Annotated in this window: 56 protein-coding genes (1 of these 56 only partly in view); 35 read left to right on the top strand and 21 right to left on the bottom strand. The window is 69.1% G+C overall.

All coding sequences use genetic code 11. The features are described 5' to 3' along the window. Window positions 1-117: 117 nt before the first annotated feature. Window positions 118-897: an SDR family NAD(P)-dependent oxidoreductase gene (locus tag AC3A6J_RS12530; RefSeq protein WP_487860268.1), complete on the top strand. Its 780-nt coding sequence runs from the start codon at window positions 118-120 to the stop codon at window positions 895-897. A gap of 25 nt (window positions 898-922) precedes the next feature. On the opposite strand, the gene AC3A6J_RS12525 is transcribed toward AC3A6J_RS12530, so the two are convergent. Continuing rightward, entirely contained in the window at window positions 923-1,882 is a 960-nt protein-coding gene (locus AC3A6J_RS12525) for a Bug family tripartite tricarboxylate transporter substrate binding protein (RefSeq protein ID WP_487860267.1), read from the bottom strand. 175 nt (window positions 1,883-2,057) lie between these two features. Between AC3A6J_RS12525 and AC3A6J_RS12520 the strand changes: the two genes are divergently transcribed. Continuing rightward, on the top strand, window positions 2,058-2,939 hold the full coding sequence (locus AC3A6J_RS12520; protein ID WP_487860266.1) for an SMP-30/gluconolactonase/LRE family protein: 882 nt from the start codon (window positions 2,058-2,060) through the stop codon (window positions 2,937-2,939). Between the two features lie 12 nt (window positions 2,940-2,951). Here the strand turns inward: AC3A6J_RS12520 and AC3A6J_RS12515 are convergent, their stop codons facing one another. Further along, window positions 2,952-3,854, bottom strand: a complete 903-nt coding sequence (locus AC3A6J_RS12515) for a LysR family transcriptional regulator (RefSeq protein ID WP_487860265.1) — start codon at window positions 3,852-3,854, stop codon at window positions 2,952-2,954. A gap of 99 nt (window positions 3,855-3,953) precedes the next feature. On the opposite strand from AC3A6J_RS12515, the gene AC3A6J_RS12510 reads away from it, so the two are divergent. From AC3A6J_RS12510 to arr, 12 genes are all read left to right on the top strand, one after another. After that, window positions 3,954-5,054, top strand: a complete 1,101-nt coding sequence (locus tag AC3A6J_RS12510) for an LLM class flavin-dependent oxidoreductase (protein ID WP_487860264.1) — start codon at window positions 3,954-3,956, stop codon at window positions 5,052-5,054. 9 nt (window positions 5,055-5,063) lie between these two features. Next, entirely contained in the window at window positions 5,064-6,014 is a 951-nt protein-coding gene (locus tag AC3A6J_RS12505) for a flavin reductase (RefSeq protein WP_487860263.1), read from the top strand. Between the two features lie 39 nt (window positions 6,015-6,053). After that, a complete protein-coding gene (locus tag AC3A6J_RS12500) occupies window positions 6,054-7,232 on the top strand; it encodes an acyl-CoA dehydrogenase family protein (protein ID WP_487860262.1) in 1,179 nt (392 codons plus the stop codon). Window positions 7,233-7,238: 6 nt separating this feature from the next. Further along, window positions 7,239-8,354 carry an acyl-CoA dehydrogenase family protein gene (locus AC3A6J_RS12495; RefSeq protein ID WP_487860261.1) on the top strand — a complete coding sequence of 372 codons (1,116 nt, stop codon included), beginning with the start codon at window positions 7,239-7,241 and terminating at the stop codon, window positions 8,352-8,354. Beyond that, complete coding sequence (locus AC3A6J_RS12490; RefSeq protein WP_487860260.1) at window positions 8,351-9,112, top strand: enoyl-CoA hydratase/isomerase family protein; 762 nt, start codon at window positions 8,351-8,353, stop codon at window positions 9,110-9,112. The genes AC3A6J_RS12495 and AC3A6J_RS12490 overlap by 4 nt, the downstream gene beginning before the upstream one ends. A 170-nt stretch (window positions 9,113-9,282) precedes the next feature. Beyond that, entirely contained in the window at window positions 9,283-11,415 is a 2,133-nt protein-coding gene (locus AC3A6J_RS12485) for an acetate--CoA ligase family protein (protein ID WP_487860259.1), read from the top strand. Further along, the gene (locus AC3A6J_RS12480) at window positions 11,412-12,173 is read left to right on the top strand and encodes an SDR family NAD(P)-dependent oxidoreductase (protein ID WP_487860258.1); all 762 of its coding nucleotides are present in this window, start codon (window positions 11,412-11,414) and stop codon (window positions 12,171-12,173) included. The genes AC3A6J_RS12485 and AC3A6J_RS12480 overlap by 4 nt, the downstream gene beginning before the upstream one ends. Next, window positions 12,170-12,553: a VOC family protein gene (locus AC3A6J_RS12475; protein ID WP_487860257.1), complete on the top strand. Its 384-nt coding sequence runs from the start codon at window positions 12,170-12,172 to the stop codon at window positions 12,551-12,553. The genes AC3A6J_RS12480 and AC3A6J_RS12475 overlap by 4 nt, the downstream gene beginning before the upstream one ends. Further along, on the top strand, window positions 12,550-13,104 hold the full coding sequence (locus AC3A6J_RS12470) for a nuclear transport factor 2 family protein (protein WP_487860256.1): 555 nt from the start codon (window positions 12,550-12,552) through the stop codon (window positions 13,102-13,104). Before AC3A6J_RS12475 ends, AC3A6J_RS12470 begins: the two co-directional genes overlap by 4 nt. After that, window positions 13,101-14,390 (top strand): SDR family NAD(P)-dependent oxidoreductase, encoded by a 1,290-nt coding sequence (locus AC3A6J_RS12465; protein WP_487860255.1) that lies wholly within the window; start codon window positions 13,101-13,103, stop codon window positions 14,388-14,390. The genes AC3A6J_RS12470 and AC3A6J_RS12465 overlap by 4 nt, the downstream gene beginning before the upstream one ends. After that, complete coding sequence (locus AC3A6J_RS12460) at window positions 14,387-15,397, top strand: Bug family tripartite tricarboxylate transporter substrate binding protein (RefSeq protein WP_487860254.1); 1,011 nt, start codon at window positions 14,387-14,389, stop codon at window positions 15,395-15,397. The genes AC3A6J_RS12465 and AC3A6J_RS12460 overlap by 4 nt, the downstream gene beginning before the upstream one ends. A gap of 84 nt (window positions 15,398-15,481) precedes the next feature. Next, on the top strand, window positions 15,482-15,877 hold the full coding sequence (gene arr, locus AC3A6J_RS12455) for an NAD(+)--rifampin ADP-ribosyltransferase (RefSeq protein WP_487860253.1): 396 nt from the start codon (window positions 15,482-15,484) through the stop codon (window positions 15,875-15,877). An 18-nt stretch (window positions 15,878-15,895) separates the two neighbouring features. On the opposite strand, the gene AC3A6J_RS12450 is transcribed toward arr, so the two are convergent. Then, entirely contained in the window at window positions 15,896-16,783 is an 888-nt protein-coding gene (locus AC3A6J_RS12450; protein WP_487860252.1) for an NAD(P)-dependent oxidoreductase, read from the bottom strand. A 95-nt stretch (window positions 16,784-16,878) separates the two neighbouring features. On the opposite strand from AC3A6J_RS12450, the gene AC3A6J_RS12445 reads away from it, so the two are divergent. The 4 genes from AC3A6J_RS12445 (at window position 16,879) to AC3A6J_RS12430 (ending at window position 21,181) form a co-directional block, all read left to right on the top strand. Then, complete coding sequence (locus AC3A6J_RS12445) at window positions 16,879-17,214, top strand: winged helix-turn-helix transcriptional regulator (RefSeq protein ID WP_487860251.1); 336 nt, start codon at window positions 16,879-16,881, stop codon at window positions 17,212-17,214. Window positions 17,215-17,296: 82 nt separating this feature from the next. Further along, the gene (locus AC3A6J_RS12440; protein ID WP_487860250.1) at window positions 17,297-18,394 is read left to right on the top strand and encodes an acetate/propionate family kinase; all 1,098 of its coding nucleotides are present in this window, start codon (window positions 17,297-17,299) and stop codon (window positions 18,392-18,394) included. Then, complete coding sequence (locus AC3A6J_RS12435) at window positions 18,391-20,778, top strand: phosphoketolase family protein (protein WP_487860249.1); 2,388 nt, start codon at window positions 18,391-18,393, stop codon at window positions 20,776-20,778. Before AC3A6J_RS12440 ends, AC3A6J_RS12435 begins: the two co-directional genes overlap by 4 nt. A gap of 118 nt (window positions 20,779-20,896) precedes the next feature. After that, on the top strand, window positions 20,897-21,181 hold the full coding sequence (locus tag AC3A6J_RS12430) for a YlcI/YnfO family protein (protein ID WP_487860248.1): 285 nt from the start codon (window positions 20,897-20,899) through the stop codon (window positions 21,179-21,181). Between the two features lie 81 nt (window positions 21,182-21,262). Here the strand turns inward: AC3A6J_RS12430 and AC3A6J_RS12425 are convergent, their stop codons facing one another. Genes AC3A6J_RS12425 through AC3A6J_RS12415 form a run of 3 tightly spaced genes read right to left on the bottom strand, consistent with a single transcriptional unit; the run spans window position 21,263 to window position 24,675 of the window. Then, entirely contained in the window at window positions 21,263-21,826 is a 564-nt protein-coding gene (locus AC3A6J_RS12425; protein WP_487860247.1) for a GAF domain-containing protein, read from the bottom strand. Continuing rightward, window positions 21,819-22,784, bottom strand: coding sequence for a Bug family tripartite tricarboxylate transporter substrate binding protein (locus AC3A6J_RS12420; RefSeq protein WP_487860246.1), 966 nt, complete (start codon window positions 22,782-22,784; stop codon window positions 21,819-21,821). The genes AC3A6J_RS12425 and AC3A6J_RS12420 overlap by 8 nt, the downstream gene beginning before the upstream one ends. A gap of 43 nt (window positions 22,785-22,827) precedes the next feature. Beyond that, window positions 22,828-24,675 (bottom strand): gamma-glutamyltransferase family protein, encoded by a 1,848-nt coding sequence (locus AC3A6J_RS12415; RefSeq protein WP_487860245.1) that lies wholly within the window; start codon window positions 24,673-24,675, stop codon window positions 22,828-22,830. An 83-nt stretch (window positions 24,676-24,758) separates the two neighbouring features. On the opposite strand from AC3A6J_RS12415, the gene AC3A6J_RS12410 reads away from it, so the two are divergent. The 8 genes from AC3A6J_RS12410 to AC3A6J_RS12375 all read left to right on the top strand — a co-directional run bounded on the left by AC3A6J_RS12410 (window position 24,759) and on the right by AC3A6J_RS12375 (window position 33,275). Further along, on the top strand, window positions 24,759-25,718 hold the full coding sequence (locus tag AC3A6J_RS12410; protein WP_487860244.1) for a LysR family transcriptional regulator: 960 nt from the start codon (window positions 24,759-24,761) through the stop codon (window positions 25,716-25,718). Window positions 25,719-26,014: 296 nt separating this feature from the next. Beyond that, complete coding sequence (locus AC3A6J_RS12405) at window positions 26,015-26,788, top strand: GSU2403 family nucleotidyltransferase fold protein (RefSeq protein ID WP_487860243.1); 774 nt, start codon at window positions 26,015-26,017, stop codon at window positions 26,786-26,788. Continuing rightward, on the top strand, window positions 26,785-27,681 hold the full coding sequence (locus AC3A6J_RS12400) for a LysR substrate-binding domain-containing protein (protein ID WP_487860242.1): 897 nt from the start codon (window positions 26,785-26,787) through the stop codon (window positions 27,679-27,681). Before AC3A6J_RS12405 ends, AC3A6J_RS12400 begins: the two co-directional genes overlap by 4 nt. 159 nt (window positions 27,682-27,840) lie before the next feature. Beyond that, window positions 27,841-28,992: an NAD(P)/FAD-dependent oxidoreductase gene (locus AC3A6J_RS12395; RefSeq protein WP_487860241.1), complete on the top strand. Its 1,152-nt coding sequence runs from the start codon at window positions 27,841-27,843 to the stop codon at window positions 28,990-28,992. Beyond that, a complete protein-coding gene (locus tag AC3A6J_RS12390) occupies window positions 28,976-29,281 on the top strand; it encodes a (2Fe-2S)-binding protein (RefSeq protein WP_487860240.1) in 306 nt (101 codons plus the stop codon). Before AC3A6J_RS12395 ends, AC3A6J_RS12390 begins: the two co-directional genes overlap by 17 nt. After that, entirely contained in the window at window positions 29,278-30,750 is a 1,473-nt protein-coding gene (locus tag AC3A6J_RS12385; RefSeq protein ID WP_487860239.1) for an FAD/NAD(P)-dependent oxidoreductase, read from the top strand. The genes AC3A6J_RS12390 and AC3A6J_RS12385 overlap by 4 nt, the downstream gene beginning before the upstream one ends. After that, entirely contained in the window at window positions 30,747-32,303 is a 1,557-nt protein-coding gene (gene argH, locus AC3A6J_RS12380; RefSeq protein WP_487860603.1) for an argininosuccinate lyase, read from the top strand. The genes AC3A6J_RS12385 and argH overlap by 4 nt, the downstream gene beginning before the upstream one ends. Before the next feature lie 3 nt (window positions 32,304-32,306). After that, on the top strand, window positions 32,307-33,275 hold the full coding sequence (locus AC3A6J_RS12375) for a Bug family tripartite tricarboxylate transporter substrate binding protein (RefSeq protein ID WP_487860238.1): 969 nt from the start codon (window positions 32,307-32,309) through the stop codon (window positions 33,273-33,275). 36 nt (window positions 33,276-33,311) lie between these two features. Here AC3A6J_RS12375 and AC3A6J_RS12370 read toward each other — a convergent pair whose 3' ends face one another. After that, window positions 33,312-33,749, bottom strand: coding sequence for a LuxR C-terminal-related transcriptional regulator (locus AC3A6J_RS12370; protein WP_487860237.1), 438 nt, complete (start codon window positions 33,747-33,749; stop codon window positions 33,312-33,314). On the opposite strand from AC3A6J_RS12370, the gene AC3A6J_RS12365 reads away from it, so the two are divergent. Continuing rightward, a complete protein-coding gene (locus AC3A6J_RS12365; protein WP_487860236.1) occupies window positions 33,748-33,930 on the top strand; it encodes a hypothetical protein in 183 nt (60 codons plus the stop codon). The two genes, AC3A6J_RS12370 and AC3A6J_RS12365, sit on opposite strands and share 2 nt — an antisense overlap. Before the next feature lie 13 nt (window positions 33,931-33,943). Here the strand turns inward: AC3A6J_RS12365 and AC3A6J_RS12360 are convergent, their stop codons facing one another. From AC3A6J_RS12360 to AC3A6J_RS12345, 4 genes are all read right to left on the bottom strand, one after another. Continuing rightward, entirely contained in the window at window positions 33,944-34,264 is a 321-nt protein-coding gene (locus AC3A6J_RS12360) for a hypothetical protein (protein ID WP_487860235.1), read from the bottom strand. Window positions 34,265-34,369: 105 nt separating this feature from the next. Continuing rightward, window positions 34,370-35,338: a M14 family metallopeptidase gene (locus AC3A6J_RS12355; protein WP_487860234.1), complete on the bottom strand. Its 969-nt coding sequence runs from the start codon at window positions 35,336-35,338 to the stop codon at window positions 34,370-34,372. Then, entirely contained in the window at window positions 35,335-36,318 is a 984-nt protein-coding gene (locus AC3A6J_RS12350; protein ID WP_487860233.1) for a Bug family tripartite tricarboxylate transporter substrate binding protein, read from the bottom strand. The genes AC3A6J_RS12355 and AC3A6J_RS12350 overlap by 4 nt, the downstream gene beginning before the upstream one ends. A 91-nt stretch (window positions 36,319-36,409) precedes the next feature. After that, window positions 36,410-37,306 carry a LysR family transcriptional regulator gene (locus AC3A6J_RS12345; protein ID WP_487860232.1) on the bottom strand — a complete coding sequence of 299 codons (897 nt, stop codon included), beginning with the start codon at window positions 37,304-37,306 and terminating at the stop codon, window positions 36,410-36,412. An 86-nt stretch (window positions 37,307-37,392) separates the two neighbouring features. On the opposite strand from AC3A6J_RS12345, the gene AC3A6J_RS12340 reads away from it, so the two are divergent. Continuing rightward, complete coding sequence (locus AC3A6J_RS12340) at window positions 37,393-38,511, top strand: glutathione S-transferase family protein (RefSeq protein ID WP_487860231.1); 1,119 nt, start codon at window positions 37,393-37,395, stop codon at window positions 38,509-38,511. Here AC3A6J_RS12340 and AC3A6J_RS12335 read toward each other — a convergent pair. The 6 genes from AC3A6J_RS12335 to hisD are packed head-to-tail and all read right to left on the bottom strand — an operon-like array spanning window position 38,505 to window position 44,524. After that, window positions 38,505-39,299 carry an HpcH/HpaI aldolase family protein gene (locus AC3A6J_RS12335; RefSeq protein ID WP_487860230.1) on the bottom strand — a complete coding sequence of 265 codons (795 nt, stop codon included), beginning with the start codon at window positions 39,297-39,299 and terminating at the stop codon, window positions 38,505-38,507. The two genes, AC3A6J_RS12340 and AC3A6J_RS12335, sit on opposite strands and share 7 nt — an antisense overlap. 14 nt (window positions 39,300-39,313) lie before the next feature. Beyond that, the gene (locus AC3A6J_RS12330) at window positions 39,314-40,339 is read right to left on the bottom strand and encodes a Bug family tripartite tricarboxylate transporter substrate binding protein (RefSeq protein WP_487860229.1); all 1,026 of its coding nucleotides are present in this window, start codon (window positions 40,337-40,339) and stop codon (window positions 39,314-39,316) included. A gap of 14 nt (window positions 40,340-40,353) precedes the next feature. Continuing rightward, window positions 40,354-41,334, bottom strand: a complete 981-nt coding sequence (locus AC3A6J_RS12325; RefSeq protein ID WP_487860228.1) for a Bug family tripartite tricarboxylate transporter substrate binding protein — start codon at window positions 41,332-41,334, stop codon at window positions 40,354-40,356. Window positions 41,335-41,382: 48 nt separating this feature from the next. Continuing rightward, the gene (locus AC3A6J_RS12320) at window positions 41,383-42,441 is read right to left on the bottom strand and encodes a LacI family DNA-binding transcriptional regulator (RefSeq protein WP_487860227.1); all 1,059 of its coding nucleotides are present in this window, start codon (window positions 42,439-42,441) and stop codon (window positions 41,383-41,385) included. Next, window positions 42,438-43,205: an SDR family NAD(P)-dependent oxidoreductase gene (locus AC3A6J_RS12315; protein ID WP_487860226.1), complete on the bottom strand. Its 768-nt coding sequence runs from the start codon at window positions 43,203-43,205 to the stop codon at window positions 42,438-42,440. Before AC3A6J_RS12315 ends, AC3A6J_RS12320 begins: the two co-directional genes overlap by 4 nt. Next, window positions 43,202-44,524, bottom strand: a complete 1,323-nt coding sequence (hisD, locus tag AC3A6J_RS12310) for a histidinol dehydrogenase (protein ID WP_487860225.1) — start codon at window positions 44,522-44,524, stop codon at window positions 43,202-43,204. The genes AC3A6J_RS12315 and hisD overlap by 4 nt, the downstream gene beginning before the upstream one ends. A gap of 116 nt (window positions 44,525-44,640) precedes the next feature. Here hisD and AC3A6J_RS12305 point away from each other — a divergent pair, with 116 nt between their 5' ends. The 4 genes from AC3A6J_RS12305 to AC3A6J_RS12290 all read left to right on the top strand — a co-directional run bounded on the left by AC3A6J_RS12305 (window position 44,641) and on the right by AC3A6J_RS12290 (window position 47,293). After that, window positions 44,641-45,144 carry a helix-turn-helix transcriptional regulator gene (locus AC3A6J_RS12305; protein WP_487860224.1) on the top strand — a complete coding sequence of 168 codons (504 nt, stop codon included), beginning with the start codon at window positions 44,641-44,643 and terminating at the stop codon, window positions 45,142-45,144. Further along, entirely contained in the window at window positions 45,141-45,551 is a 411-nt protein-coding gene (locus AC3A6J_RS12300; RefSeq protein ID WP_487860223.1) for a VOC family protein, read from the top strand. Before AC3A6J_RS12305 ends, AC3A6J_RS12300 begins: the two co-directional genes overlap by 4 nt. 92 nt (window positions 45,552-45,643) lie before the next feature. Further along, the gene (locus AC3A6J_RS12295) at window positions 45,644-46,303 is read left to right on the top strand and encodes a hypothetical protein (protein WP_487860222.1); all 660 of its coding nucleotides are present in this window, start codon (window positions 45,644-45,646) and stop codon (window positions 46,301-46,303) included. Between the two features lie 102 nt (window positions 46,304-46,405). Then, window positions 46,406-47,293 (top strand): pirin family protein, encoded by an 888-nt coding sequence (locus tag AC3A6J_RS12290; protein ID WP_487860221.1) that lies wholly within the window; start codon window positions 46,406-46,408, stop codon window positions 47,291-47,293. A 58-nt stretch (window positions 47,294-47,351) separates the two neighbouring features. Here AC3A6J_RS12290 and AC3A6J_RS12285 read toward each other — a convergent pair whose 3' ends face one another. Continuing rightward, entirely contained in the window at window positions 47,352-48,248 is an 897-nt protein-coding gene (locus AC3A6J_RS12285) for a LysR family transcriptional regulator (RefSeq protein WP_487860220.1), read from the bottom strand. A 150-nt stretch (window positions 48,249-48,398) separates the two neighbouring features. Here AC3A6J_RS12285 and AC3A6J_RS12280 point away from each other — a divergent pair, with 150 nt between their 5' ends. Next, window positions 48,399-49,052, top strand: a complete 654-nt coding sequence (locus AC3A6J_RS12280; protein ID WP_487860219.1) for a hydrolase — start codon at window positions 48,399-48,401, stop codon at window positions 49,050-49,052. A 113-nt stretch (window positions 49,053-49,165) separates the two neighbouring features. Here the strand turns inward: AC3A6J_RS12280 and AC3A6J_RS12275 are convergent, their stop codons facing one another. Both AC3A6J_RS12275 and AC3A6J_RS12270 read right to left on the bottom strand, forming a co-directional pair. Further along, window positions 49,166-50,068, bottom strand: coding sequence for an amidohydrolase family protein (locus tag AC3A6J_RS12275; protein ID WP_487860218.1), 903 nt, complete (start codon window positions 50,066-50,068; stop codon window positions 49,166-49,168). A 15-nt stretch (window positions 50,069-50,083) separates the two neighbouring features. Further along, the gene (locus tag AC3A6J_RS12270) at window positions 50,084-51,007 is read right to left on the bottom strand and encodes a protein NO VEIN domain-containing protein (protein WP_487860217.1); all 924 of its coding nucleotides are present in this window, start codon (window positions 51,005-51,007) and stop codon (window positions 50,084-50,086) included. 139 nt (window positions 51,008-51,146) lie between these two features. Between AC3A6J_RS12270 and AC3A6J_RS12265 the strand changes: the two genes are divergently transcribed. After that, entirely contained in the window at window positions 51,147-51,647 is a 501-nt protein-coding gene (locus tag AC3A6J_RS12265; protein WP_487860216.1) for a YbhB/YbcL family Raf kinase inhibitor-like protein, read from the top strand. 32 nt (window positions 51,648-51,679) lie between these two features. Here AC3A6J_RS12265 and AC3A6J_RS12260 read toward each other — a convergent pair whose 3' ends face one another. After that, window positions 51,680-52,375 (bottom strand): Crp/Fnr family transcriptional regulator, encoded by a 696-nt coding sequence (locus AC3A6J_RS12260; RefSeq protein ID WP_487860215.1) that lies wholly within the window; start codon window positions 52,373-52,375, stop codon window positions 51,680-51,682. Between the two features lie 109 nt (window positions 52,376-52,484). Between AC3A6J_RS12260 and AC3A6J_RS12255 the strand changes: the two genes are divergently transcribed. Beyond that, window positions 52,485-53,490, top strand: partial view of a tannase/feruloyl esterase family alpha/beta hydrolase gene (locus AC3A6J_RS12255; protein WP_487860214.1) — the 5' portion only. 566 nt of this gene lie beyond the right edge of the window; the window shows 1,006 of its 1,572 coding nt (coding positions 1-1,006); it begins with the start codon at window positions 52,485-52,487; the stop codon falls past the right edge of the window.

The following is a 53,490-nucleotide window of genomic DNA, read 5'->3' as shown; positions in this document are numbered from 1 at the left end:
GGAAGTGGGATCGGTGAAGCTTAAACGAAGGCCGCAAAGGAGGTTTTCGCTTTCATCAACGCCATCCCGCGGGCCGGTGCCTAGACTGCGCCGACCCGATTTCAAGGCCAGCACCCGATGACGAAACACACGCCCCTGCCACCCGCTTTCGACAACACGGTCGCGCTCGTGAGCGGCGCGAGCCAGGGCATCGGCCAGGCGATTGCGCACCGCCTGCTCGAAGCCGGCTGCCGCGTGGCGCTCACCGACGTTCAGTTCGACGGCGCCCGGCAGGCAGCGGCTGCGCTCGACCAGTCGTTCGCCGGACGCTGCCGCCCCTACGCGCTCGATGTGCGCGACGCCGCGCAATGCCGGGCCGTGGTCGCCGACCTCGATCGCACCTGGGGCCCGGTCGGCGTGCTCATCAACAACGCGGGCGTGGGTGGGCGCAGCAAGTCCGAGGACGCCGCCGAACTTGCCGAAGACCTCGACCGCGTGATGGCCGTCAACGTGAAGGGCCTGCTCCAGCTCACGATGAGTTGCGCCGAAGGCCTCAAGCGGACCCGCGGCGCGGTGGTCAACGTGGCTTCGATCACCACGCTGGTCGCCACCCGTGCGCACCTGGCCTACGGCGCATCGAAGGGCGCGGTCGGGCAGCTCACGAAATTCCTGGCACGCGACTTCGGGCCGCACGGCGTGCGCGTCAACGCGGTGGCGCCGGGCCTGGTCATGACGCCGATGACCACGCAGGTCGCGCAGGACACCGCGCGCTTCTCGCGGATGGTCGAGCGCACCTTCCTGCAGCGCGCGGGCGCGCCCGACGACATCGCGGGGCCGGTGGTCTTCCTCGCGTCGGACCAGGCGCGCTATGTGACCGGCGCCATCCTGCCGGTGGATGGAGGCTACACCGCCAACTGAGGCGCCGCCGCGGCGGCCCGCACGTTCATTGCTGCTTTGGCAGGTTCAGGCCGCGCAGCACAGGTACCCAGCGGTCGAACTCGGCCTGCACGAACTTGGCGAGCTCTTCGGGTGTGCTGCCGCGCGGCTCCATGCCCATGGCACGCGCCTTGGTGACGAATGCGGGGTCGGCGATGACCTCGCTCACCGCCTTGTTGAGACGCTGGACCGCGTCGGGCGGCGTGGCCGAGGGCACCGAGAGCGAATACCAGAGCAGCGCCTCGAAGTCGAAGCCTTGCTCCTTGAAGGTGGGCGCATCGGGCACCTGCGGCAGCCTGCGGCTGTCCATCACGCCGAGCACGCGCAGCTTGCCGCTCTGGATCAGCGACAGCGAACCCGTGATCGAGGTGCCGTCGATGTCGATGGTGCCGCTCAGCAGGGCCTGGATCGCGGGCGCATCGCCGTTGAACGGCACATGCGTGGTCGAAATGCCGGCCATCTTCTCGAAGCTCAGCGGCGCGAAGTTGGTCATGATCGCCTCGCCCGGCGAACCGCGGTTGATCTTGCCGGGGTTGGCCTTGGCATAGGCCACCATCTCCTTGATGTTCTTGTAGGGCAGGTCCATGCGGCCGATGACGATCGCGGGCTGGTAGCCGATCTGCGTGACCGGCGCGAAATCCTTCTTCGGGTCGTAGGGCAGCTTCTCGAACAGCACCGTGTTGCTGGCCAGCGTACCGAGCGAGGACACCAGCACCGTGTTGCCGTCGGGCTTTGCGCGCGCCACGTGGTCGGCCGCCACGATGCCGCTGGCGCCGGGCTTGTTCTCGACGATGACCTGCGTGCCCTTCTTGGTGAGCTCGCTGGCGAGCAGCCGCACGTACTGGTCGGTGCCGCCGCCCGCGGCGAACGGCACCACGAGGCGCACCGGCTGCTGCGCATGGGCCACCGTGCCCGCCACGAGGCAGAGGCCGAGCAGCGCGCGCGCGATGAACTTGAATCGAGCCATTTTTTGTCTCCTGTTTCGCTTGAATCGAGGCCGGCGAAAAGGGGCCTGACCGGGCCCGTTCTTCCGTCCGCCGAGGCAGTCTAGCGAGCCGCGGCGCCGGTGCGCTGCAAGGACTGAAAAGCTGCTTTGCGCCGGCCGCAGCCGCCGTGCGCGCGTCGGCGCCACACTGCAGGCCATGAAGGAACCGGCCGTTTGCATCCTCGGGGACACCCGCGACCTGTTGGGCGAGAGCCCGTTCTGGGACGCGCGAACCGGCACGCTGTGCTGGATCGATTCATTCGGCGGCGCGCTGCACCGTCGCCGCCTCGCCGACGGCAAGGCCGAACGACATGACCTGCCCCCGCCCGTTGGCGCCGCCGCGCCTTGCGAGAGCGGCGCGGTGCTCGTGTCGCTGCAGCACGGCTTCGCGCGCTACGACCTCGCCACGCGGCAGCTCGAACCGATCGCAGGCATCGACACCGACCACCCCGACGTGCGCCTCAACGACGGCAAGTGCGACCCCTGGGGCAACTTCATCGCCGGCACGCTGCATGGCCACCGCGCGCCCGGCGACCCGATCCTGGGCGGACTCTACCGGCTGCGGCCCGACCGCCGCGTGGAGCGCCTCGCCGAAGGTTTCGCGCTCGCCAACGGCCCCGCCTTCAGCCCCGACGGGCGCACCTTCTACATCGCCGACAGCCCTGCCCGCACCATCTGGGCCTTCGACTACACGCCCGACGGCCCGCTCGAGAACCGGCGCGTCTTCGCCGAGACCGAGCCCTTCGGCTCCGGGCCCGACGGTGCGACGGTGGACGCCGAGGGCTTCGTCTGGACCGTGCTGCCCCGTGCGGCGCGGATGGTGCGCCTGGCGCCCGACGGCCGGCTCGACCGCACGGTGGCGCTGCCCGCGACCTACCCGAGCAGCCTGTGCTTCGGCGGCGAGCGCCTCGACCGCGCTTTCGTGACCTCGATCTCGAAGAGCACCAACCTCACGGGCACGGCGCCGCAGGACGGCGCGCTGTTCGAGGTGCGCGGGCTGCCCGCGCCCGGGCTGGCGCCGCACCGCTTTGCGGACTGAACGGCGCTGCGCTCAACCCTCGCGCAGCGCCTCGGCGATGAAATCGACGAACGCGCGCACCTTCAGCGGCAGCGTACGGCTGTTGCGGAACACCGCATAGATGCCGTTGGAAAACGCGCGCACCGCAAAGCGGTGGTCGGGCAGCACGCGCACCAGCGTGCCGTCGTGCAGGCAGCTGCGTACCGTGGCTTCCGACAGCAGTGCAATGCCCATGCCGCCGATGGCCGCGAGCCGCAGCACTTCGCCGTTGTTCGCGCTCAGCACCCCCTGGATCGCGAGTTCCTGCTGCTGACCCTCCTCGTCGATGTATTTCCAGGTGGTGGCCTCGCGCTCGCGCCGGTAGGTGAGGCAGCGCACCTCGGTGAGGTCGCGCGGGTGGCGGATGCGCTTGTGCACCTTCATGAACGCAGGGCTCGCCACCAGCACCTCGTCGCTGCTGAGCAGCCGCTTGATGACGAAGCTCGAATCGTTCGATTCGCCGGTGCGGATGTCGACGTCGAAATCCTGCTCGACCAGGTTGACCGGATGCTCTGAAAGCTCCAGCTCGAGCTGGATGTCGGGATGGCGCTCGGCAAAGCCCGGCAGCAGCGGTGCGATCACGCGCAGCCCGAGCTGGGTGCGCGAATGGATGCGCAGCCGCCCCTCGGGCAGCAGCTTCGCGTTGCGAGCGGCCTCCTCGGCACGCGCCATCGCCTCGAGCACCTCTTCCGCATGCTCGAGAAAGGCCTGGCCGGCCTCGGTGACCTTGAGGTTGCGGCTGGTGCGGTCCACCAGCTGCACGCCGAGTTCTTCTTCGAGCGCGCTGATGCGCCGCGAGATGGTGGCGGGCGACAGGCTCAGGCTGCGCCCCGCGGCCGAGAGGCTGCCCTTCCTCTGGACGATCACGAAGATGCGCAGCGAGTCGAGGGCTTTCATTTCAATCCACGCAAAGAAGGTGTGCGAAGCATGGTGCGCCGCGCGCGCACCCCGCTCCTACGATTCCCGGCACGCAACCAGCCTACAAGGAGCCCAGCGATGGATTTCGGAATCTTCATATTGATGCAGCAACGGAACAAGCATAAGACCTCCCACCAGATCCTTCGCGACGCGGTGGAGCAGACGCGCCTCGCGGACGAGCTGGGCTTCGGCGCGGCCTGGTTCGCCGAGCACCACTTCAGCAACTACGGCATGTGCTCGTCGCCGCTGACGATGATCGCGCACTGCGCCGCGGCCACCCGCAGGATCCGGCTGGGTACCGGCATTGTCGTCGCACCGCTGTACACCCCGGCGCGGCTGATCGCCGACGTGGCCATGGTCGACCAGCTCTCCAACGGCCGCCTCAACCTGGGCATCGGCTCGGGCTACCAGCATTTCGAGTTCGAGCGCTTCGGCGTCTCGCTCGAAACGGCCAAGGGCCGCACCTTCGAGATGCTCGACATGCTCGAGATGGGCCTGAAAGAGCCCAAGTTCGGCTACGACGGCGAGTTCTACCAGCAGCCGATGAGCGCCATCAGCCAGCGCGCGGTGCAGCAGCCTATGCCGCCGATGTGGATCACGAGCGTCGACCCGGCGTTTCTCTCGCGCGCGATTCGCGCCGAGCACCACGTGTTCGTCTCGGGCGGCGACGGCGGCCTCGAGAAGCTCGCCGGCACGCGCGCGCTGATCGACAAGGTGGCACGCGCCGAAGGCAAAGACCCGGCGGGCGTGCAGGTGGGCCTGCTGCGCGCCGCTTACGCGAGCGACAACAAGGACGAGGTCGAGCGCTACCTCGACTGCGCGCGCTACCAGCGCCGCATTGCGGTGAGCCTGAAGCGCCGCACCGCGCAGATCGCCGACGACTACCAGGTCGAGGAAGGCATCGTCGAGGGCGAGCCCACGCTCGACGAGATGCGTGCGCTGCTGCCCGTGGGCAGCATCGACACGGTGATCGAGCGCGTGGTGAAAGAGATCCGCACGCTCAAGCCCGTGCACTACTGCTTCCAGACGCAGATGGGCGACTTCGACCATCCGACCATGCTGCGCCAGCTCGAGACCTGGGCCAAGGTGATCATCCCCGCGGTGCAGCAGGAGATCGCCAACGACCCGCCGCACGCGGGCGGCAAGGCGGTGGCGAGCGAACTCGCCGCCGCGGCCTGAGGCGGCGCCATGTCCGGCGAAGTCGTCGAACGCGCCGCGCAAGGCGCCCCGGCAGCGGTCGAGCCCACGCTGTTCCGCCAGCTGCTCGGCTGCTTCCCGACCGGCGTGGCCGTGATCACCACGCGCACGCCTGAAGGCGAGCCCGCGGGCCTGACCTGCAACTCGTTCAGTTCGGTGTCGCTCGAGCCGCCGCTGGTGCTGTTCAGCCTGCGCAAGGCAAGCAAGCTGCTCGCGACCTTCGAGCAGGCCGAGGGCTTCGCGATCAACATCCTCTCGGCGCAGCAGGACGCGCTCTCGGCGCGCTTCGCGTCGAGCCGCATCGCCGACAAATTCGAGGGCGTCGCCTGGCGCCCCGGCCAGCTCGGCATGCCGCTGATCGACGACTGCCTCGCGAGCTTCGAATGCCGCGTGTTCGCGCGCCACGAGGCCGGCGACCATGTGGTGTGCATCGGCGAGGTGCGCCACCTCGGCGCCGGCGCCGCCGACCATGCGCTGGTGTTCTACAAGGGCGCCTACATGATGCTGGCCGAGTCGCTGCGCCAGCTCGTGCTGCAGGGCCGGCTCGGCGACGCCGATGTCGACGAGGCCTACCGCACGCTCTACGGCACGTTGCTGCGCCTGGCCTGCGAGCGCGCCGACGAGGCCGAGCTCGACGCGGTCGAGGCCGCGGTCGATGCGATCGAGGCCCATGCCGACGATGCACCGCGCAAGGACCGCATCGATTCCGCGAGCCGCTTCTTCTCTGCCATCGCCGCCGCGGGCCACAACGAGGCACTGACGCTGATGGCGCAGACGATGACGAGCGTGCTGCGCGAGCGCATGACGCACGTGCTGCCGGTGCGCCCGCGCCCCGACCTTTTTCCGCTGCGCCGGAACATCGCCGCGCGCCTGCGTGCGCGCGATGCCGCGGGCGCCGCGGCCGCGCTCGACGAGCTGATCGCGCAGCTGCGCAAGGGCTGACAGGCCCGCGACCACGACATCCAAGGAGACAGAAAAATCATGTCCATCGACTACGCCGCGTTCCGGCGCGAACTCGACGCCTTCGCCCGCACCGCCTGCCCGCCCGAGATCCGCGCGGTGGTGGCCGCGGGCCAGAAGATCACCAAGCGCGAGTACCAGGCCTGGCAGAAGATCCTCCATGCGCGCGGCTGGGGCGCGCCGAGCTGGCCCGTCGATGCCGGCGGCACCGGCTGGGACATCCGCCAGCGCCTGATCTTCGAGGAGGTGATGGCCGAGAACGACTGCCCGCCGCTCTACCACCACGGCCTCGGCCACATCGGGCCGGTGATCATCCGCTTCGGCACGCCCGAGCAGAAGGCGCGCTTCCTGCCGCGCATCCTCGACGGCAGCGACTGGTGGTGCCAGGGCTATTCCGAGCCGGGCTCCGGCTCCGACCTCGCTTCGCTCTCGACCAGCGCGCGGCTCGATGGCGGCGAATGGGTCGTCGACGGCCAGAAGATCTGGACCTCGCATGCCCACGAGGCCAGCATGATCTACATGCTGGTGCGGACCTCGAAGGAGGCGAAGAAGCAGGACGGCATCTCGCTGCTGCTGGTGCCGATGGACACGCCCGGCATCACGGTGCGGCCGATCCGCACCATCGACGGCTGGCACCATCTCAACGAGGTGTTCTTCGATGCGGTGCGCGTGCGCGCCGACAACCTGATCGGCGAGGTCGGCAAGGGCTGGACCTGCGCCAAGTTCCTGCTCGAGCGCGAACGCCTGCCGCCGGCCAACGTGGCGCGGCTCGAACTCGTGCGGCGCCAGGTGGCGCGGCTGGTCGACGAGGCCGCGCGCGCCGCCGCGGGCAAGCGCGACTTCAGCAGCCTGCACCACAAGCTGCTGCTGTGCGAGGCCGACGTGAAGGGCGCGCGCGTGATGATGGCCGAGGCCACCGACGACCTGATCCACCAGCGCCCGCTCGGCGTGCAGCCCTCGGCCATCAAGATGACCTGCGCCGACGTGGCCCAGCGCCTGACCACGATCGCGCTCGATGCGGTCGGCCCCGAGGCCGCGCACCGCTTCCTGGCCCTGGTCAACGACGACGGCGGCGAGGGCACCGACGTGCCGGCCGCCACCTGGATCCAGAACTACATGTTCACGCGCGCCCGCACCATCGCCGGCGGCACCTCCGAAGTGCAGCGCAATGTGGTCGCCAACGAACTGCTCGGAGCCTGACACCCGATGTCCACATCCTTCCCCTCCCTCTTCCCGGGCATGCTGCTCGATGCGGCCGAGCGCTATGCGCAGGACCACGCCGGCGCGGCCGAACTGCCGGGCGACCCGGTGCGCGAACTCGGCTGGGCCGCGACGCTGGTGCCAGAGGCGTCCGGCGGCGTCGGTGGCACGCTGGCCGACCTGGCATCGATCGCCGAAGGGCTCGCCACGCACGGCCTGCAACTGCCGGTGGTCGAAACCTGCGCGGTCGTACCGCTGCTGCTGCAGGCCGCCGCGCCCGAGGCCGCCCACCGCTGGAGCCAGGCCGTGGCCGAGGGCAGCGCGCAGGTCGCGCCGCTCGTGGCGCTGTCTTCCACGCCCGACGAGATCGCGGTGCAGGCACGCCACCTCGACATCGGCTACGAGCTCGACGGCCGGGTGAACGGCGTCGACGTCTCGCTCGCGGCCACGCACTGGCTCGTGCCCGCCGAGGTCGATGGCGAGGCGGCGATCTTCCTCGTCGATGCCGAACGCATCGGCGCGCCCGCGGCGCGCTACCGCACGATGGAAGGCCGGCACGGTGCCGACTTTGCTTTCACGGGCCTCGCGCTGCCCGAAAGCGCCTGCCTCGCGCGCGGCGATGCGGCGCGCGCCGCGCTCGCGGCCACCACCGATGCTGCGCTGCTGCTCACGGCCGCCGACACGGTGGCCGCGCTCGCGGCGCTGATCCGCCAGACCGTCGCGCACCTGAAGGAGCGCCGCCAGTTCGGCGTGGCGCTTGCCACCTTCCAGGTGCTGCGCCACCGCACGGCCGACATGTACGTGAAGTACCTCGGCGCCAAGGGCCTCGTCGCGCACTGCTTCCAGGCGCACGACCAGCAGGCGCCCGACCTGCGCCGCACGCTGCGGCTCGCCAAGGTGTCGCTCGCCGAAACCGCGCGCCACTGCGCCGAGGCCGCGATCCAGATGCACGGCGGCATGGGCGTGAGCGAAGAGGTGCTCGCCACCCGCCTCGCGCAGCGCCTGATCGCGTCCGAGTTCCGCTACGGCGACCGCCTCACGCATGCCGCGCACCTGCACCCGGTGGCGGCCGACGCGGCGCCTTCCCCTGTTTCTTCCAACCTCACCGGGAGTGCACGATGACCGTCCACCTTGAAGTTTCCGAATACATCGCCGTCGTGCGCCTCGACAAGCCCCCCGTCAACGCGGTCGACCGCGAGACGCGGCGCCGCCTCATCGACGCCTTCGACGAGATCTCCGAGCGCGGCGACGTGCGCGTGGCCATCCTCACCGGCACGGGCAAGCACTTCTGCGCCGGCGCCGACCTCAAGGACCGCCCCGATCCCGACAAGGCCGGCGACTTCCTCGGCCACAACCGCCTCACGCGCGAGACCGGCAACGCGATCCGCGAATGCGCCAAGCCCGTGATCGCCGCGGTCAACGGCCCGGCGCTCGGTGCCGGCTTCGGGCTCATGGCCGCGTGCGACATCTTCCTCGCAGGCGAGGATGCGACCTTCGCCATGCCCGAGATCAACGTGGGCCTGGCCGGCGGTGTCTCGATGCTGCGCACGATGGTGGGCCGCTCGTTCACGCGGCGCATGTTCTTCACCGGCATGAAGGTGCCGGCCGCCGAGCTGTATCGCCGCGGCGTGATCGACGAGGTGGTGCCCACCGAGCGGCTGATGCCGCTCGCGATGGAGATCGCGCAGGAGATCGCATCGAAGGCGCCGCTCGCGATCGCCTATGCCAAGCAGGCAGCCAACATGATGGACCTGATGCCGCAGCGCGACGGCTACCGCTTCGAGCAGAACTTCACGATGGCGCTCTCGAAGACCGAAGACGCCCAGGAGGCGCGCCGCGCCTTCCTCGAGAAGCGCCAGCCGGTCTACAAGGGCCGCTGAAATGAAACAGGGCACCACGTTCAGCACGCCAGGCTCCTTCCCCCTCTGGGGGAAGGCTGGGATGGGGGCAGGCACGGCGCTCGCGGGTTTAGCGCCGCTGGCCCCCACCCCCACCCTCCCCCGGAGGGGGAGGGAGCAACTTCGGCTGCGCAGCGCCATGGAAAACTGAAATGCAAATACAAAACGAAGTCGGCCGCGGCCTCGATGCGCTCTTCAGTCCGCGCTCGATCGCGATCTTCGGCGCCTCGGACGACGTGACGAAGATCGGCGGCCGGCCGCTGCAGTTCCTGCAGAAGTACGGCTATCGCGGCGCGATCTACCCGATCAACCGCAAGGGCGGCACGGTGCAGTCGCTGCCCGCGTTCGCGAGCCTTGCCGAGCTGCCGCAGGTGCCCGAACTCGCGGTCATGGCGGTGCCGCCGGAGAGCGTGCTCGAGGCGGTGCGCGACTGCGCAGCGCGCGGTGTGCGCGCGGCGGTCATTCTGTCCTCGGGCTTCTCCGAAATGGGCGAGGCCGGCGCGCGGCTGCAGGCCGAGATCGGCGACGTGGCACGGGCTTCGGGCCTGCGCGTGGTGGGGCCCAACTGCCTTGGCGCGATCGGCGTCGCCGAGCGCAGCATCGCCACCTTCTCGGTCGCGCTCGAATCGGCGTTCCCCGACACAGGCCCCGTGGGCATCGTCTCGCAGAGCGGCAACCTGGGCAGCTACACCATGCGGCTTGCGGTGGAGCGCGGCATCGGCATCAGCCGGCTCCTGACCACGGGCAACGAATGCGATGTGGACATCGCCGACGGCATCGCCTCGCTGGCCGCCGGCCCGGGCACCTCGGTGATCCTGTGCTGCATGGAAACCTGCCGCCACGCGGGCAAGCTGGTGCGCGCGCTCGCGATGGCGCGCGAAGCGGGCAAGCCGGTGATCGTGCTCAAGGTCGGCGTCTCCACCGCGGGCAGCGAGGCCGCCGCTTCGCACACCGGTGCGCTGGCGGGTTCCGATGCGGTCTTCGATGCGGTGCTCGCCAACGCCGGCGCGCTGCGCGTGCCGAGCATCGAGCAGCTCATCGAGGTCGGACATGCGGTTGCGGTGGCCGGCGCCGCGGGTCTTCCGCGCGGCAACCGGGTGGCGCTGGTCACGGCCTCGGGCGGCTTCGGCGTGCTGATGGCCGATGCGGCGAGCGCGCAGGGCCTCGCGCTGCCAAAGCTCGCGGCGGACACGCAGGCGCGCATCGTCGCGGCGCTGCCCTATGCGTCGCCCCGCAACCCGGTCGACATGACGGCGCAGGTCTCGAGCCGGCCCGAGCTGCTGGTGCAGGTGCTGTCGGCCGTGGCCGAGGACCCGGGCTGCGATGCGATCCTGCTGCAGTCGGCCTATGCGTTCCAGATGCCGCGGCTGCGCGACGTGTACCTCGCCGCGCTCGATCAGGTGCGCCGCGACCATCCTTCCAAGCCGATCCTGTTGTGCTGCAAGGCGCCGTGCGACACCCTCGCGCAGCTGCACCGCATGGGCCTTGCCACGGTCGAGACCATCGACGCGGCTTGCGCCACGCTCGCGGCGCTGGTGCGGCTCGGCACGCGCGGTGAGGTCATGCCCGTCGCTGCGGCGCTGCCGCCTGCCGAGCCGCTGCCGGCCGGAGCGTTCGCGAACGAGGCCAACGCCAAGGCGGTGCTTGCGCAGGCCGGTCTTCCGATGTTGAAGGAAGCCGTGGCGACGAGCCGGGAGGCGGCACTCGCTACCGCGCGCGACATCGGCTTTCCGGTGGTGCTCAAGATCGTCTCGCCCGACATCGCGCACAAGACCGAGGTCGGCGGCGTGGTGGTGGGCATCGCCTCCGAAGCGCAGCTGCAGGACGAATACGACGCCCTGCTCGCGCGCGTCGCGCAGAAGGCACCCGGCGCGCGCATCACCGGCGTGCTGGTGGCGCAGATGGCGCCCGCCGGGACCGAGCTGATCCTCGGCACCACGCGCGACCCGGTGTTCGGGCCGGTCGTGATGGTGGGCCTGGGCGGCATCTTCGCCGAGGTGCTGCGCGACGTGGCGCTGCAGCCCGCGCCCGTCACCGAAGACCAGGCACTGCAGATGCTGCGCTCGCTCAAGGCCTTCGCGCTGCTCGACGGCGCGCGCGGCCGGCCGCGTGCCGACGTGGCGGCGGCCGCCCGCGCGGTGGCAGCGCTCTCGCGCTTTGCCGCGCGGCATGCACAAAGCGTTGCCGAGATCGACATCAACCCGCTGGTCGTGCTCGACCAGGGACAAGGCGCCTTCGCGCTCGACGCCCTGCTGGTGCCAGAAGCAACCAAGGACACCCCATGAACGCATCCTCCCTCGAAGGCCGCGTGGCCTTCATCAGCGGCGCGGGCCACGGCATCGGCCGCGCCACGGCGCTCGCCATGGCACGCCTCGGCGCCACCGTCGGCGTCAACGACCTGAAGCCGGAATTCGTCGAAGAGGCCGCGGCCGAGATCCGTGCGCTCGGCGGCAAGGCCATTCCGCTCGCGCGCGACGTGGCCAGCCGCGAGGGCATGCGCGAGGCCGTGCAGCAGCTCGCGCGCGAGGCCGGGCGGCTCGACATCCTCGTCAACAACGCCGCCTGGGTGCGCTACCAGCCGCTGGCCGAGATCACGCCCGAGGTGATGGACCGCATGGTCGAGATCGGCTTCAAGTCGGTGATCTGGGGCATCCAGGCCGCGGCCGAGGCGATGGACCCCGCGCGCGGCGGCGCGATCGTCAACGTGGCCTCGATCGCCGCGTTCAAGTCGCCCGCGCGCTCGGTGGTCTACAGCGGGCTCAAGGCCGGCGTGCTCGGCATCACGCGCGCCGCGGCGGCCGACCTGGGCGCGCGCGGCATCCGCGTCAACGCCGTGGCGCCGGGCGCTGTGCCCACCGAAGGCACCGCCAAGCACCGCAATGCCGAACTCGACGCGAAGCGCATCGCGCGCACGCCGCTGGGCCGGCTCGGCACGGTGGGCGACATTGCCGACGCGATCTGCTTTTTGGCCGGCGACGGCGCGCGCTTCGTCAATGCCGAAGTGATCCGGCTCGACGGCGGCGCCTCGGAGACCTCGCTGTGAGCGCGCCCGTGTCCGCGCATGCGCCCGAGCGGCTGCAGAACGTCTATGTGGTGGCCGATCGGCCGGCCGAGTTGCACGCCTTCTATGCGTCGGCGCTCGGTCTCACGCTGAAGTTTCACGACAAGGACCGCTGGTTCCAGTACGGCGTGGGCAACACCAGCGTGGCGCTGGCCTGCCGCGAAGAAGCCGCACCCGCGACCAGCGGGCTGGTGATGGTGTTCGAGGTCGCCGGCTTCGACGGGGCGCGCGAGCGCATCGAAGCCGCGGGCGGCGAAGTACTCGGCACGCGCGACATGGGCGCGCACGGCGAGGTCATGTCGCTGCGCGATCCCGAAGGCAACGTCGTGCAGCTGTTCCGCCGCGCGAAGGCAGCCGGATGAACCCCGCGGCTGCACTGCAGTCGCTGCTCGACCGCGAGGCCATCCGCGATTGCCTCGCGCGCTACTGCCGCGGCATCGACCGCGCCGACGAAGCGGCGCTGCGCTCGGCCTACTGGGACGACGCGGCCGATTGCCACGGTGCCTGGAACGGCAGTGCGGCCGGCTTCATCGCTCAGGCGCTCGCACGGCTGCGCCAGGGCGGGCGCCGCGTGCACCAGGTGACGCAGGTCGGCATCGAGCTGCATGGCGACGTAGCCGCCGTGGAGAGCGCGTTCTTCGCGTTGCAGGCGCCCGCCGCCACGCCCGCGCAGGAGACTTTTCTCTGCGGGCGCTATGTCGATCGCTTCGAGCGGCGGGGCGGCGAGTGGCGCATTGCGGCGCGCACTGTCGTGTACGACTGGATCGAGGAACGCACTCGCCCCGAGCTCGCGCAGGACGACGCGGCGTTGTTCGTGCAGCGACAGCCCGTGGGTCGCGCGGCCCCGGACGATGCGGTCTATGCGCTGCTGGCGCAGGTGCGCGGCCATGGCGCCGCGGAGGCCGCTGCGTGATCACCGGCGGCGGCGCAGCGCCTTGCGTGCTCGTCACGGGCGCGGCGGCGGGCATCGGCCGCGCCGCCGCGCTGCGCCTCGCACGCGCGGGCTGGCGCTGCCTGCTCGTCGATGCCGACGCGGCGGCACTGCAGCGCCTGCAGGCCGGCTGGCCCGTGGCATGCGCCGCGCCGCAGGCATTCGTCTGCGACCTGACGGACGCGGCGCAGATCGCGCGGCTCGCCGAGGCACTGCCGCCGCTCGATGCGCTGGTCAACAACGCCGGGCGCTCGGCCGGCGGCGCCGACGCGCTCTCGGGCGGCGACGGCGGGTCGGCCGCGCAGTTGCTCGCGCTCAATCTCGTCGCACCCGCACGGCTCGTGCAGGCTTGCGAGCCGTTGCTGCGCCCCGGCGCGCGCATCGTCAACCTTGCCTCGGGCGCGGGCCTGCGCGCCATTCCGTGGCGCGGGCTCTACAGCGCCAGCAAGGCCGGACTGATCGCGCAGACCTTGGCGCTCGCGCGCGCGCGGCCCGACTGGTGCGTGACCGCGCTGTCGCCGGGTTTTGTTCGCACCGAGCTCGTGCAGGGCCTGATCGACAGCGGCCGCCTGCAGCCCGCGCAGGCGGTGGCGAAGATCCCGCTCGGACGCATGGCCGAACCCGAGGACATGGCCGAGGCCCTGTGCTTTCTTGCGAGCCCCGGCGCGCGCCCGCTCTCGGGCCAGTTGCTGGTGCTCGACGGCGGCTCGTCGGTGTATGGCGGCAGCGAACCGCTGCCCGCGGCGATCCGGCCGGCGCTGCCTTTCGATCTGCCCACGGCGCTGCGCTGCATCGACCTGCATGCGCCCACCTGGCGCAGCGCGCTCGATACACGCGAAGCCGCGCCTGTGCGAGCGAGCCGAGCGACCGACACGGTGGCCTACACCGCCGTGCTCGACGGTGCCGCGTTCGACGCTGCACCCGGTGCGGTGCTCGACGCCGCGTTGCGCTCGGCGCGGCGCTTTCGCGCGCAGCATTCAGCGCAGGCCAGCCTCACCCTGCTGCTGCCGGCGCCCTCGACAGACACACCCTGGGCGCAGGCCGGCGACGCGGCCGCCGCGCACATGCTCGTCGACACGCTCGCGGCCGAATGGGGCGCGCACGGCTTGCGCATCAACGCACTGCAGCCCAAACCCGGTGTGGCGGCAAGCGACTGCATGCCGCTGCTCGACTACGTCGCGGGCGCCCGCGCGCAGTTCCTCACCGGCCAGGTGCTGCACCCAGGCGCCGAACGATCCCATACCAACGACAAGGAGACATCGACATGATTCGTCACCCCTCTTCTTCTCTACTTCGCCGCCGCAGCCTGCTGGCCGGCGCCGCCGCTTCGCTGCTCGCGCTGCCGGCACGCGCCCAGGGCCCCGCGCCGAGCGGCGGCTGGCCGCAGCGCCCGATCCGCCTCGTCGTGCCCGGCCCACCCGGCGCGGGCTCGGACATCTTCGCCCGCATGCTCGGCGTGGCGCTGCAGACGGCGCTCGGCCAGCCGGTGGTCGTCGACAACAAGGCCGGCGCCAACGGCCTGATCGGCAACGACGCGGTCGCCAAGGCCGCGGGCGACGGCTACACCGTGCTCTTCACGCCCTCGTCGGCCATCTCGATCAATCCGATCGTGCAGCCGAAGATGCCCTACGACACGCAGAAGGACCTGGTGCCCGTGGCGCAGATCGGCGCCGCAGGCATCCTGCTCATCGCCCATCCGTCCACCGGCTTCAAGTCGCTCGCGGACATGGTGCGCCATGCCAAGGCCAACCCCGACAAGCTCGCCTACGGCTCTTGGGGCAGCGGCTCGACGGGCCATCTGGCGATGGAAGGCATCAAGGCGCACTACGGCCTCGCGATGCCACACGTGCCGTACAAGGGCGCCGCGCAGGTGGTGACCGACGTGCTCGCCAACAACATCGGCGTGGCCTTCGCCGACATCGCCTCGCCCGTGCCGCACATCCGTTCGAACCGGCTGGTGGCGCTCGGCTGCACAGGCTCCGCGCGCGGGCCCGCGCTGCCCGAGGTGCCGACGCTCACCGAGCAGGGCTATCGGTTCGACGTCGACGGGTGGTACGGCGTCTTCGTGCCTGCGGGCACGCCGCGCGAGATCGTCCTGCGCCTGAACCAGGAGATCAACCGCATCCTCGCGACCGACGAAGTAGTGCAGAAGTTTGCGACCCAGAACATGGCGCGCCCGCCGATCAAGAGCGCGGACCAGTTCGCGGCGACGGTGCGGCAGGACATCGAGACCTGGCAGAACCTGGCGAAGGTGGCGAAGCTCAAGATCGATTGATCAGCGCGCGGGCGCGCCGCTGCAGGGTAGGACGCCGCGAGTAAACTCCGCGGCTTTTTCCTTTCTGCAGAGGAGCGACGCGCGATGACTGCCTTGGACACCGGCCCTTTCTTCCACGGCACGCGGGCAGACCTCCAGGTGGGCGACCTGCTCACCGCGGGCTTCCGCTCGAACTACGACGGCCGCGTGGTCATGAACCACATCTACTTCACCGCCTGGCCCAAGGGCGCCGGACTGGCCGCCGAGATGGCGAAAGGCGACGGCCCCGGCCGCGTGTACATCGTCGAACCTACGGGCGCATTCGAAGACGACCCCAACGTCACCGACAAGAAGTTTCCGGGCAATCCCACACGCTCGTACCGCAGCCGGGAGCCGCTGCGGATCGTCGGCGAGCTCGAGACCTGGGAGCGCTTCGATGCGGAATACCTTCGGCAGCTCGAGGAGCACGTACGCGCAGGCAGGGGAGAGATCATCAACTGAATCGCGCCTGCCGCGACCTCATGCGGTGATCGGGCGCATGACCTTGATGATGGCGGCATGCTCTTCTTCACCAAGCCCTGAGCGCACCGCTTCGGAGAAAAGACCTGCGGCAAACCGGGGAAAGGAAGCGCTCAGGCCCGTGTCCGCCGCATGCTGCTCCAGTTTGGCAATGTCGAGCCCCGCGGTTCTCAGCGTGCTCTCAGGACCCGCGAACTTGTTCATCGAGATGAGTTGGCCCATGTGCCTCGCGTCGCCAGCCAGCGCCGGCGCGAAGTCCGCGATGAGTGCACCGAAGTCGGCGACATCAAGTCCTTCGGACTCGCTGATAGCGGCACCATGGCAAAAGCCGATCCAGTGTCCTGCCATATAGGCGAGCACTGACGCAAAAATTGCCGAAGCGAGAGACGGGTCCGCCCCCAGCCATTTGAGTCCGCCGCCCAGTGTTCTGAGAGTAGCCTCTTGCGCACCAAAGACCCGTTCATCGCCGGACATCACGATGGCGGTGGCATCGCCTCCGATCTGGCTCGGCCACGCAAGGATGCCGCCGTCGAGATACTGCACTTCGTTCTTGCCGGCCCAGGCTGCGAGCGCTCGGGCGTCGTTCGGCATGCCGGTGCTGAGTTGCACGAGGGTCTTTCCCTGCCAGAGCTTTTCGGCCGCGGTGTCTTGAACGATGGCGCGCGTCGCCTCATAGCTCGATACACAGACAACGACCACGGGACTCGCCGCAACAGCGGCCGCGACGCTGCCCGCCAGGGAAGCGCCCTTTTCGACGAGCGGCATCGCCTTTGCGGGCGTTCGATTCCAGACGGTCGATGTGCGACCGGCATCGAGGAACGCTCGCGCCAGCGCAGAACCCATCTCACCCATGCCGATGACGGTGACTTCGGTTTCTTGAGTTTGCATTTCATCTCGCTCTGTTGAAGAGCGACGCACTGTAGGTGCAGAATTCAACCGACTCAATGGCTTACCTCGAGGTTAGTCCTCGCAGCGCCCTTCGAATGACCGACCAAGATCTTTCCGCCTGCGGGCTGGGACCCGCACTCTCCGTCATTGCCGGCAAATGGAAGCCGACGATCATCTGGGAGTTGCATCTCGCGCCATTGCGCTTCAGTGCCTTGCGCAGACGCTTGCCCGGCGTCAGCGAGAAGGTGCTGGCGGAGCAGCTGCAAGAACTTGAAGTTCGCGGCGTGGTGCGGCGAACAGCCTATGCGGGGTATCCGTCGCACGTTGAATACTCCCTGACGGACCCCGGCCACGAGCTCAACAAAGCCGTGCATGCCTTGGCACTTTGGGGCAGCGCGTTCGCCCGGGCTGAATTGACGACAGAGCGCTGAATCGCGCCTGCCACTTCGCGCTGGGCGGCGAGCGAGACCATTCCTGACACTTCAGACCGGGTAAGCGGTGCATGATGGCCGCATGACAGGCGATGTGTTGCTCACCTTCAATCCTGGGTCCTCGTCGATCAAGCTCGGCCTGTTTGCGATCGACGCCGGCGCGGCGCGCGTCGTTGCCCGACGCTCTTTCGATGCGCCGCCCGATGCCCTGTCCGGCGTGATCGAGCAGGCGCTGGATTGGGTGAACGATGTCGCGCCGCGCGCACGGCTCATCGCTGCCGGCCACCGCGTCGTGCACGGCGGGGACGCGTTCGACGGCCCGGTGGCGATCACTGCGCACACGCTCGCCCTCATCGAGTCGCTGGCGCCGCTCGCGCCGCTGCACCAGCCGCAGAGCCTGGAGCTGATCCACGCTTTGCGGCGTGCCGCACCGACGCTGCCGCAGTCGGCCTCGTTCGACACGGCCTTCCACCGCAGTCAGAGCCCAGCGTCGCGCCGCTATGCGCTGCCGCGCGCGCTGTTCGGCCAAGGCATCAAGCGCTACGGCTTTCATGGACTGTCGTACCAATTCATCGCATCGCAGCTGCGGCAGCAGCACCCCAGAATTGCCGCGGGCCGGGTGGTGGTCGCGCACCTGGGCAGTGGGGCCAGCCTGTGCGGCCTGCTCGACGGCGCCAGCCGGGAGACCAGCATGGGTTTCTCGACGCTCGACGGCATTCCGATGGCCACGCGCAGCGGCGCGCTCGACCCGGGCGCACTGCTCTACCTGCTCAAGCAGCCAGGTCAGTCGATCGACAAAGTCGAAGACATGCTCTATCACCACTCGGGCCTGGCAGGCCTCTCCGGTATTTCGGGCGACGTGCGCATACTGCTCGCGAGTGACGCGCCCGAGGCACGCGAAGCGCTTTCGCTGTATGCACTGCGAATCGCGCGCGAAGTCGCCGCCATCGCCACGACGCTCGGCGGGCTCGATGCACTCGTTTTCACAGCCGGGATCGGGGAGAACCAGCCGGCCGTGCGTGACGCCGTGTGTCGCCATCTCGCCTGGCTCGGCGTGGCGCCCGAGCCCTCGGCCAGCCGGATCGCCGTGTTCGTCATGCACACCGACGAAGAGCAGGTGATCGCCGACGAAGCCTGCCAAGTGCTTTCTCTTCATCAAACCACCGGAGCCTCCCCATGACCCGTCCACCTGAAGGCGCCCCACCCGAAGACTTCACCCTCCTCGACGCCTGGTGGCGCGCCGCCAACTACCTGTCGGTCGGCCAGATCTACCTGATGGACAACCCGCTGCTTCAGCGGAAGCTCGAACTGGCGCACATCAAGCCGCGGCTGCTCGGCCACTGGGGAACGACACCGGGCCTGAACTTCATCTACGCCCACATGAACCGCGCGATCGTCGCGCGCGACCTCGATGCGCTTTTCGTCGCGGGCCCCGGCCACGGCGGCCCCGGCGTCGTGGCCAACACCTGGCTCGAAGGCACCTACAGCGAGGTCTATCCGGACGTCAGCCTCGACACGGCCGGCATGCAGCGGCTCTTCACCCAGTTCTCCTTTCCCGGTGGCATTCCGAGCCATGTCGCACCCGAAACCCCGGGGTCGATCCACGAAGGTGGCGAGCTGGGCTACTCGCTGCTGCACGCCTACGGCGCCGTGTTCGACAACCCGGCGCTCATCGCCTGCTGCGTGATCGGCGACGGCGAAGCCGAGACCGGCGCCCTCGCGGCGAGCTGGCACTCCAACAAGTTTCTCAATCCCGCGCGCGACGGCGCGGTGCTGCCCATCCTGCACCTCAACGGCTTCAAGATCGCCGGCCCGACAGTGCTGGCGCGCATCGGCGACGACGAGCTCGCCCAGCTGATGCGCGGCTACGGCCACGAGCCGCATTTCGTTTCCGGCGATGACCCCGAGACGATGCACCGCGCAATGGCGCTGGCGCTCGACACGGCGCTCGACGTGATCCGTGCGATCCAGACCGAGGCGCGCGCAGACGGCTTCACCCGCCGGCACCGCTGGCCGATGATCGTGCTGCGTTCGCCCAAAGGCTGGACCGGGCCGAAGGTGGTGGACGGCGTTCCGATCGAAGGCACGCAGCGCGCGCACCAGGTGCCGTTGACCGGCTTCGCGCAGCGCCCGGCACACATCGGCTTGCTCGAAGACTGGATGCGCAGCTACCGCCCCGAGGAGCTGTTCGACGCCCAGGGCGCGCTCCACGCCCGCATCGCGGCCATCGCGCCGCGGGGCGCGCGCCGAATGAGCGCCAATCCGCACGCCAACGGCGGCGTGCTGCTTCGCGATCTCAAGCTGCCGGATTTTCGCGAGCATGCCGTGTCGGTCGAGTCTCCAGGCGCCTCGCTCGGCGAGGCCACCCGCGTGCTTGGCGGCTTCTTGCGCGAGGTGATGCGGCGCAACGAGGAGCAGCAGAACTTCCGGGTCATGGGGCCGGACGAGACCGTGTCGAACCGCCTCGGTGCGCTCCTCGAAGTGACCGGCCGGACTTCGACGGCACGCATCGAGCCGACCGACGACCACGTTGCGCCCGACGGCCGCGTGATGGAAGTGCTCAGCGAACACCTGTGCCAGGGCTGGCTCGAGGGCTATCTGCTGACCGGGCGCCACGGCTTCTTCTCGTGCTACGAGGCCTTCATCCACATCATCGATTCGATGTTCAACCAGCATGCCAAGTGGTTGAAGGTGACGCGCCAGATCGGCTGGCGACGCCCCATCGCCTCGCTCAACTACCTCTTGACCAGCCATGTCTGGCAGCAGGACCACAACGGCTTCAGCCACCAGGACCCTGGCTTCATCGACCATGTGGTCAACAAGAAGGCCGAGGTGGTGCGGGTCTACCTGCCGCCGGACGCGAACACGCTCCTGTCGGTAGCGGACCATTGCCTGCGCAGCCGCAACTACGTGAATGTGATCGTCGCGGGCAAGGCGCCCGCGCCGCAGTGGCTCGACATGGAGGCTGCCGTGCGGCATTGCAGTGTCGGCCTGGGGATCTGGGAGTGGGCCAGCAGCGATGCCGGTGTCTCGCCCGACGTGGTGATGGCCTGCGCCGGCGACGTGCCCACGCTCGAGACCATGGCGGCGGTCGACCTGCTGCGAACGCACCTGCCGGAGCTCAGGGTGCGGGTGGTGAACGTGGTCGACCTGATGGCGCTGGAGTCGCCGTCAGCGCATCCCCATGGCCTGTCGGATGCGGTGTTCGATTCGATTTTCACGGTCGACAAGCCCGTGATCTTCGCGTTCCACGGCTATCCGGCGTTGATCCACCGGCTGACGTACAAGCGCACCAACCACGGGGGTTTTCATGTCCACGGCTACCAGGAAGAAGGCACCACCACGACGCCCTTCGACATGACGGTGCTGAACCACCTCGACCGCTTTCACCTCGCGGCCGACGCGATCGACCGCGTGCCGCGCCTGACGAACAGTGCGGCGCACGTGCAGCAGCACCTGCGCGACCGGTTGCTGGCGCACCGGGCCTACGTTACCGCCAAGGGCGAGGACATGCCCGAGATCGCGGGGTGGCAATGGCGCAGCCGGGACGTGGCAAGGGACTGACGGGGGCGCAGGCACAACCTGAACGCCGCGACAGACATTCGTGGCGTGGACAGGGCACTGAAGTTGGCTTCAAGAGGTGACACTGGCCGAGCATTGCCAATGCGCTACGCTCGTAGCTATGAAAGCATGCACGTTGCCTACCGTTCGCGTTGAGCCGGAACTTCGGGCCGAGCTCGAATCGGTCCTGGGCAAAGAGGAAACCATCAGCACCTTCGTGGCAGATGCCGTGCGCCGGGCGGTGAACTTCCGTCGCGTCAAGACGGACTTCCATGCGCGCGGGGAGGTCGCTTGGCAGGGCTATCTGCGCAACGGCGTTTCACACCCCGTGGACGAAGTGTTCGACCGCGTTCAAGCCCGCATTGATGCACGACGCCGCGAATTGCAAAGCGCCAGCAGCAAGTGACAGAGTTGTTCGGGGTTGAGATGACCTCACATGCCGAGGACGGGCTATGTGGCTCCTACGAAATCCTCCCAGCTCGGCAAGTCAGGGTCTTGGCCGTCCGTCATCAGCGCGAAGAGGACTACCACTGAGCACCCATGGCGTCGCCAGCAGCGCCATCAACTCCACCAACGCAATCTCCTGCGCCTGCCACGCCGGCCGCACCCCCAGCAGGTTGAAGGTCGCACGGCAGCGCCCGCGCGCATCGAGGAGCGGCACGTTGATCACCGTCCGCAGCCCCAGCGCCGCGATGCGCGCGTGGTCGTCGAACACCTCGCGCAGCGCCGCTTCGCCCTCGCCCACGTAGAGCTCGCCGCGGCGCAGCAGCTGGCGCGTCCACGGCGTCATGGCCTTGCGCTTGCGGCCGCCGACCGGGTAGGCCGCGGGGTCCGAGGTCCACACGCGCTGCAGCTCGACGGTCTCGTCGCCCTCGTCCGGAGCAGGCGATGCGTCGACGTTCACCGTGAGCAGCCCATCGCCGAGCTGCTGCCTGCGCACCCCGTCGATGCAACGCAGCGCCGCAGCCATGTCGCCCGCGCGCGGGAGCTCGTGCGTGAGCGCGCGGCACACCGCCAGCGGCAGGCACAACAACGTTTCCCCTTCACTCATTCTTGATGCCCAGCTCGCGGATCATCTTGCCGTAGCGGTCGGCGTCGCTGCGCAGCACGGCGGCAAATTGCTGCGGCGTGCCCTTCACGATCTCCACGCCCATCGCGTCCATGCGGCTGCGCACCTCGGGCTGCGCGAGCGCCTTGTTGATCTCGTCGTTGAGCCGCACGACCAGCGCCTCGGGCATGCCGGCCGGGCCGAAGGCGCCATACCACACGCCGAGCGCGTAGCCCGGCAGCGTTTCCGCCACGGTGGGCGCATCGGGCAGCAGCGGCGAGCGCTGGGCCTCGGTCACGCCGAGCAGGCGCAGCTTGCCGGCCTTGACGTGCGGCAGCGTCTGCGTGCCGGCCGAGAACAGCACCTGCGTCTGGTTGGCCACCGTGTCGACCACCGCGGGCGCGCCGCCCTTGTAGGGCACGTGCAGCATCTGGATGCCGGCGGCCTTTTCGAACAGCACCGCGCTCAGGTGGTTGGTCGAGCCCGGGCCCGCCGAGGCATAGGCGAGCTTGCCGGGGTTGGCCTTGGCATAGGCGACGAACTCCTTCACGTTGGCCGCCGGCACCGCGGGGTTGACGACCATGGTGTTGATCACGTTGGCCATCTGCGCGATGGGCGTGAAGTCTTCCACGCCGCGGAAGGGCATGGAAGGCATGAGCGCGGGGTTCATGGCGTGCGTGCTCATCGAGCCGATGAGCAGCGTGTAGCCGTCGGGCTTGGCCTTGGCGACGTAGTTGGAGCCGATGTTGCCCGACGCGCCGGCGCGGTTGTCCACGATCACGGTCTGGCCCAACGATTTGGTGAGCTGCTCGGCCAGCGAGCGCGCGAGGATGTCGGTCGAGCCGCCGGGCGCCCAGGGCACCACCAGCGTGATCGGCCGCTCGGGCCATTGGGCGGCGGCAAGCGTGGCAAAGCCGCAGAGCGTGACGAGTGCGATGCCGCGGCGAATGATGGAAATCATGGAAAGTCCTCCTTGTTGAAAATCTGTGGTGTGGCGGCAGCGCTCAGCGCCCGACCGCGTAGCCCTGCATGCCGCGCGGATTGGCAGCGGCGCGCAGCACGAGGCGGCCCTCGGCATCGCGTTCGCGGCTGCAGGCCGACATGCGGCCTTCGGACCAGGGCTCGCCGACCTGCACGCCGTGGCCGCGCGCGCGCAGCGCATCGAGCACCTCGGGCGCGAAGCGCGATTCGGCAGTGAGCCGGTTCAGCGTGGTCGCGCGCGGCCAGAACGACGCCGGGAAATGGTCGACATGCCAGGCCGGCGCATCGATCGCCTCCTGCAGGTTCATGCCGTGCACCGCATGGCGCAAGAAGAACGCCGTCGACCACTGGTCCTGCTGGTCGCCACCCGGCGTGCCGAACACCATGTAGGGCTCGCCGTTGCGCAGCGCGAGCGAGGGCGAGAGTGTGGTGCACGGCGGCACGCCGGGCGTCACCGTGTTGGCCAGGCCCTCGTCGAGCCACGTCATCTGCAGCCGCGTGTTGATCGCGAAGCCGAGCGACGGCACCACCGGGCTCGACGAGAGCCAGCCGCCCGAAGGCGTGGCCGCCACCATGTTGCCGTGGCGGTCGATCACGTCGATGTGGCAGGTGTCGCCCACGAACACTTCGCGCTCGGCCCACTCGGCCACCGGCGGCAGCGCCGCAAAGGTCGGCTCGCCGATGCCGAAACGGGTGTCGGCCGTGCGCAGCGTGCGCACGGCGGCGTCGAGGTCGGGCAGGCGCGGCGCCATGCCGAGCGGCGCGCCGGGCGCGAGCTGCTGCGACGCCGTGTCGCCGATCGACTGCCAGCGCGCGCGCAGGTAGTCGTCGGACAGCAACGCAGCCTGCGCCTCGCGCGAGGCGCCGGGCGCGCTGCCGTACCAGGCCAGGCGATCGGCCAGCGCCAGCTTGGCGGCTTCGGCGATGCGGTGCACGAAGCCTTCGGTGTGCGGCGCGTGCTGCGCAAGGTCGGCATGACGCAGCATGCCGATCTGCTGCAGGAAGGCCGGGCCCTGGCTCCAGAAGCCGCACTTGGCCAGCGTGTAGCGGCCGAACGCGACCGTGAGCGGAGCCTCGACCGTGGGCTGCCATCCGGCCATGTCCTCGTAGCGCAGCAGGCCCGCATGGTCGGCGCCAGTGGTGTCGCGCACCTTCGTCGTGCGGTAGTACGCATCGATCTCGCGCGCCACGAAACCCTGGTACCAGCAACGCAGCGCGGCGTCGATGGTGCCGGTGCGGCTGTCGCCGCCCTCGCGCTCGGCCGTCTGCAGGATGCGCTCGTAGGTGGCTGCAAGCTGCGGCTGGCGGAACAGCGCGCCCGGCATCGGCACCTTGCCGTCCGGCAGCCACACCGCCGCCGAACTGGGCCAATGTTCGCGAAACAGCGACTGCACCGCGACGATGGCCTGCACCGCACGCGGGATCAGCGGACAGCCGTCGCGCGCATAGGCGATCGCCGGCGCCAGCACGTCGGCCAGTTGCCAACTGCCGTGGTCGCGCAGCATCGTGAGCCAGGCGCCGAAGGCACCGGGCACCGTGGCGGGCAACAGGCCGATGCCCGGCACCTGCTCGAGCCCCAGCCGGCGAAACGCCGCGGCCGAGGCCTCGGCCGGTGCCACGCCCTGGCCGCAGACCGACTGCATGCGCCGCTCTTTCTCGGTCCACAGCAGGATCGGCACTTCGCCGCCCGCGCCGTTGAGGTGCGGCTCCACCACCTGCAGCACGAAGCCGCCGGCCGCGGCCGCGTCGAAGGCATTGCCGCCACGTTCGAGCACGCCCATGGCGGTCTGCGCGGCCAGCCAGTGGGTGGCGGCCGCGACGCCCTGCGTGCCGACGATCTCGGGGCGGGTGGTGAAGCTGTTGCTGTTCATGGCGCAATTCTGGACGCATGAAATAGGCCAATGCACATGAAATGCTATGGATGCATGCATCGATTGCTATGCTCGCGTCGACCATGCCACCCGCAACAGCCCTGCCCTCCACCCCCTCCGACGCCTTCGCGCTGCGCCTCGAGACGCGCCTGAAGCTGCGCCACTACGTGCTGCTGCTCGCCGTCGAGCGGCACCGCTCCATCACGCGCGTGGCCGAGCAGCTCTCGCTGGCGCAGCCCACGGTGACACGGGCGCTCGCCGACGTGGAAGACATCTTCATGACGCCGCTCTTCGTGCGCAGCCGCCGCGGGCTCGAGCCGACGATGGCCGGCGAGGTGGTGCTCGCGCGCGCACGGCTCGCGGTGGCCGACAGCCGCGCGCTGCAGCAGGAACTGCACGCGGTCAACGGCGCCGGCCTGCAGGGGCGGCTGCGCATCGGCGTCATTCCCTATGCCGCCACCCAGACGCTCGACGCGGCCTGGCAGCACCTGTTCGCGCAGCAGCCGCGCATCGCGCTGCTGGCGCACGAAGACACCACGCACAACCTGGTGGTGGCGGTGCGCCAGCGCGCGCTCGACTGCGCCATCTGCCGCTTCTCGCACGACAGCACCGACGATGACCTGGTGCAGCGCCTGCTTTACCGACAGGAAGCCTGCGTGGTGGTGTCGAAGGCAAGCGCCGCGCGGCTGGCGCGGCAATCGGCGCTCGACATCTCGCGCCTGGCCGATATGGACTGGATCTTCCCGCCCGCGGACACGCCGATCCGCCAGATGATCGACAGCGTGTTCGCCGCCGCGGGCCGCTGCCTGCCGGTGCCGCTGCTCGAGGCCTACGCGGTGCGCACCGTCGCCTCGGCGATGCAGCACCTGCCGCGCGCGGTTACGGTGCTGCCACGCGACGTGGCCCAGGCCGTGGCCGCCACCGGCGCGGCCGAGGTGTTGCCGCGACCGCTGCCGTGGAGCCTGCCGCCGGTGGGGCTGGCGTGGCTGCGCGATTCGCCGAAGGCGGCGGTGATCGAGGCGCTGGCGGCGGCGTTGCGCTGAGCGCGCATGGCCAAACGGAGAACGCAACTCATTGATCTATAAGGCTTTTCACTGTATCTTTCAAAAACCCAGGAATACAGTGAAATGCCCGGAATCATTGAAAACAGCGAAAGCCAGAAGCGGCAGTACATCGACGCGGAGAGCGTCTTCGATGAACTTCGCCGGGTGCGGAAGGCGGCCGCGCAAACGCGTGGCGGGATGATCTGGCGAGAGATTTCCGGGGAAAGTACCTCATCCGGACCTCGCCCAAGGGCGCCCACAAGTCCCTCGGACCCGAGAGCCCCGAAACGCGGAAGATGTTCGAGACCTTCAGCGAGCGCAAGGCAGCGAATGCCGAACGCCTGGCGGCCATCGAGCGTACCGCCGAAGAACAGCGGCGACTCAACCGCGCCTTGCGCGTGGGGCGCGTTCCACCGATCGTCGTCAAGGTGCTGAACGCACTCGACGCGGCCGGGCTGTCGGAACACTTCACCGTCGTCGGGACGCATTCGCTCTATGCCTACGAGAGTGCCAGCGGCGTGCGCCTTGCGCCCGAGGCGATGGCCACGCGGGACATCGACCTGCTCTTCGACACGCGAAAGCGCCTGGCGTTTTTCTCACGGATGAAGGAAGCCGACGCGTCGTTCCTCGGCCTCTTGAAAAAGGTCGACAAGTCTTTCGAACGCCTCGACGACCGCAAGGAGACCGTGCGCAATGCCGAGGGCTTCGAGGTCGACGTGATCCGGCGCATGGCCCAGGAAGACGATCCGCATCCGCTGCGCCTGAGCGAGCACGAGGACGATTTCTGGGCCGTTCAGCCTTCCACAGGGGAGCGCATCCTCGCTTCGCCGCGCTTCAGCCAGATGGTCGTGGCCACCAGCGGCGAGATGGCGCTGATGCACACCATGCACCCACTGGACTTCGTGCAGATCAAGCGTGTGCTGGCCGCCTATCCCTCGCGCGATCCGCTCAAGGTGACGAAGGATCGGCTGCAGGCCGGCCTGGTCGAGGCGCTCGTCCGCACGCACATGCCGCAGTGCGCGCGCCCCGATGCGCCTGCCGGCCAGACCGTGCAGGGACTGCCCCGATGAAATTCAAGGAAATCGACGCCTTCCGCGCCGTGATGCGCTCGGGCTCCATGACGGCGGCGGCGGCCGACCTCTACACCTCGCAGCCCAACGTGAGCCGGCTCATCGCGCAGCTCGAGGCCTCCACCGGCCTGGTGCTGTTCACGCGCAGTGCGGGGCGGCTCACGCCGACCGAGGAAGGCATGGCCTTCCTGCGCGAGGTGGACCGCGCCTTCGTCGGACTCGACGCGCTCAAGGACGCGGCGCGCAACATCCGCCAGTTCGGCAAGGGCCGGCTGCGCATCGCCACTGTGCCTTCGCTCGCGATGACGGTGTTGCCGCTGGTGCTGCAGCGCTTCCATGCCGACCATCCCGAAGTGACCGTTGCGATGGACACCGGCAGCTCGCAGCTGGTGGCCGAATGGGTCGGCACGCGCGTGTGCGACCTGGGCTTCGTGTCGTACCTGCCGCCCGGCGCGATGACCGATGCGCATGCGGTGTGCGACGTGAACGGCTGCTGCGTGCTGCCGCCGGGGCACGCGCTCGCGGCGAAGGCGGTGATCGGGCCGGCCGACCTGGCGGGCGAGTCGTTCATCTCGATGGCGCATGGCGACGGGCTGCGCGCGGCGGTGGATGCCGTCTTCGCGGACAACGACCGCCGCATCATGCATTTCGAGACGCCCTATGGCGCCACCATCTGCCAGATGGTCGGGCTGGGCCTCGGCGTGAGCATCGTCAATCCGCTGGTCGCGCGCAGCTATCGCCACACCGGCATCGTGGTGCGCCCCTTCGCGCCGCAGGTGCCCTTCGTGAGCTACCTGCTGCAGGCGCGCCACCGGCCGTTCAATGCGCTGGTCGACCGCTTCCAGGCGCTGGCCGGCGAGGTCATCGCCGAGGAACTCCGCGCGCTCGACTGACCTCGGGCGGCCGCAGAGCCCATACGGTTTTCGTATGGGCGCCTGACACACTCGTATTTGCGTCCGGCAGGGGGGCGCCGCAATACTCGTTGGCCCTTGAAAAGACCAGGAACCCACGAGTATTCCGATGAATCTGCGAACCCGCCCGAGGCCGTGCTGATGGCTGCGCCGGCGAACAATCCGACTTCTTCTTCCGCCGTCTTCGACGTCGCCGTGATCGGCGGCGGCCTCGTCGGCTCGGCCATCGCCTACGGCCTGCGCGGCAGCGTCGAGTCGATCGCGGTGCTCGACGAGGGCGACATCGCGCTGCGCGCCTCGCGCGGCAACTTCGGCCTGGTCTGGCTGCAGAGCAAGGGCTACGGCATGGGTGCCTACAGCCGCTGGACGCTGGGCTCGACACGGCTCTGGCCGCAGCTGGCTGCGCAGCTGCGCGACGAGACCGGCATCGACGTGGCGCTCGAGCAGAAGGGCGGCCTCACGCCGCTGATGGGCGACCACGAGATCGAGGCGCGCCTCGCGTGGGTCGAGCGGCTCATGGCGCAGCAAGGCGTCGAGCCCTACGAATGGAAGCTGCTCGACCACCATCAGGCCGCGTCGCTGGTGCCCGGCCTCGGGCGCGACGTGACCGGTGCGATCTGGACGCCGCACGACGGCATCGTCAACCCGCTGAAGCTGCTGCGCGCGCTGCACACGGCCTTCGCGCAAAGCGGCGTCTCCTACCTGCCGCACCACGGGGTCGAGAAGATCGAGCATTCGGCCGGCATGTTCCACCTGCGCACCGCCGCGGGGCGCTGCATCCATGCGCGGCGCATCGTGCTCGCCTCGGGCCTGCACAACGGCACGCTCGGCGCACAGGTCGGCATCGACCTGCCGATGGCGCCGCAGCGCGGCCAGATCATCGTGCTCGAGCGCACGCGCCGGCTGCTCGACACGCCCATGGTCACGCTGCGCCAGAACGACGAAGGCAGCTGGCTGGTCGGCGACTCGCAGGAAGATGCGGGCTATGCCGAGCACGTGACCACGCTGCCGGTGCTCGCCACGCTGGCCGACCGCGCGGTGCGCACGCTGCCCGCACTGAAGGACGTGCGTGCGGTGCGCGCATGGTCGGCACTGCGCGTGCGTGCGCAAGACGGCTTTCCCGTCTACGAACAATCCGCGCGCCATCCGGGCGCCTTCATCGCGACCTGCCACAGCGGCGTCACGCTGGCGGCGACCCACGCCTTCACGCTCGCACCCATGATCGCCGCCGGTGCCCTCGCGCCCGAACTCGACGGCTTTTCGACCAGGAGATTCCATGTTCAGTCGGCTTGAGCACCCCGCCGGGGCCGCCGGGCGCACGGTGCGCATCACCGTGGACGGTGCCGCACTCGCCTGCGCCGAGGGCGACAGCGTGGCGGCTGCACTGCTGGCCGCTGGCATCGACGCCTGCCGCGACACCGCGGTGACCGGCGTGCCGCGCGGACCTTTCTGCATGATGGGCATCTGCTACGACTGCCTGGTCGGCATCGACGGCGAGGCGAACCGCCAGGCCTGCATGACGCGAGTGCGCGACGGCATGGTGGTGACGCGGCAGCTCGGTGCGCGGGAGGTGAAGGCATGAACGCCAGCTCTCCGCTGCAGTTGCCGCCAGCGCTCGAATGCGACCTGCTGGTCATCGGCGCCGGTCCCGCGGGCCTGGCCGCAGCCACGCGCGCCGCAGGCCTCGGCCTGGACACCGTGCTGATCGACGAACAACCCGCCGCGGGCGGGCAGATCTACCGCGCGATCGGCAGCACGCCAGTGCAGGACCGCGCGATCCTCGGCGCCGACTACTGGCACGGGCTCGACCTGCTGGCGCCGTTCCGCGCGAGCGGCGCGCGCCATGTCGCGGGCACGATGGTCTGGGCCGTGAGCCCCACCGCGCAAGGCTTCGAAGTCGCGTATTCGAACGCGGCCGAGCGCACGAGCGGGCTGCTGCACTGCCGGCACATCATCGTCGCGACCGGCGCGCAAGAACGGCCCGTGCCGATCCCGGGCTGGACGCTGCCCGGCGTGCTCACCGCGGGCGCGGCGCAGATCCTGCTCAAGACCGCGGGCGTGGTGCCCACCGGCACCACGGTGCTGGCCGGCGCCGGACCGCTGCTCTACCTGCTGGCCTGGCAGTACCTGAATGCGGGCGTGAAAGTCCATGCGCTGCTCGAGACCGGCATGCCCGGCCAGTGGCGCCATGCGCTGCCGTTCGCCTGGGGCTTCCTGCGCTCGCCCTACCTCGGCAAGGGCCTGAAGCTGCTGCGCGCCGTGAAGGCGCAGGTGCCCATCATCGGCAACGTGACGGCACTCGAGGCGCTCGAGGCGCCCGGGCATGCCGGCCGGCTTGCGCAGCTGCGCTACCAGGCCGGTGGCCAGACACACACGCTCGCGGTCGACCAGCTGCTGCTGCACCAGGGCGTGGTGCCGAACACGCACCTGTCGCGCGCGCTCGGTGCCGAGCATGCCTGGAACGAACGACAGGACTGCTGGGAGCCCGTGGTCGATGGTTGGGGTGCGAGCTCGGTGCCGCAGCTGACCATCGCGGGCGATGGCGCCGGCATTGCGGGCGCCGTCGCGGCCGAACACCGCGGCCGGCTCGCGGCCGTGCATGCCGCGGCCTCGCTCGGCGTGATCGACACTGCGCGTCGCAACAGCGAAGCCGCACCGCACCGCACCGCCCTGTCGCGTGCCACGCGCGGGCGCGAGTTCTTCGAGACGCTGTACCGCGTGCCCGAGCGCCTCCGCCGGCCGGTCGGCGACACCATCGTTTGCCGCTGCGAAGAAGTGACGGCCGCGCAGGTGCGCGAGGCCACGCGCATCGGCTGCCAGGGGCCCAATCAGTTGAAGGCCTTCCTGCGCTGCGGCATGGGCCCGTGCCAGGGCCGCTTCTGTGGCCTCACGGTCGCCGAAGTCATGGCCGACGAGCAGGGCCGGCATCCGCGCGACGTGGGCAGCTACCGCGTGCGCTTCCCGATCAAGCCGGTGACGCTGGGCGAGATCGCCTCGCTGCCGCAGACCCAGGCCTCGCGCGACGCGGTGGTCCGTTTCGCCAAAAAATAATGAACTCCAAAGTCAGCCGCCGCCTCACCGAAGGCACCGCCCCCGAGGTCACCGAGCACATCTACGCGCCGCGCCTCGCCAAGGACTTTCCGGCCGTTTTCGCGCCGCTCAACGACGTCAACCAGGCGCACCTGCTGATGCTGCTGCGCACCGGGCTGATGCCGCCCGAGCCGGCCGCGCAGCTGGCGCGTGCGCTCGCGCGCATCGAGGACGAAGGCGTGGCCGCCGTGCCGCTCGATCCCTCGATCGAGGACGCCTACTTCAACTACGAAGCGCACCTGATGGCCGTGGCCGGCAGCCATGTGGGCGGCTACCTGCACATGGCGCGCAGTCGCAACGACATCCTCGCCACGACCGACCGCATGCGGGCGCGCGAACTCGCGCTGTCGCTGGTGGAGGCCCTCTGCACCGTGCGCGACGCGGCGCTCGCGGGCGCGACGAAGCACTGCCGCACCGTGATGCCGGGCTACACGCACCTGCAGCCCGCGCAGCCGATCACCTATGGCTTCTATCTCTCGGCGATGGCCGAGGTGCTGACGCGCGACATCGAGCGCGTGCAGCAGGTCGAACGCCTCATCGACCGCTGCCCGCTCGGCGCGGGCGCGCTCGCGGGCACTTCGTTCGCGATCGACCGCGAAGCGACTGCGCGGCTGCTGGGCTTCGGCAGCGTGCTGCCCAATGCGCTCGACGCCGTGGGCTCGCGCGACTTCGCGCTCGAGCTGCTCGCGGCCATGGCGATCTGCGCGGTGGGCTGGAGCCGCTTCGCGCAGGACTACTTCGTGTGGTGCACCAGCGAGTTCGGTCTGATCGACTTTCCGGACCGCGTGGCGGGCACCTCGAGCATCATGCCGCAGAAGAAGAACCCGGTCGTGCTCGAGTACCTCAAGGGCAAGGGCGGCCACCTGATCGGCCTGCTCGGCGCATCGCTCTCGACGATCAAGGGCACCAACTTCAGCCACACCGGCGATGCGAGCCGCGAGGGCATGCGCAGCGTCTGGGAGGCCGGCGAGGAATGCCTGCGCTGCCTTGCGCTGTTCGACCTCGTGGTGCGCAGCGCCACGCCGAATGGAAAAGCCATGTCGCAGCGCGTGCGCCGCGACTTCAGCACGGCCACCGACCTGGCCGACCTGCTGGTGCGCCGCTCGGGGCTGTCGTTTCGCGAGTCGCACCACGTGGTGGGCGCCGTGGTGCGCGAGGCGATGGACCGCGCGCTCGGCGCCGACGAGGTCGGCCTCGACATGCTGAACCGCGCCGCCCGGGACCAGCTCGGCCGGCCGCTCGCGCTCAGCGACGAAGAAGTGCGCCAGAGCCTCGACCCGATGGCGAGCGTCGAGAGCCGGCTCGTGCGCGGCGGCCCTGCACCCGTGCGCGTGCAGGAGCGCGTCGCCGAGCTCGAACGGCTTTCGGCAGACGACCGCCGGCGCAACCAGGTACGGCGCGACACGAGCAACGAGGCGCGCGAGCGCCTCAAGCAAAGCATCCGGACACTTGCCCTTCAACAACCCGCGGCACCGTCGGTCCACCAAGGCCGCACCGCTTTCTTCGAGGATTGAGACATGCGCTTTTTCACCCGAATCGTTCCGGCCGTCGCGATGGCGATGACCCTGGGACAGGCCGTTGCCCAGGACCTGCCGCCTTCGCCCATCCGCCTGCTGGTCGGTTTTTCCCCCGGCGGCGGCAACGACGTGATGGCCCGCCTGATCGCCACGCAGTTCCAGCTCAACACCAAGGAAACCATGGTGGTCGAGAACAAGCCCGGCGGCGGCAGCACCGTGGCCACTTCGGAAATGGCGCGCGCCAAGCCCACCGGCCAGACGCTGCTCATGGGCTCGGTCGGCGGCCAGGCGATCGCGCCATCCATCTACAGCAAGCTGCCCTACGATCCGGTCAAGGGCGTGCAGGCGGTGTCACTCGTGGCCAGGTCGGCCAACGCGTTGGTCGTCAATGCCGAGCTGCCGGTGAAGAACGTGAAGGAGCTGCTCGCGTACGCCAAGGCGCATCCGGGTACGCTCAACGTCACCTCGCCGGGCAACGGCACCATCTCGCATCTTTCGGCCGAACTCTTCAAGAGCATGGCGGGCGTGTTCATCACGCACATCCCCTACCGCGGCGACGCACCCGCCATGCAGGACGTGATGGGTGGCCAGGCGCAGATGACCTTCGCGAGCCTGCCGTCGGCCAAGGCCGGTGCCGACACCGGCAAGGTGCGCATCCTCGCGGTGACCAGCGCCAAGCGCGTCGATTCGATGCCGCAGGTGCCGACCATCGCCGAATCGGGCGTGCCGGGCTACGACGTGGTTTCCTGGTATGGCGTGTTCACGACCGGCGGCACGCCGATGCCGGTGGTCAACCGCCTTGCAAAGGAGTTCGGGGCGGTGCTCGCGCAACCCAACGTGCGCGAATCGATCACCAAGATGGGCATGGAAGCCGGCGCGCTCGGCCCGGCCGAGTTCACCGAACTTGTCAACGCCGACACGCGCAAGTGGGAGAAGGTAGTGAAAACGGTGGGCATCAAGCTCGATTGAGCCTGAGCGAACCCTGCAGGCGGGTTCACTCGCACATCATCCGCAGCAGCCCCCGGTGTTCGGCGACGACCACCGCCTGCGTGCGGGAGCGGACCTGGAGCTTGCCGAGAATGCCTTGACATGCGCCTTGACGGTCCCGAGCTGGATGTCGAGCGTGCGCGCTATTTCCTTGTTTCCTGCACCTTGCGACATCTGGTGAAGGACGTCATGCTCGCGCTTGGTGAGGGACGCATGCACCAAGCTGTCGGCGATGCGCGCCGAGACCGCGACGTCGTAGCAGCGCCCGCCGCGCGACAGCGATCTCACCGCGTCGACGATCCTCTCGTCAGAGCAGCCCAGCAGGAGATAGCCTTGCACACCGCGCGCCATCGCGCTGCGGATGTCCCATTCGCCGGCACGCGTCGTCACGATCAGCACCTTGGGCGCCGGCCGGCGAGCATCCGGCGAACCGGCGAAAACCTCGAGGCAGCGCATGGCGGTCGTGGATTCGGCCGAAGGTGTCTATGAGGTGCTGCTCGATCAGCAGACGCAAGCGTTGCGCTGGGTGGCGAACGGCCCCGAAGGGGAAGTGCTCGACAAGGAGCCCGGCGTCGTCCTGCTCCTCCGGTTGCGCATGCTTTGGCTGTCCTGGTTGATTCCGCAGGACCAGCTGTGAGCAGCGCCGTGCATCAGCCCGCGCCGCGCGGCGCGCGCCCGGCGCCGCTACCGCCCTTGCGCACCGAGACCTGATTCTGCGAGCCGGCGCCCAGGGTCAGGCGATCGTGCCGGCTCTCGGGTGTGCGGCGTCCCTGGTTGAGCTGCGTGGGCTCGGTCTGACCCATCTTGTTGTGGTCGTTAGCGAGCTTGCCGCTTTGCGGCGTCTGCGCATCGGCCTCGGCGGTACCGTGCGCGGTGGCGGTCGCCGCGCGCACGGGGCTGCCGACCTGGTCGCGCTCCGGATGCTTGTCGCGGCTCTGTTCCTTGCGCAAGAAATCCTGCTTCTTTGTCATGGTGTGCTCCGTGTGGGTGAATGAACCATCGGTTTCACCATGCGCGGCCCTCAAGGTTCCCGCGTGTAGGAAATGGGCTGAGGCGGATGTCGTACCGGTCGGGCGTCAAGACGGCGCTTCTCTCGCGAAACGGACCACCGTCACGCCAGGCCGCAACTGCCGCAGCGAGGGCATGACGAGCACGCAATCGTCATAAGGCGTGATGACGGCCTCCCCGTCGTTGTCGCCGATGGGCGTTCCCGCTTTCGGTAGGGTTTCGAGGCCGCGGTAGTCGCCGAGAAACCGGAACCGCTCGCTGCGCGCGACGACACCGCCTGTCACTCGCAACACGCGCTGCGGGGGCGCGTCGGGACGGCGCCAGCCCGCGAGCAGTTCCTGCGCCACTGCGGCCTCGAGGATCCCGGCTTCGACCAAGAACCGGACGGCCATGTCTTGGGCCACGTCACGGCTCGACAGGTCGCCGTGGAAGCCGCACTCAACAAGCAGCGACCGGTTGTCGACCGCCTCGGTGTCGGCCAATCCGAAATGGCCGAAATCGCGCATGCGCGTGCCATCCTCATGCCCTTCGTCGACCACCACGTGCTCGGGTGCGCGCAGCTTTCGCGCAAGCGCAAGGTTGCGTGCATGCGGCCCTGGGAGCAACAGCGGGGCACCGGATTCATGCATCGAGTGCAGGTCCAGCAGCCAGTCTGCCTGCGCCACGAACGGAAGCAGCGCCTGCGCGCGGCGCCGCTCCAGCGTGCCGCCCTGCGCCAAGCGCGCCGCGGACCATTGCCGGTTCAGGTCCTCGTCGACGAAACGCGACGCATCGAATGCGGCCGGATCGAACCGGTCGAAAGCGGCGAGATTGCAGAAGGCCAGCGTGAGGGTGCCGCGGCATGGGCGCACGCCGGCCTCAAGCAGGCCCCGGACAGCCCAGGCCCCGCACAGCTCGTTGCCGTGGACGAGCGCCGCGACCATGACACGGCGGCCGGGCGCGCCCGACTCGAAATGCCACACCCCCTCGGTCCCGGTATTGCCCGCGCGCCAGGCGCCGAGCTCGGGCCTGGGCAGCGCAAAGTGCAGCGCCGTCATTCCGTGATCTTCGCGAAGTCGACGATCTGCTGATACTTGGCGCTTTCTTCCGCCAGGAAGCGCGCCATGTCGACGTCGAGCGGCGCGATGGTCGAGCCGGATTCCTCGAGCTTCTTGCGCAGCTCCGCGGTCTGCAGGATCTCCCTCAGCGCATTGCGCAGCTTCGCGAGGATGGGTGCCGGCAGGTTGGGCGGCGCCATCAATGCGAACCAGACGCCGATGTCCATGTGCTTCAGCTTCGGCAACTCCGCGAGGGCGGGAATGTCCGGGGCCGCCGGCGACCGGCTTTTCTGCGTCACGCCGATCGCCACCACCTTGCCGCTGCGGATGTGCGGCAGGCCGCTGGACAGCACGAACACGCCGTAGTCGAGCGAGCCGCCCACCAGGTCGATGGTCAACGGCGCCACGCCGCGGTAGGGGATGTGCGTCATGAACAGGCCGCCCTGCTCCTTCACCATCTCGCCGGCCAGGTGCAGCGCCGTGCCGACCCCGCTGCTTCCGTAGCTGAACTGCCCCGGCTTGGCCGACACCGCATCGAGGAACTGCCCCGCGTTCTTGACGCCCGCGCCGGGCGATGCCACCAACACCATGGGCTGAGAGGCGACCAGGCCGATCGGCGTGAAGTCCTTGTAGCTGTACTTGACCGTGCCGGGCGTGATCAGCCGGTTGATGGCGATCTCGTTGTTGGCGCCCAGCAGCAGGGTGTAGCCGTCGGGCGCCGCCTTGGACACCTTCGTCGCGGCGATCGCGCCGCCCGCACCACCCGCGTTCTCGACCACCACCGCAACGCCGAGCTTCTTCGCGAGCTGGTCGGCCACTGCGCGGCCGGTCAGGTCGGTGCTCCCGCCCGGCGGATAGCCGACCAGCACGGTGATCGGCTTGCCCGGGTAGGCGGTCTCCTGGGCCAGAGCCGGGCCCGCGCAGGCAGCGGCGGAAAGAACCGAGAACGCGGCAACGCGAAGGGCATGGGGAATCTTCATGGTCTGTCTCCTGTGGTGCCCGCATTCTGTTGGCCGCGAGCTTCGCAGCAGTGCCGATTCGGCACACAGGCTTGCAGGAAGGTACCGGAGTTCAGCCGGGGTCGACGGTCTGCCAGAACGACTCCGCCGCGGCGGAGAGCCTTCGCTTGGCGCGCACCATGCGGATCTCGAAGCCGATCTCCAGGGCCTTGCTGCCCACCGGCGCCAGCTGCCGCGCCTTGCAGGCGCCCGCAGCCAGAGACCAGGGAAGCCACGCCACGCCCAATCCCTTGAGCGCGTACTCAAGCAGCGCGTCGGCCGAATCGCACTCGATGGTTTCCGTGAGCCGGGGCGCCTTCGGGTGGTTGCTCAGGTGGTCGCTCACAAGGCGGCCCAGGGCCAGCGTCTGGGCATAGGCCAGGAAGGGAATCGCCTCGGCCTGGTCGACGCTGAACGCCGCCTGACCGCGGGCATCGACCTTGCCCACCGGCACCAGTCGGTCGCTCGCGATCCTGCGCTGCAGGTACTGGTGCGAACCGAGACGCAGCGCGATCTGCGGATGGTGGTAGGTCAGCATGAAATCCGATTCCCCGCGCTCGAAGCGCTGCAGCGTTTCCGCCATGGAACCGGTGCGCACCACCACACGGACGCCCGCGCGCTGCCGCCTGATCCTCGCGAGCCAGTCGGCGGCGACCGTGCGCGCCAGTGTGCGCCCCGTAGCCAGCGTCACCGTGGCGGTGCGCCCCTGCCCGTCCGCCCCGGCGATCTCGCTTCTGGCCTGCGCCATGGCCGGCACCACCTGCAGCGCAAAGCCGAGCAGCTTCTCGCCCTGGCTGGTCAACCGGACCGACGTGCCGTGCCGCTCCACGAGGGCGGCCCCGGCCCAGGCTTCGAGCGCACGGATGCGGCGGCCGAACGCCGGATGCGTCACGTGGCGCTGCTCGGCAGCCCGGGTGAAGCTCCCGGTGTGCGACAGCGCAATGAGGTCTTCGAGCCACTTGGTCTGCATGGCTGCGACTGTAGTCGCTGCGTCCAGCGCGTCCCGCGTCGCTCCGGCGACCATGGCTCGCCGCGGCGCTGCCTACCATGCAGCCCATGAACGATGCCTACCTGCTCTACGGCGCCCAGATCAGCTACTTCAGCGGCAAGGTCCGCGCCTACCTCCAATGGAAGGGCCTGCCGTTCACAGAGCGCGAGGCGGATGCCGACATCTATCGCAGCGTGATCGTGCCCGGCGTGGGATTTCCGGTGATCCCGGTCTTGCGAACGCCGAGTGGCGCGCTGCTGCAAGACAGCACCGACATCATCGACGCGCTCGAGGCCGCGCATCCGGTGCCGAGCATCGCGCCCGCGGGCGGGGTGCAGCGGTTCGTCGCGAGCCTGCTCGAGCTCTACGGCGACGAGTGGCTGATCATCCCGGCGATGCACTACCGCTGGCACCACAACCGCGAGTGGGCGATGCGGGCGTTCGGACGATTGAACGCGCCCGACGCTTCGGCCGACGCGCAGTTCGAGATCGGCCAGCGCCGCGCCCAGCCCTTCGCGCAGGCCGCCGTGCTGTTGGGTGCGCAGCCCCACATGCACGCCGCGATCGAGCGCTCGTACGAGGCGCTGCTGCTGGAACTCGATGCGCATTTCGCGGTGCACCGCTGCGTGCTCGGCGACCGGCCCAGCATCGCCGACTTCGGGCTTTACGGTCCGCTCTATGCCCACCAATACCGCGACCCCGCGAGCGGCGCGCTGATGAAGCGGCTCGCGCCGCACGTGGTCGCGTGGATCGAGCGCCTGCGCGATAACGCCATGCCCACCGACGGCCGCTTCGCGCCTGCCGATGCCGTGCCGCCCACGCTGCTGCCCGTGCTGCGCCGCATGATGCGCGAGCAGCTGCCGGTGCTGGTCGACTCGATCGAGCGCTTGCACGCGTGGATGGCTGAGCACCCGGGCGAGCATGCCGTGCCGCGTGCACTGGGCATGCACGACTGCGAGATCGAAGGCGAGCGCGGCGAACGCATCGTGCGGCCCTACAGTCTCTGGATGCTGCAGCGCGCCGCCGATGCGTATGCGGCGCTGACTGCGGCCGAGCGCACGCAAGCCGACCAGCTGCTGGCGGAGGTCGAAGGCAGCGCCTTCACGCGCCTGCCGCCGATGCCCAGGCTGGCGCGCGACCGGCTCAGCGTGCGCCTGGCGGGCGAGGCCGCCGCCGCGCGTCAGTAGCCGAGCTTGGCCTCGCCCTGCAGGCGTCCGCCGGCCGCCGAGGCCTGCTGGAATGCGCGCGTGATGATGCTCGTGGTTACGCTCGCGAAGTAGCGCGCGCCCCAGGCGCCGTATTTGTCCTCGTCCTCGGGCGTGAGTGCGATGGTGCCCGCGCAGGTGCCGGTGCCGCTCACCGCGCGCAGCGCGCGCTCGATCTCGGCCTCGACCTCGGGGGCCTTCCAGTCGCTGCCGAAGCCCATCGCATGCGACAGGTCGTTCGGTCCGACAAAGACGGCATCGACACCTTCGACCGCGGCGATGGCGGCGGCCTGCGCCACGGCCTCGGGCGTCTCGATCATCACGATGAGCGCGATGCCTTCGTTGCTGCGCTGCGTGTGGGCGGCGCCCGGGAACGCGCCGTAGCCCGCGGCGCGTGGGCTGAAGGCGCTGCCACGGCGGCCGACGCCCGGGTAGCGCACCTGCTGCACGAGTTCGCGCGCCTCCTCGGCGCTCTCGACCATCGGGATCTGCACAGCGCCCGCGCCCATGTCGAGGATGCGCGAGATGTCCTGCCGCAGGCAGCGCACGACCGGCGCGATGCCGCTCGCGCGGGCCGCGCGCAGCATGTGCTCGGTGGTCTCGAGGTTGGCGCTGCCGTGCTCGTTGTCGAGAATGATGAAGTCGAAACCGGCATAGCCGCACATCTCGACGATGGCAGGGCTCGGCAGTGCGTTGAACAGGCCGCGCAGGCGCCGGCCGCTGCGCAGCATCGCGGGCAGGCGGGTGTCGATGGGGTGGTGATGGTCCATGGCGGTGGCTGCCCTCAATCGAGCACGATGTTATTGGTCTTGATGACCTTCGCGAACTTGACCGTCTCGTCCTGGATGAACTTGCGAAAGCCCTCGTGCGACATGGGCTTGGGCGTGAAGCCCTGCGCCGCAAGGCGCTCGGCCATGGCCGGCTGCTTCAGCACCGCGACCACTTCGCTGTTGAGCCACGCCACCACGGGCGCCGGCGTGCCCGCGGGCGCCAGCAGGCCGAGCCAGGTCGAGGCCTCGAAACCCGGCACGCCCGATTCGGCCAGCGTCGGCAGCTCGGGCGCGAGCGGCGAGCGCGCATCGCTCGTGATCGCGAGCGCCTTGGCCTGGTTGTTCTTCGCGAACGCGAGCGCCGTGGTCATGTTGTCGAACTGCATGTCGATCTGGCCGCCCGCGAGGTCGACCAACGACTGGCTGCTGCCTTTGTAGGGCACGTGCACCGCGGTCGCGCCCACGCGGTTGAGCAGCATCAGCGTGGTCAGATGCTGCGAGGTGCCCGGGCCGCTGGTGCCGTACGAAACGGCATCGGGCTTGGCCTTGATGGCGGCGATCAGCGCGGCCACGTCCTTGGCGCCCGACTTGTTGCCGGCCAGCAGCACGAGCGGCGTGCTCGCGAGGCCTGTGACGGGTGCGAAGTCTTTCTCGGCGTTGTAGCTGATCTTCTTCTGCAGCGTGGGGTTCACGGCCAGCGCGGTTTGCGTGCCGAGCAGCAGCGTGTAGCCGTCGGGCTTGGCGCGCGCGACGTACTCGGTGCCGATGCCGCCGCCCGCGCCGGCCTTGTTGTCGACCACCACCGCGGTGCCCCAGCGCTTGCCGAGCGCATCGGCCAGGAGGCGGCCCACGATGTCGGTGGCGCCGCCGGGCGCGAAGGGCACCACGATCACGACGCGGCCGGTGGAGGGATAGCCATCGGGGCCGTTGGCCGTCTGGGCCTGCACGGCGGGTGCCGCGACGGCGAGCGCGACGGCGGCGAACGCCATGGCGCGGCGCACGGAGGAGAAAGAGAAGGAAGAAAGTTGGCTGTTGTTCATGGAGAGGTCCTCGTTCATTCGGCCTGGATGTTCGCGTCCTTGATCACCTTGCCCCACTTGGCGATCTCGGCACGCTGGAAGGATGCGAAGGCATCGGAGGTGCGCCCGTCGGCCTCGACGCCGAGGCCGCGCAGCCGCGCCTGCACCTCGGGCATGGCGACCACGGCCGCGAGTTCGCGCGACAGGCGCTCGACGATCGGCTTGGGCGTGCCGGCCGGTGCGAACACGCCCTGCCACGACTGCATCTCGAAATCGGCCACGCCCGCCTCGGCGAGCGTCGGCACGTCGGGCATGCTCGCCTGGCGCTTGGCCGAGGTGATGCCGAGCACCTTCACGCGCTTGGCATCGATCATCGGGCGCGCCGCCGCGACGGTCTCGAACACCATGTCGATCTGGCCGCCCACCAGGTCGACCATCGCCTGCGAGCCGCCCTTGTACATGATCTGGCGCATGCGGGTCTCGGTGATGTTCTCGAACAGCTGGCCCGAGAGGTGCTGCGAGGTGCCCGCGCCGGCCGTGCCGTAGGTCAGACTCTCGGGCTTGGCCTTGAGCTCGGCGATCACCTGGGCCACCGAATTGAAGCGGCTCTCGGAGGGCACCACGAGCACGTTGCTGACCGTGCCGATCATGTTGACCGGCACGAAGTCCTTCACCGGGTCGTAGCCCAGGTTCTTGTTGAAGAAGGGGTTCACCGCGTGCGTGGTGATGGTGCCGCCCATCACGGTGTAGCCGTCGGCCGGCGCGCGCGCGGTGGCCTGCGTGCCGACGATGCCCGAGACGCCAGGACGGTTCTCGACCACCACCGGCTGGCCGAGGCGCTCGCCGAGGTGCTGCGCGATCAGCCGCGCGACGCCGTCGGACACGCCGCCCGTGGAGAAGGGAACGATGTACTTGACCGGCTTGGTGGGCCAGGCCGTCGACTGGGCGTGGCCGTTGCCGGCCAGGGCGCCGAGCGCGAGTGCCGCGACGATCAGCGGACGGAATCGGAATTGCATGGTGTGTGTGTCTCCAGGTTTTTTCTGTGGGTGGAAGAAGAGGTCCGCTCAGGCGGAAGGCGATGAAGCGCCCTTGCGGCGCCGCGCGGCAACGGCGCGCACCGAGTCGCGTTCGATGAGGGCACAGGGAACGACGACGTTGCGCGGCTGCGCGTCGTCGTGCATCTGTTCGTGCAGCAGCTCGACCGTGGCATCGACCATCGGCTCGACGGCCTGCACCGCGGTCGTGAGGCGGTAGGCGCCCCATGCGGCCTGGGGCACGTCGTCGAAGCCGACCACGCTCACGTCTTCGGGCACGCGCAGGCCCAGCTCCTGGCGCAGCACGTCCATCACGGCGATCGCCATGTGGTCGTTGGCGACGAACACCGCATCGGGCCGACGCGCGGCGGGCAGGTTGGCGAACATCGCGCGCGCGGCGGCGCCCGCCTGCACGAAGTCGTAGTGGCCCACCTCGCGGCGGAACAGGGGCATGCCGGCAGCGGCGAGCACTTCGCGAAAGCCGCGCTCGCGCTCGTGGTTGGTGGACGACTTCTCGAGGCCCGCGAGGAACGCGATGCGCTTGTGGCCGCGTTCGAGCAGCAGCCTGGCCACCATGCGCCCGCCCTCGACATTGTCGGAAGTGACCGCGCTGGTGGTGTGGCGCGCGAAGGCGCTGGTGTCGGGCACGCGGTTGAACAGCACCACCGGCACGCCCGTGTCGGCGCACTGGCGCGCGAGCGCGGGCGAGAGCATGGCCGAGGCGATGACGATGCCGTCGATCTGGTACTGCAGGATCTCGTCGAGCACGCCGTCGGTCTCGTCGCCGTCGCTGATGAACATCAGCACGTGGTAGCCCTGCTTCTGCAGCTTCTGCGAGAGCTTCTCGATCACCAGCGGATAGAACTGGTTCTCCAGGTAGCCCATCACCAGCGCGATGATGCGGCTGCGGCGCGTGATCAGGCTGCGCGCCATCGCGTTGGGGCGGTAGCCGAGCGTCTTGGCCGCGATCATCACGCGCTCGCGCGTTTCGTCGGACACGCTCGCACCGGGCGTGAAGGTGCGGCTCACGGCCGACTGCGACACCTTGGCGAGCGTCGCGACATCTTGCGCGGTGGCCTTGGGTTTCATGCGGCGCTCCATCCGCCGTCGAGCATCAGCGCGCTGCCCGTGACGAGGCTCGAGGCCTCGCTCGCGAGGAACACGATGGCGCCCATGATCTCTTCGGTGCGGCCCAGGCGCCCGAGCGCAATGCGCTCGGTGACCCAGCTGCGAAAGCCCGCGTCGGCGAACATGCCGGCCGTCATCGCGGTCTCGATGAAGGTCGGGCAGACCGTGTTGACGCGGATGCCCGCGGGGCCGAGCTCCCAGGCCAGCGCCTTGGTCATGCCCTCGACCGCATGCTTGCTCGCGCAGTAGAGCGTGCGGCGCGGGCTGCCGACCACGCCCATCTGCGACGACACAGTGATGATCGAGCCCGGCAGCGTCGCCTCGACGAGCATGCGCGCCACGGTGCGCGTGACGTACAGCGTGGCCTTCACGTTCAAGTCGAACACCGCGTCGATGTCCTCGTCCTCCACCTCGACCAGCGGCTTGGGTCGGTTCAGGCCCGCGTTGTTCACGAGGATCTGGAACGGCGCCGCCGCGCCGAGCGCGCGGGTTACCGCGGCCGAGTCGGTCACGTCGAGCACGAGGTGCTCGCAGGCGCCGCCCTCGGCGCGGATCAGTTCGCAGGCCTCGCGCAGCTGCGCCTCGGAGCGCGCAGCGAGCGTGACGTGGGCACCGGCGCGTGCGAGCGCCGCTGCCGCGGCCAGGCCGATGCCGCGGCCCGCGCCGGTCACCAGCGCGCGCTGGCCATCGACGCGAAAGCTCGGCGAAGGCGGCAGAACGCTCATGGCGCCAGCGCCGGCACCGGCTCGTACCAAGGCACCTCGGCGCGCGTGCCGTAGCGGCGCACGCGCAGGTTGGCCTGCTCGCCGTGGCCTGCGAAGTTCTCCATGTGGCACAGGCGCGAGCAGTACTCGCCCATCGTTGCGCTGGCTTCGTCGGTCAGCACCTTCTGGAAGGTGCAGGTCTTCAGGAACTTGCCGACCCACAGCCCGCCCGTGTAGCGCGCGTTGCGGTTGGTGGGCAGCGTGTGGTTGGTGCCGATGACCTTGTCGCCGAAGCTCACGTTGGTGCGCGGGCCCAGGAACAGCGCGCCGTAGTTGGTCATGCGCTCGAGAAAGTAGTCGGGGTCGCGCGTGAGCACCTGCACATGCTCGAAGGCCAGCTCGTTGGCCTTGGCGAGCATTTCTTCCTGCGTGTCGCACACGATGACCTCGCCGTACTCGGCCCAGCTCACCGAGGCGATGGCCGCGGTCGGCAGCACCGTGAGCTGGCGCTCGATCTCGGCCATGGTGTCGTGCGCCAGCTTCTCGCTGGTGGTCAGCAAGATCGCCGGCGAGGTCGGGCCGTGCTCGGCCTGGCCCAGCAGGTCGACCGCGCACATCTCGCCGTCGGCCGAGTCGTCGGCGATCACGAGCGTTTCGGTCGGGCCGGCGAACAGGTCGATGCCCACGCGGCCATAGAGCTGGCGCTTGGCCTCGGCCACGTACATGTTGCCGGGGCCCACCAGCATGTCGACCGGCGCGATGCTCTCGGTGCCGACAGCCATCGCCACCACCGCCTGCACGCCGCCGAGCACGAGGATCTCGTCGGCGCCGGCCATGGCCATTGCCGTGACGATCGCCGGATGCGCCGCGCCCTGGAACGGCGGCGCCGTGGCCACGATGCGCTTCACGCCCGCGACCTTCGCGGTCAGCACGCTCATGTGGGCCGAGGCCAGCAGCGGGTATTTGCCGCCGGGGATGTAGCAGCCCACCGCATCCATCGGGATGTGGCGGTGGCCCAGGACCACGCCGGGGTAGGTCTCGACCTCGACGTCCTTCATCGAGTCGCGCTGGATCTGCGCGAAGTTGCGCACCTGCGCCTGCGCGAAGGCGATGTCCTCGATCTCGCGCGCCGAGAGGCTCTTGCGCGCCTTCTCGATCGCGTCGGCACCCAGCCGGAAATCGGCCGGGTCCCAATTGTCGAACTGGCGGCTGTACTCGCGCACGGCCGCGTCGCCGCGCGCCTCGATCGCCTTGACGATGCCCTCGACGGTCGCGCGGACCTTGGCGTCGTCGTCGGCACGCACTTGCACGTCCTTGCCGCGCTTCAGATGTCTGATCATTCGGTGGTTGCTCCAGGGTGGGGATCTTGCATACGCATGCAATGTCACGGTCTTGCATGCGTATGCAAATGAGCGTTTACCCTTAGTCGATGGACCCATAAGTAGCATCGCCTCGCATGAAAGAAGAAGAAGCCACGCGCCCCGACCCCGCCTTGCTGCGCCGGCTGCTGCGCGCCAAGGACCGCATCGACGCCGCATCGCACGAGGCCTGGCCCGTGGCACGGCTCGCGCAAGTGAGCGGCGTGTCCGAGGCGCACTTCGCGCGGTCGTTCAAGCAGGCCTTCGGCATTCCGCCGCACCGCTACCTGCTGACGCGCCGCATCGAGCGCGCGGTGGCGCTGCTGTGCGAGACCGATGACCCGATCACCGACATCGCGTTCGCCACCGGCTGGGCGAGCCTCGGCACCTTCGGCCGCATCTTCCGCGACATCACCGGCGAAAGCCCCAGCGAGGTCCGCGCGCGCGCCGGCACGCTGCGGCCCGAGGCGCTCGGGCGCATGCCGGCCTGCATCGTCCATGCCGCCGAGCGGCCGGACTTGCGAACCGCAGTTTTGGAGAAGCGGCGCCGGGAGATGGACGGTACAACCGGATCCGTTCATCAACACAAGGAGATTCCATGAGCCAGAACGGCATCGAGGTGGCCGGCGTGTACGTGCGCGACCAGGACGAGGCGCTCGCGTTCTATGTCGACAAGCTCGGTTTTCGCGTCCACACCGACGTGGGCAACGGCAGCTATCGCTGGCTCACGGTGCAGCACCCCGAGCAGCCCGCGTTTCAGCTCGGCCTTTTCGTGCCCGGCCCGCCGGTGCATGACGAGGCCACCGCAAAAACGCTGCACGAGAGCGTGGCCAAGGGCGCGATGCCGCCGCTCGTGCTGGCCGTGGACGACTGCCGCGCCGCCTACGACCGGCTGCTGGGCCGTGGGGTCGAGTTCACGCAGGAACCGATCGAGCGCTACGGCACGGTGGATGCGGGGTTTCGCGATCCGTCGGGGAATGGGTGGAAGATGATCGAGCGGCGGGGGTAGATAGAAACACGCAAGAAGCGCCGGCTTCTTGCGGGTATCCTCCGGGCGCGCTGCGCAGACCCGCGAAGCGCCAGACACGGAGAACCCCAGGCATGCGGCAGGACGATTCCCGCGATCCCTCGCTGGATCACAGCAGGGCTTCGACGGCGGCTTGGGAGCGGTCGCTTCGGCCCTCGCGATCGACCGGCGCCGTCTGGTTATTGGTCGGTGTTGTCGCGGCGGCTGCGCTGCTCTATGCGGGCTTCAGCCTGTGGCCGGTTGCGCGTCAGGTGCGCGATGCGGCGGTCCGGCAGGTTGCACCCGCTGCAGCCCCACCCGTGATTGCACCGGCACCGCGGCAGGATGCGCGCAGGCGGCCGGAGGCCGAGGCGCCGCCGCGCACCCAGCGCTTCGCCAAGTGCATCTCGGCCGCGGGCGCCATCACCTACTCCGACGGCCCCTGCCCCGCAGGCACAAGGGCCACCGAAGTCGCGGTGAATCCCGATCTCAACCTTGCCGATGGAATGTCAGACGAAGCCAGGCTCGCTTCGATGCGGGACAACCGCGCCAGAGCGCATGCCGTGGTCGAGCACGAGCGACGCGTGGCGGCGAACGTCGACAGATCGACGAGCTCGGAGTGCGCGCAGCTAAAAGCATTGATTGAAGCGATCGATGCCGCGGCACGCCAGCCGTTGTCCGCGTTCAGGCAGGACCAATTGAAGGATGAGCGCAGGCGCGCGCATGACCGGCGGTTTGCGCTGCGGTGCGGGTGAGGTGGCCTGATGTTCCGCCTTTCGCGACACTGATGTCCGGGTTGCAGGGCTAGTGCGGCACGCTTCGCAACCTTAGATTTGCACCACACAAGGAGCGAAATCATGCAAGCAACCCAGAACAGGCGCATCGTCTACCGCACCCGCGGACAAGGCCACGGCGGGATCACTCGCCTGATGAGCCCGTCCGACCTCGGCGAGAGTTTGAAGCCGTTTGTGTTTCTGGACCTTTTCAACATGGAGCGCCCGCTGCTCGACGCCATGCGCGCCGGGGCCGGCATGTCGATTCATCCGCATTCGGGGATCGCCACTGTGACGGTGCTCACCGAAGGCCGGATGAAGTTCGACGACCCCTCGTCTGGCACTGGCATGCTGTCGTACGGGGGCGTCGAATGGTTGCGCGCGGGCAGCGGCGTCTGGCACGGCAAGGAACTCACGCCGGACGACGTGCCGCTGGTGCAGGGCTTCCAGCTGTGGCTCGCATTGCCGCCGGCGCTGGAGAACGGGTCGCCGGAAAGCCGCTATCTTGAGCCGCAGAGCATCCCCTCGGCAGGCCCTGCCCGCGTCATCCTCGGAGAGCATGCGGGCGTGCGCAGCCCGACGCCTGCGCCCGTGGGCATCAACTACCTGCTCGTGACCCTCGAGGCCGGCGGATCTTGGACTTACCAGCCGCCCGCGGGTCATTCGGTCGGCTGGCTGGCGGTGGCGCGCGGAACCCTGGAGGCCGGCACATCCGTGCGCACGGGCGATATGGTGGTCTTCGAGGACGCGGTGGAACCGATCACCGTGCAGGCCGGCATGGGTGGCGATGCGGTGTTCGTGCTGGCATCTGCCATCCCGCACCCGCATGAACTGCATTTGGGCAGCTATTCGGTACACACCTCCGCGCAGGCGCTCGAAGCCGGCGAGCGTCGCATCGAGGCACTGCGCGAGCAGATGGTTGCGGCGGGAAATCGGCGAACACCCACGGGGAACGTCCCGGTGTTTCGCTGACAGGCCGCCCGCATCTTCTGGGCAGAGCCCAGCCCTGCAACACGCCCCGAGACACCGTTCAAGCGTCCGCAGTCCAGCCTGATTTGCCAGGCGGATCGCAGTACTCGATCAGGAGCTCGGTCAGCACACGTATCTTCCGGGCGGGGTGCTGGCCCGGTGGCCGGACGACGAAGGCGCCGGCCGGCGGCGGTGGATACCGGGTCATGACGGGGACCAGTGCGCCGGCGACCACATGCTCGTCCGTGAGCCAATCGGGCACATACGCGATGCCGAGCCCTGCGACCGCCGCAGCAACCAGTGCGATGCCGTTGTCGGCCTTGAATCGGCCCTGCGGTCGCACGGTGAGGATCCGGTCGCCATCCATCAACCTCCAGGCCTCGGTTCCCTGCATCAGGGCTTCGTGGGCCACCAATTCTTCTGGCGTTTCCGGCGCCCCGTGTGCGCTGACATAACCCGGACTCGCGACCAACTTTCCGTAGACCGGGCCGACGCGCCGCGCGATAAGGTTGGAATCCTCCAGGTAGCCCACCCGTATCGCGCAGTCGAAGCCCTCCGCGATGAGGTCCACGAAACGATCGCTGTAGGACGTCTGCATTTGCAGTTGAGGATGTCGCCGCGCCATCTCGGCGAGCATGGGTGCGAAGTGGGTGGGCCCGAAGGACAGCGGCACTGCGATCCTCAAGCGGCCGCGGAGGTCGCCTTCAGGCAGGATCGTCTCTTTCGCCACGTCGATTTCGGTACATACCCTGGCCGCGTGCTCCCGGAACATGGCGCCGGCCTCGGTGAGTGCGGCTCCGCGCGTGGAGCGCGACAACAGTTGAACGCCGAGTTCTCCTTCCAAGCGGACCAGTCGCCGGCTCACCATCGACTTGGAGATGCCGAGCCGAACGGCTGCCGCCGAAACCCCGCCCGCCTGGGCCACCTCGACGAATGTGCGCAAGTCCTCGATGTCCATCCTGGCGTTCCTTGAAGTGCGACACAGATCGCCTAAAGATGGTACTACCGCTCGATCAAGGGGAACGGAATACTCATCGCTGGCGACATCGCCCCGAGCGCATCGACCGCCGGAAACCCCCGCCGCTCAATGCGGCAACAAGGAATCAACATGAACCCTCGCAACGGCCTCTCTTCCCTTCTCCGCCCTGAAGATTCGGTCCTTCTTCTGATCGATCACCAGGCCTACCAACTTGCCAACCTGAACAGTCACGACCCGCAGATGGTCATCAACAACACCGTGGGGCTGGCAAAGGCTGCCAAGGCCTTCGGCGTTCCGACCATTCTGACGAGCGTGATTGCGGAACGCGGCGGGCGCCTGTTCCCGCAGATCACGGACGTCTTCCCCGAGCAGGAGGTCATCGACCGAACATTCATCAACACTTGGCAGGACAAGAAAACTGTGGACGCCGTCAAGGCAACGGGTCGCAAGCAACTCATCATCGCGGGGCTGTGGACCGAAGTCTGCGTCGCGATGCCTGCCATCCACGCGCTGGGCGAAGGCTGGGATGTCACCGTCGTGACCGATGCGTCCGGCGGGATGTCCATCGAGGCGCATCAGGTTGCCATCCAACGGATGCTCGCAGCGGGCGCGAACATGCTGACCTGGCTCGCGGTGACCGCCGAATGGCAGCGCGACTGGGCACGGACCGAAAGCGCTGCTGAGTTGACGACAGTGATCACGCAGCATGCCGGCGCCAGCGGCATCGCGTACCTGTGGGAGCAGCAGTTGCTCAACACGCCTGTGCCCGCCAGCGTGGGCTGACCTTGCACGGGCCGGAGTCTCCGCTGAAGTAAGAGCAGCCAAGGCAACGCCTGGTCGATCCGGGCGCACGCTTTCGTGCGTCGCGCCAGGCGCGATCTCGTTCAGGTCCCCACTCAGCGCGGCAGGTCGAACAACCTCGCCGCATTCCCCCAGGCAATCCTTCGCGCCACATCCACCGGCAACTCTCCAAGCCAAGTGCGATACCCCCGCATGATCTCGTCGTAAGCACTCCAGCGCTGGTTGACCCAGGTGTCGGACCCGATCACAAACCGGTCCGGATACTTGAGCAGCAGCGCACGCCACTCGGGGCACAGCATGCCGCCGCCACACGTCAGCCCCGGCCGATAAGAGAGTTCGCCGACAAGCAGCGGATAGCGCTCGAACAGCGCGTGCACCCGCTCGATCGGCGTGCCGCCGATACCGGTGTGGGCCCAGATCAACCGCAGCGACTGCCCCTTCGACGGCGCATTGGCCATCAGCAAATCGATCGCCACATCGTCGACGTGCGCGAGCACCGCGAGCTTCTGCCGCTCGGCAAGCGCGATCAGCTTCCTGGCGACGGGGCCGTCCGCATTGGCGCTGTCGTACAGATGAAACTCGCCGATGCCGCGGTAGGGGCTGCTTGCGGTGCCGCGCGCGAGTTCGGTCTGCACCATCTCGTAGATGGTCTCGTCGCGGAACCAGTTGGTGTAGTCCTCGCGGTTGCGGTAAAGCCGCACGAAAGGCACCACGGTCACGCCCGCGGCGCGGGTCTCGCGCGATGCGGCGAGCGTCTGCGTGCCGGCGTTGGGGCGCGAGTTCGCGATGATCGCCTGCACCTTGTTGCGCTGCATGCGCGCCAAGGCCTCGGTGGGCGGATAAGGGCCCGTGTTGCCGTCCCAGGCTTCCTGGTTGTAGTGCAGGTGGGTGTCGAACAGCGGGCCGTCATAAGGCCCCTGCGCATGGGCGCCAAGCCCCACTGCAAGACAAGCTGCGACGAGAAACGCGCGGAACGATGCAGTGGTGGCTTTTCTCATCGCATGGCCTGCTTGCTAGATCAGTGGGTTGAAACCAGGCGCCTGGTTCAGCTCCGAGGCCTTGTAGATCTTGTGCTGCGCGGTCGGGCCGCCCGCATCGGACACGACCAGCAGGCGCCAGAGCGGCTCGTTCGCGGCGGCGGCCTGTTCCTCGGGCGAGAGCTTGAAGCCCGGCACGGCCGTCGAGGTGCCCTTGACCGCCACGCGCAGCAGCGTGGCGCCCTTGCCGTTCGACACCTCGATGCCGTAGCCGAGGTTCTGCGCGGTCACGTCGGCGGGCTTGTAGCCGTAGCCGCCGAAGTGGCGCACCACGTAGTCCATGGCGGCGGCCTGCACGTCGCCGGCCGGGCTGCCGGCGGTCGATGCTGCGGCGGCCGCGGGCTCGTTCTGCAGGGGCACGCCGCTGCGCGCGCGCGCGGCCTCGATCTCGGCCTCGCTCGGCACCCAGCCGGGCGCGCCGCGCACCAGCACGGCGAGCAGGCGCTCGGGTTCCCAGGTGGCGACATGCCATTCGGTCTCGTCGCGCACGCGCGTGGAGACCTTCGCGCTCTTGTTGCTTTCGAACTCGGCAATCTCGATGCGGTTGGTCTGCAGCACGGCGCGAAAGCCCTGGCCCGCGTCGAACGTCTGCTTGAGCAGGCCGAGGCGGTCCTTGGCGCGCTGCACCTGCTGGGCGCTGCGCGGGGCACCGCCGGCGCGGCGCTGCACGTCGAGCGACTCGAGGCAGAACCAGCGTCCGCCTTCGCCCACGCTCACGAACTCGGCCCAGACGGTGGCGATCACGTTGTCGCCGGTGGCGAGCCAGGCATGCTCGAAGGGCTTGTCGCGGGCGTCGAAGACGCCCATCTTGGCGACGATCTCGACCGGCGTGAGCCGTGGGCCCGAGAGCCGCATCTCATCGATGACGGCGAGTACCTGGGGGTCGACTTCCTTGTCCATTGTTCAGTGCGTATCCGGCGGGTTTCAAAGGGGGTGGCAGTATGCCGCATCGGGCCATGTGGCCTTGGGCGAGCGCGTTAGCATTTACGCTTTCGCGCCGACGATTTTCCACATCTTCCGACCGAAGGAGCACCGATCGATGTCCACTTCCTTGTTTCAACTCGAGAGCCCCGAATTTCGCGACGGCAGCACCCTGCCCCTCTCGTGCGTCCACAACGTGATGGGCGCGACCGGCGAGAACATTTCGCCCGAGCTCGTGTGGAAGAACCCGCCCGCGGGCACGAAGAGCTTCGTGCTCACGATGTACGACCCCGACGCGCCCACGGGTTCGGGCTGGTGGCACTGGGTGGTCTACGACATTCCTGGGTCCGCCACCTCGCTGCCGCGCGGCGCCGGCGCGGCCGACGGCAAGCTGCTGCCCGCGGGGGCAAAGCAGGGCCGCACCGACTTCGGCACGGCCGGCTACGGCGGCGCCGCGCCGCCGCCCGGCCATGGCCCGCACCGCTACATCTTCACGCTGCATGCGCTGTCGACCGACACGCTCGACGTGCCGGCCGACGCCACGGCGGCGTACGTCGGCTTCATGGTCCACATGTCGAGCCTCGGCTCGGCCACGCTGGGCGCGTCCTACGAGCGCTAGCAGGCAGGCAAGGCGCCCGTCGCAGGCGCCGCTCAAGCGGCATGCGCACGCGCGCAGAGCCGCAGGCCGTCGAGGTCCAGCACGTCGATGCTGCCGTAGCGGATCTGCAGCAGGCCGGCATCCTCGAGCTCGTGCAGCGCACGGTGCGCGATCTGCCGCGAGATGCCCGCGAGCCGGCCGATCTCCTCCTGCGAAATCTGCAGCACCAGGCCGGTACGTGGGTTGAGCTGCGGATTGAAGAGTTCGGCCAGGCAGCTCGCCACGCGCGAGCGAATGTCGTGCATGCGGTTGCTCTCGGCCAACGCGATGAACTGGCCGAGCCGAGCGTTGAGCTGGTCGATCATGAAGTGGCAGAAGGTCAGGCTGCTGCCCCGCAGATCGTGAAAGGTCTGGCTCGGCATCAGCGCAACACGGGTGTCGCGCAGCGCAACCACGCCATACGGGCGCAGCTCGCCCTTGAGCACCGAGCCTTCGCCGAGCCAGCCGCCATTGGAGATGCCGCTCAGCGTGGTGCTGCGGCCGTCGGCCGCGAGCACGTCGACCTTGACCATGCCGTCGACCACGCCGATCCAGTGTGTCGCCATGCTCCATTTGTGACAGACGATTTCACCGGCCGCGAAGAAGCGGTCCTGCGTCTCGCGCTCCACTCGCTCGAGCTGCTCGGGCGCCAGCTCGCGCGCCCAGGCCGCCGCTCGCAACATGGCCAGGGTCTGCACGTTGTTTGTCATGGGAAAGACTTTCTTTGTCGGCGCGAATGCCTAGCATGCGCTGCGCAGGCGATGAGGCGATGGTCTTGGCGGCCTGAGTTTATGTGGCAGTACAAACAGGAGACAAATCATGAGAAACCCTCTCTCGATGGCGGGCTGCGCAGCGGCCTGCATTCCCGTGTTGCTCGTGGCCTGCGGCGGGGGTGGTGGCGGTGGCGGCGGGTTCGGCTTTCCGCTGCCGCCGCCCGCGCCCAACCCGCCGCCCGTCGCTTCTGCCGAAGAGAAATGCACGGCCTTCGCCGGCGCATCGCTCGCCGGCGCCACACTGCGTGAAGCGAGCTTCGTCGCAGCCACCGCAACGGCCGCGGAGTACTGCAAGGTCACGGGCAGCCTGCATGGCACGCTCAACTTCGAGGTGCGCCTTCCCACGGCCTGGAACGACAAGCTGCTTTATGCGGGCGGCGGCGGCTGGAACGGCAGCATCAGCATCACGCCCTATTCGCCGAGCGGTGCCACCGGCGGCTATGTGCTCGTCGCCTCGGACGGCGGACGCCAGGGCGACGGCCTGGATGCATCGGACTTTCTGAACAACCCCACCGCGCAGGCCGACTTCGGCTATCTGTCGATCCACTCGGTCAACGAGGTCGCCAAGGAGATCGTGCGCCAGCGCTATGGCAAAGAGGCCACGTTCCGTTATTTCGAGGGCTGTTCGAACGGCGGGCGCGAAGCCCTGGTGCAGGCCACACGCTTTCCGAACGACTTCGACGGCATCGTGGTGCGCGCGCCGGCCTACTCGTTCACCGAGCTGTTCCAGGCCTTCATCGCGAACGGCAAGGCGCTCGCGGCGCCGGGCGGCCAGATCAGCGCCGCCAAGGCCACGCTGATCGCCGACACCGTGCGCGCGCAATGCGACACGCTCGACGGCGCGGCCGACGGCATCGTGAGCAACCAGCTGGCCTGCACCTTCGATCCGGCGGTGCTGCGCTGCACGGCGGGCGACGCCGACACCTGCCTGACCGATCCGCAGGTCGCGACCGCGAAGACCATTTATTCCGAACTCACTCGCGCGGACGGCAGCAGCGTCTATCCGGGCTGGGGCCCCGGCGGCGAGGACCAGGGCTGGCCACTGTGGGTGA

It is taken from the genome of Variovorax sp. Soil_C_39, assembly GCF_057656815.1.
The sequence above is the reverse complement of the archived record's forward strand: the minus strand, read 5'-3'. Positions and strand labels throughout refer to the sequence as shown.

Coding starts and splice junctions, on each gene's coding strand:
- AC3A6J_RS12425 (WP_487860247.1), bottom strand. CDS start 21,826: ATGAGTGAAGGGGAAACGTTGTTGTGCCTGCCGCTGGCGGTGTGCCGC.
- AC3A6J_RS12340 (WP_487860231.1), top strand. CDS start 37,393: ATGAACGATGCCTACCTGCTCTACGGCGCCCAGATCAGCTACTTCAGC.
- AC3A6J_RS12490 (WP_487860260.1), top strand. CDS start 8,351: ATGACCGTCCACCTTGAAGTTTCCGAATACATCGCCGTCGTGCGCCTC.
- AC3A6J_RS12385 (WP_487860239.1), top strand. CDS start 29,278: ATGAACGCCAGCTCTCCGCTGCAGTTGCCGCCAGCGCTCGAATGCGAC.
- AC3A6J_RS12450 (WP_487860252.1), bottom strand. CDS start 16,783: ATGCAAACTCAAGAAACCGAAGTCACCGTCATCGGCATGGGTGAGATG.
- AC3A6J_RS12330 (WP_487860229.1), bottom strand. CDS start 40,339: ATGAACAACAGCCAACTTTCTTCCTTCTCTTTCTCCTCCGTGCGCCGC.
- AC3A6J_RS12525 (WP_487860267.1), bottom strand. CDS start 1,882: ATGGCTCGATTCAAGTTCATCGCGCGCGCGCTGCTCGGCCTCTGCCTC.
- AC3A6J_RS12400 (WP_487860242.1), top strand. CDS start 26,785: ATGAAATTCAAGGAAATCGACGCCTTCCGCGCCGTGATGCGCTCGGGC.
- AC3A6J_RS12345 (WP_487860232.1), bottom strand. CDS start 37,306: ATGCAGACCAAGTGGCTCGAAGACCTCATTGCGCTGTCGCACACCGGG.
- AC3A6J_RS12520 (WP_487860266.1), top strand. CDS start 2,058: ATGAAGGAACCGGCCGTTTGCATCCTCGGGGACACCCGCGACCTGTTG.
- AC3A6J_RS12485 (WP_487860259.1), top strand. CDS start 9,283: ATGCAAATACAAAACGAAGTCGGCCGCGGCCTCGATGCGCTCTTCAGT.
- AC3A6J_RS12505 (WP_487860263.1), top strand. CDS start 5,064: ATGTCCGGCGAAGTCGTCGAACGCGCCGCGCAAGGCGCCCCGGCAGCG.
- AC3A6J_RS12270 (WP_487860217.1), bottom strand. CDS start 51,007: ATGGACAAGGAAGTCGACCCCCAGGTACTCGCCGTCATCGATGAGATG.
- AC3A6J_RS12440 (WP_487860250.1), top strand. CDS start 17,297: ATGACAGGCGATGTGTTGCTCACCTTCAATCCTGGGTCCTCGTCGATC.
- AC3A6J_RS12275 (WP_487860218.1), bottom strand. CDS start 50,068: ATGAGAAAAGCCACCACTGCATCGTTCCGCGCGTTTCTCGTCGCAGCT.
- AC3A6J_RS12390 (WP_487860240.1), top strand. CDS start 28,976: ATGTTCAGTCGGCTTGAGCACCCCGCCGGGGCCGCCGGGCGCACGGTG.
- AC3A6J_RS12510 (WP_487860264.1), top strand. CDS start 3,954: ATGGATTTCGGAATCTTCATATTGATGCAGCAACGGAACAAGCATAAG.
- AC3A6J_RS12260 (WP_487860215.1), bottom strand. CDS start 52,375: ATGACAAACAACGTGCAGACCCTGGCCATGTTGCGAGCGGCGGCCTGG.
- AC3A6J_RS12370 (WP_487860237.1), bottom strand. CDS start 33,749: ATGCGCTGCCTCGAGGTTTTCGCCGGTTCGCCGGATGCTCGCCGGCCG.
- AC3A6J_RS12395 (WP_487860241.1), top strand. CDS start 27,841: ATGGCTGCGCCGGCGAACAATCCGACTTCTTCTTCCGCCGTCTTCGAC.
- AC3A6J_RS12365 (WP_487860236.1), top strand. CDS start 33,748: ATGGCGGTCGTGGATTCGGCCGAAGGTGTCTATGAGGTGCTGCTCGAT.
- AC3A6J_RS12280 (WP_487860219.1), top strand. CDS start 48,399: ATGAACCCTCGCAACGGCCTCTCTTCCCTTCTCCGCCCTGAAGATTCG.
- AC3A6J_RS12460 (WP_487860254.1), top strand. CDS start 14,387: ATGATTCGTCACCCCTCTTCTTCTCTACTTCGCCGCCGCAGCCTGCTG.
- hisD (WP_487860225.1), bottom strand. CDS start 44,524: ATGATCAGACATCTGAAGCGCGGCAAGGACGTGCAAGTGCGTGCCGAC.
- AC3A6J_RS12470 (WP_487860256.1), top strand. CDS start 12,550: ATGAACCCCGCGGCTGCACTGCAGTCGCTGCTCGACCGCGAGGCCATC.
- AC3A6J_RS12530 (WP_487860268.1), top strand. CDS start 118: ATGACGAAACACACGCCCCTGCCACCCGCTTTCGACAACACGGTCGCG.
- AC3A6J_RS12495 (WP_487860261.1), top strand. CDS start 7,239: ATGTCCACATCCTTCCCCTCCCTCTTCCCGGGCATGCTGCTCGATGCG.
- AC3A6J_RS12325 (WP_487860228.1), bottom strand. CDS start 41,334: ATGCAATTCCGATTCCGTCCGCTGATCGTCGCGGCACTCGCGCTCGGC.
- AC3A6J_RS12515 (WP_487860265.1), bottom strand. CDS start 3,854: ATGAAAGCCCTCGACTCGCTGCGCATCTTCGTGATCGTCCAGAGGAAG.
- AC3A6J_RS12500 (WP_487860262.1), top strand. CDS start 6,054: ATGTCCATCGACTACGCCGCGTTCCGGCGCGAACTCGACGCCTTCGCC.
- AC3A6J_RS12435 (WP_487860249.1), top strand. CDS start 18,391: ATGACCCGTCCACCTGAAGGCGCCCCACCCGAAGACTTCACCCTCCTC.
- AC3A6J_RS12445 (WP_487860251.1), top strand. CDS start 16,879: ATGACCGACCAAGATCTTTCCGCCTGCGGGCTGGGACCCGCACTCTCC.
- AC3A6J_RS12265 (WP_487860216.1), top strand. CDS start 51,147: ATGTCCACTTCCTTGTTTCAACTCGAGAGCCCCGAATTTCGCGACGGC.
- AC3A6J_RS12335 (WP_487860230.1), bottom strand. CDS start 39,299: ATGGACCATCACCACCCCATCGACACCCGCCTGCCCGCGATGCTGCGC.
- AC3A6J_RS12300 (WP_487860223.1), top strand. CDS start 45,141: ATGAGCCAGAACGGCATCGAGGTGGCCGGCGTGTACGTGCGCGACCAG.
- AC3A6J_RS12405 (WP_487860243.1), top strand. CDS start 26,015: ATGTTCGAGACCTTCAGCGAGCGCAAGGCAGCGAATGCCGAACGCCTG.
- AC3A6J_RS12285 (WP_487860220.1), bottom strand. CDS start 48,248: ATGGACATCGAGGACTTGCGCACATTCGTCGAGGTGGCCCAGGCGGGC.
- AC3A6J_RS12305 (WP_487860224.1), top strand. CDS start 44,641: ATGAAAGAAGAAGAAGCCACGCGCCCCGACCCCGCCTTGCTGCGCCGG.
- arr (WP_487860253.1), top strand. CDS start 15,482: ATGACTGCCTTGGACACCGGCCCTTTCTTCCACGGCACGCGGGCAGAC.
- AC3A6J_RS12295 (WP_487860222.1), top strand. CDS start 45,644: ATGCGGCAGGACGATTCCCGCGATCCCTCGCTGGATCACAGCAGGGCT.
- AC3A6J_RS12375 (WP_487860238.1), top strand. CDS start 32,307: ATGCGCTTTTTCACCCGAATCGTTCCGGCCGTCGCGATGGCGATGACC.
- AC3A6J_RS12315 (WP_487860226.1), bottom strand. CDS start 43,205: ATGAGCGTTCTGCCGCCTTCGCCGAGCTTTCGCGTCGATGGCCAGCGC.
- AC3A6J_RS12360 (WP_487860235.1), bottom strand. CDS start 34,264: ATGACAAAGAAGCAGGATTTCTTGCGCAAGGAACAGAGCCGCGACAAG.
- AC3A6J_RS12480 (WP_487860258.1), top strand. CDS start 11,412: ATGAACGCATCCTCCCTCGAAGGCCGCGTGGCCTTCATCAGCGGCGCG.
- AC3A6J_RS12290 (WP_487860221.1), top strand. CDS start 46,406: ATGCAAGCAACCCAGAACAGGCGCATCGTCTACCGCACCCGCGGACAA.
- AC3A6J_RS12355 (WP_487860234.1), bottom strand. CDS start 35,338: ATGACGGCGCTGCACTTTGCGCTGCCCAGGCCCGAGCTCGGCGCCTGG.
- AC3A6J_RS12415 (WP_487860245.1), bottom strand. CDS start 24,675: ATGAACAGCAACAGCTTCACCACCCGCCCCGAGATCGTCGGCACGCAG.
- AC3A6J_RS12420 (WP_487860246.1), bottom strand. CDS start 22,784: ATGATTTCCATCATTCGCCGCGGCATCGCACTCGTCACGCTCTGCGGC.
- AC3A6J_RS12410 (WP_487860244.1), top strand. CDS start 24,759: ATGCCACCCGCAACAGCCCTGCCCTCCACCCCCTCCGACGCCTTCGCG.
- AC3A6J_RS12350 (WP_487860233.1), bottom strand. CDS start 36,318: ATGAAGATTCCCCATGCCCTTCGCGTTGCCGCGTTCTCGGTTCTTTCC.
- AC3A6J_RS12430 (WP_487860248.1), top strand. CDS start 20,897: ATGAAAGCATGCACGTTGCCTACCGTTCGCGTTGAGCCGGAACTTCGG.
- AC3A6J_RS12320 (WP_487860227.1), bottom strand. CDS start 42,441: ATGAAACCCAAGGCCACCGCGCAAGATGTCGCGACGCTCGCCAAGGTG.